This is a genomic window from Neoaquamicrobium microcysteis (assembly GCF_008180155.1).
Taxonomy (GTDB): Bacteria; Pseudomonadota; Alphaproteobacteria; order Rhizobiales; family Rhizobiaceae; genus Aerobium; species Aerobium microcysteis.
On record NZ_VSZS01000061.1, the window covers coordinates 166,102 to 221,767 of the forward strand.

At 65.6% G+C, this 55,666-nt stretch carries 52 protein-coding genes and 1 tRNA gene (2 of these 53 running past the window's edge); 35 read left to right on the plus strand and 18 right to left on the minus strand.

Going from position 1 to position 55,666, the window contains the following annotated elements; genetic code table 11:
• From FY036_RS10220 to FY036_RS10230, 3 genes are all read right to left on the minus strand, one after another.
• Positions 1 to 156: the 5' portion of a DUF899 family protein gene (locus tag FY036_RS10220; RefSeq protein WP_148914623.1), read on the minus strand. It extends 546 nt beyond the left edge of the window; only the first 156 of its 702 coding nucleotides appear in the window; it begins with the start codon at positions 154 to 156; its stop codon lies off the left edge, out of view.
• Positions 157 to 224: 68 nt separating this feature from the next.
• The gene (locus tag FY036_RS10225) at positions 225 to 767 is read right to left on the minus strand and encodes a dihydrofolate reductase family protein (protein WP_148914624.1); all 543 of its coding nucleotides are present in this window, start codon (positions 765 to 767) and stop codon (positions 225 to 227) included.
• A gap of 53 nt (positions 768 to 820) precedes the next feature.
• Positions 821 to 1,375: a dihydrofolate reductase family protein gene (locus FY036_RS10230; RefSeq protein ID WP_148914625.1), complete on the minus strand. Its 555-nt coding sequence runs from the start codon at positions 1,373 to 1,375 to the stop codon at positions 821 to 823.
• A gap of 187 nt (positions 1,376 to 1,562) precedes the next feature.
• Between FY036_RS10230 and FY036_RS10235 the strand changes: the two genes are divergently transcribed.
• Together FY036_RS10235 and FY036_RS10240 are read left to right on the plus strand one after the other, a co-directional pair.
• A complete protein-coding gene (locus FY036_RS10235) occupies positions 1,563 to 3,380 on the plus strand; it encodes an acyltransferase family protein (RefSeq protein ID WP_161601121.1) in 1,818 nt (605 codons plus the stop codon).
• A 124-nt stretch (positions 3,381 to 3,504) separates the two neighbouring features.
• Positions 3,505 to 4,713, plus strand: coding sequence for a metallochaperone AztD (locus FY036_RS10240; RefSeq protein ID WP_235897619.1), 1,209 nt, complete (start codon positions 3,505 to 3,507; stop codon positions 4,711 to 4,713).
• Between the two features lie 158 nt (positions 4,714 to 4,871).
• Here FY036_RS10240 and rnd read toward each other — a convergent pair whose 3' ends face one another.
• From rnd to serB, 4 genes are all read right to left on the minus strand, one after another.
• Positions 4,872 to 6,032, minus strand: coding sequence for a ribonuclease D (rnd, locus tag FY036_RS10245; protein WP_148914627.1), 1,161 nt, complete (start codon positions 6,030 to 6,032; stop codon positions 4,872 to 4,874).
• Between the two features lie 69 nt (positions 6,033 to 6,101).
• Positions 6,102 to 7,355 carry an MFS transporter gene (locus FY036_RS10250; RefSeq protein ID WP_148914628.1) on the minus strand — a complete coding sequence of 418 codons (1,254 nt, stop codon included), beginning with the start codon at positions 7,353 to 7,355 and terminating at the stop codon, positions 6,102 to 6,104.
• Between the two features lie 96 nt (positions 7,356 to 7,451).
• Complete coding sequence (locus FY036_RS10255) at positions 7,452 to 8,012, minus strand: GNAT family N-acetyltransferase (protein ID WP_148914629.1); 561 nt, start codon at positions 8,010 to 8,012, stop codon at positions 7,452 to 7,454.
• A gap of 22 nt (positions 8,013 to 8,034) precedes the next feature.
• Positions 8,035 to 8,922 (minus strand): phosphoserine phosphatase SerB, encoded by an 888-nt coding sequence (gene serB / locus FY036_RS10260; protein WP_148914630.1) that lies wholly within the window; start codon positions 8,920 to 8,922, stop codon positions 8,035 to 8,037.
• Here serB and miaA point away from each other — a divergent pair.
• Together miaA and FY036_RS10270 are read left to right on the plus strand one after the other, a co-directional pair.
• Positions 8,921 to 9,835 carry a tRNA (adenosine(37)-N6)-dimethylallyltransferase MiaA gene (gene miaA, locus FY036_RS10265; protein ID WP_148914631.1) on the plus strand — a complete coding sequence of 305 codons (915 nt, stop codon included), beginning with the start codon at positions 8,921 to 8,923 and terminating at the stop codon, positions 9,833 to 9,835. The two genes, serB and miaA, sit on opposite strands and share 2 nt — an antisense overlap.
• A 126-nt stretch (positions 9,836 to 9,961) precedes the next feature.
• Positions 9,962 to 10,753, plus strand: a complete 792-nt coding sequence (locus FY036_RS10270; RefSeq protein ID WP_148914632.1) for a GGDEF domain-containing protein — start codon at positions 9,962 to 9,964, stop codon at positions 10,751 to 10,753.
• 51 nt (positions 10,754 to 10,804) lie between these two features.
• Here FY036_RS10270 and FY036_RS10275 read toward each other — a convergent pair whose 3' ends face one another.
• Positions 10,805 to 12,631, minus strand: a complete 1,827-nt coding sequence (locus FY036_RS10275) for an ATP-binding protein (protein ID WP_148914633.1) — start codon at positions 12,629 to 12,631, stop codon at positions 10,805 to 10,807.
• A gap of 114 nt (positions 12,632 to 12,745) precedes the next feature.
• Positions 12,746 to 13,303 (minus strand): dihydrofolate reductase family protein, encoded by a 558-nt coding sequence (locus FY036_RS10280; protein WP_148914634.1) that lies wholly within the window; start codon positions 13,301 to 13,303, stop codon positions 12,746 to 12,748.
• Positions 13,304 to 13,600: 297 nt separating this feature from the next.
• On the opposite strand from FY036_RS10280, the gene FY036_RS10285 reads away from it, so the two are divergent.
• The 9 genes from FY036_RS10285 to FY036_RS10325 all read left to right on the plus strand — a co-directional run bounded on the left by FY036_RS10285 (position 13,601) and on the right by FY036_RS10325 (position 19,895).
• The gene (locus FY036_RS10285; RefSeq protein WP_148914635.1) at positions 13,601 to 15,388 is read left to right on the plus strand and encodes an acetolactate synthase 3 large subunit; all 1,788 of its coding nucleotides are present in this window, start codon (positions 13,601 to 13,603) and stop codon (positions 15,386 to 15,388) included.
• A gap of 62 nt (positions 15,389 to 15,450) precedes the next feature.
• Positions 15,451 to 15,735 (plus strand): AbrB/MazE/SpoVT family DNA-binding domain-containing protein, encoded by a 285-nt coding sequence (locus FY036_RS10290; RefSeq protein WP_148914636.1) that lies wholly within the window; start codon positions 15,451 to 15,453, stop codon positions 15,733 to 15,735.
• Positions 15,719 to 16,114, plus strand: a complete 396-nt coding sequence (locus tag FY036_RS10295) for a type II toxin-antitoxin system VapC family toxin (protein WP_161601122.1) — start codon at positions 15,719 to 15,721, stop codon at positions 16,112 to 16,114. The genes FY036_RS10290 and FY036_RS10295 overlap by 17 nt, the downstream gene beginning before the upstream one ends.
• A 22-nt stretch (positions 16,115 to 16,136) precedes the next feature.
• Positions 16,137 to 16,715: an acetolactate synthase small subunit gene (gene ilvN, locus FY036_RS10300; protein ID WP_148914638.1), complete on the plus strand. Its 579-nt coding sequence runs from the start codon at positions 16,137 to 16,139 to the stop codon at positions 16,713 to 16,715.
• Between the two features lie 10 nt (positions 16,716 to 16,725).
• Complete coding sequence (locus tag FY036_RS10305) at positions 16,726 to 17,322, plus strand: LysE family translocator (RefSeq protein WP_148914639.1); 597 nt, start codon at positions 16,726 to 16,728, stop codon at positions 17,320 to 17,322.
• Between the two features lie 57 nt (positions 17,323 to 17,379).
• The gene (locus FY036_RS10310) at positions 17,380 to 17,892 is read left to right on the plus strand and encodes a hypothetical protein (RefSeq protein ID WP_148914640.1); all 513 of its coding nucleotides are present in this window, start codon (positions 17,380 to 17,382) and stop codon (positions 17,890 to 17,892) included.
• A gap of 182 nt (positions 17,893 to 18,074) precedes the next feature.
• Complete coding sequence (locus tag FY036_RS10315) at positions 18,075 to 18,335, plus strand: type II toxin-antitoxin system VapB family antitoxin (RefSeq protein ID WP_148914706.1); 261 nt, start codon at positions 18,075 to 18,077, stop codon at positions 18,333 to 18,335.
• The gene (locus tag FY036_RS10320; protein WP_148914641.1) at positions 18,335 to 18,724 is read left to right on the plus strand and encodes a type II toxin-antitoxin system VapC family toxin; all 390 of its coding nucleotides are present in this window, start codon (positions 18,335 to 18,337) and stop codon (positions 18,722 to 18,724) included. Before FY036_RS10315 ends, FY036_RS10320 begins: the two co-directional genes overlap by 1 nt.
• A 43-nt stretch (positions 18,725 to 18,767) precedes the next feature.
• A complete protein-coding gene (locus tag FY036_RS10325) occupies positions 18,768 to 19,895 on the plus strand; it encodes an ATP-dependent DNA helicase (protein WP_148914642.1) in 1,128 nt (375 codons plus the stop codon).
• Here the strand turns inward: FY036_RS10325 and FY036_RS10330 are convergent, their stop codons facing one another.
• Positions 19,896 to 20,303, minus strand: coding sequence for a SpoIIAA family protein (locus FY036_RS10330; RefSeq protein WP_148914643.1), 408 nt, complete (start codon positions 20,301 to 20,303; stop codon positions 19,896 to 19,898).
• Between the two features lie 122 nt (positions 20,304 to 20,425).
• On the opposite strand from FY036_RS10330, the gene FY036_RS10335 reads away from it, so the two are divergent.
• Together FY036_RS10335 and FY036_RS10340 are read left to right on the plus strand one after the other, a co-directional pair.
• Entirely contained in the window at positions 20,426 to 21,166 is a 741-nt protein-coding gene (locus FY036_RS10335; protein ID WP_148914644.1) for a pyridoxine 5'-phosphate synthase, read from the plus strand.
• A 129-nt stretch (positions 21,167 to 21,295) separates the two neighbouring features.
• Complete coding sequence (locus tag FY036_RS10340) at positions 21,296 to 23,230, plus strand: potassium transporter Kup (protein WP_148914645.1); 1,935 nt, start codon at positions 21,296 to 21,298, stop codon at positions 23,228 to 23,230.
• A 39-nt stretch (positions 23,231 to 23,269) separates the two neighbouring features.
• On the opposite strand, the gene FY036_RS10345 is transcribed toward FY036_RS10340, so the two are convergent.
• A complete protein-coding gene (locus tag FY036_RS10345; RefSeq protein WP_148914646.1) occupies positions 23,270 to 24,157 on the minus strand; it encodes an SDR family oxidoreductase in 888 nt (295 codons plus the stop codon).
• 122 nt (positions 24,158 to 24,279) lie between these two features.
• On the opposite strand from FY036_RS10345, the gene FY036_RS10350 reads away from it, so the two are divergent.
• The 7 genes from FY036_RS10350 (at position 24,280) to FY036_RS10380 (ending at position 31,652) form a co-directional block, all read left to right on the plus strand.
• Complete coding sequence (locus FY036_RS10350) at positions 24,280 to 24,690, plus strand: winged helix-turn-helix transcriptional regulator (RefSeq protein ID WP_148914647.1); 411 nt, start codon at positions 24,280 to 24,282, stop codon at positions 24,688 to 24,690.
• Positions 24,691 to 24,856: 166 nt separating this feature from the next.
• On the plus strand, positions 24,857 to 26,971 hold the full coding sequence (locus FY036_RS10355) for a TonB-dependent siderophore receptor (protein ID WP_148914648.1): 2,115 nt from the start codon (positions 24,857 to 24,859) through the stop codon (positions 26,969 to 26,971).
• Positions 26,972 to 26,976: 5 nt separating this feature from the next.
• Entirely contained in the window at positions 26,977 to 28,239 is a 1,263-nt protein-coding gene (locus FY036_RS10360) for an MFS transporter (protein WP_148914649.1), read from the plus strand.
• A complete protein-coding gene (locus FY036_RS10365; protein WP_148914650.1) occupies positions 28,236 to 29,324 on the plus strand; it encodes a siderophore-interacting protein in 1,089 nt (362 codons plus the stop codon). Before FY036_RS10360 ends, FY036_RS10365 begins: the two co-directional genes overlap by 4 nt.
• 91 nt (positions 29,325 to 29,415) lie before the next feature.
• Positions 29,416 to 30,081: a TetR/AcrR family transcriptional regulator C-terminal domain-containing protein gene (locus FY036_RS10370; protein WP_148914651.1), complete on the plus strand. Its 666-nt coding sequence runs from the start codon at positions 29,416 to 29,418 to the stop codon at positions 30,079 to 30,081.
• A gap of 19 nt (positions 30,082 to 30,100) precedes the next feature.
• The gene (ilvC, locus tag FY036_RS10375; RefSeq protein WP_148914652.1) at positions 30,101 to 31,120 is read left to right on the plus strand and encodes a ketol-acid reductoisomerase; all 1,020 of its coding nucleotides are present in this window, start codon (positions 30,101 to 30,103) and stop codon (positions 31,118 to 31,120) included.
• A 172-nt stretch (positions 31,121 to 31,292) separates the two neighbouring features.
• Entirely contained in the window at positions 31,293 to 31,652 is a 360-nt protein-coding gene (locus FY036_RS10380; RefSeq protein WP_148914653.1) for a PilZ domain-containing protein, read from the plus strand.
• Positions 31,653 to 31,709: 57 nt separating this feature from the next.
• On the opposite strand, the gene FY036_RS24140 is transcribed toward FY036_RS10380, so the two are convergent.
• A complete protein-coding gene (locus FY036_RS24140) occupies positions 31,710 to 32,213 on the minus strand; it encodes a BA14K family protein (RefSeq protein WP_235897620.1) in 504 nt (167 codons plus the stop codon).
• Between the two features lie 178 nt (positions 32,214 to 32,391).
• Between FY036_RS24140 and FY036_RS10390 the strand changes: the two genes are divergently transcribed.
• Positions 32,392 to 33,504 (plus strand): endonuclease/exonuclease/phosphatase family protein, encoded by a 1,113-nt coding sequence (locus FY036_RS10390; protein WP_148914654.1) that lies wholly within the window; start codon positions 32,392 to 32,394, stop codon positions 33,502 to 33,504.
• On the plus strand, positions 33,501 to 34,220 hold the full coding sequence (locus FY036_RS10395; protein WP_148914655.1) for a hypothetical protein: 720 nt from the start codon (positions 33,501 to 33,503) through the stop codon (positions 34,218 to 34,220). The genes FY036_RS10390 and FY036_RS10395 overlap by 4 nt, the downstream gene beginning before the upstream one ends.
• A gap of 2 nt (positions 34,221 to 34,222) precedes the next feature.
• Here the strand turns inward: FY036_RS10395 and FY036_RS10400 are convergent, their stop codons facing one another.
• From FY036_RS10400 to FY036_RS10410, 3 genes are read right to left on the minus strand one after another with little or no spacing between them, the layout of a single operon-like run.
• Positions 34,223 to 35,431, minus strand: a complete 1,209-nt coding sequence (locus tag FY036_RS10400; RefSeq protein ID WP_148914656.1) for an ABC transporter permease — start codon at positions 35,429 to 35,431, stop codon at positions 34,223 to 34,225.
• Positions 35,431 to 36,138 carry an ABC transporter ATP-binding protein gene (locus FY036_RS10405; RefSeq protein WP_148914707.1) on the minus strand — a complete coding sequence of 236 codons (708 nt, stop codon included), beginning with the start codon at positions 36,136 to 36,138 and terminating at the stop codon, positions 35,431 to 35,433. The genes FY036_RS10400 and FY036_RS10405 overlap by 1 nt, the downstream gene beginning before the upstream one ends.
• 2 nt (positions 36,139 to 36,140) lie before the next feature.
• Complete coding sequence (locus tag FY036_RS10410) at positions 36,141 to 37,487, minus strand: efflux RND transporter periplasmic adaptor subunit (RefSeq protein WP_148914657.1); 1,347 nt, start codon at positions 37,485 to 37,487, stop codon at positions 36,141 to 36,143.
• Between the two features lie 130 nt (positions 37,488 to 37,617).
• Here FY036_RS10410 and FY036_RS10415 point away from each other — a divergent pair, with 130 nt between their 5' ends.
• The 3 genes from FY036_RS10415 (at position 37,618) to FY036_RS10425 (ending at position 40,500) form a co-directional block, all read left to right on the plus strand.
• Positions 37,618 to 38,529 (plus strand): PhzF family phenazine biosynthesis protein, encoded by a 912-nt coding sequence (locus FY036_RS10415; RefSeq protein ID WP_148914658.1) that lies wholly within the window; start codon positions 37,618 to 37,620, stop codon positions 38,527 to 38,529.
• A 133-nt stretch (positions 38,530 to 38,662) separates the two neighbouring features.
• Positions 38,663 to 38,738, plus strand: a tRNA-Lys gene (locus FY036_RS10420).
• A 154-nt stretch (positions 38,739 to 38,892) separates the two neighbouring features.
• On the plus strand, positions 38,893 to 40,500 hold the full coding sequence (locus tag FY036_RS10425; RefSeq protein ID WP_148914659.1) for a 5-guanidino-2-oxopentanoate decarboxylase: 1,608 nt from the start codon (positions 38,893 to 38,895) through the stop codon (positions 40,498 to 40,500).
• On the opposite strand, the gene FY036_RS10430 is transcribed toward FY036_RS10425, so the two are convergent.
• The gene (locus FY036_RS10430; RefSeq protein WP_148914660.1) at positions 40,497 to 41,081 is read right to left on the minus strand and encodes a 5-formyltetrahydrofolate cyclo-ligase; all 585 of its coding nucleotides are present in this window, start codon (positions 41,079 to 41,081) and stop codon (positions 40,497 to 40,499) included. The genes FY036_RS10425 and FY036_RS10430 overlap by 4 nt on opposite strands.
• Before the next feature lie 218 nt (positions 41,082 to 41,299).
• Between FY036_RS10430 and FY036_RS10435 the strand changes: the two genes are divergently transcribed.
• The 8 genes from FY036_RS10435 (at position 41,300) to FY036_RS24145 (ending at position 49,489) form a co-directional block, all read left to right on the plus strand.
• Complete coding sequence (locus tag FY036_RS10435) at positions 41,300 to 42,322, plus strand: ABC transporter substrate-binding protein (protein WP_148914661.1); 1,023 nt, start codon at positions 41,300 to 41,302, stop codon at positions 42,320 to 42,322.
• Between the two features lie 75 nt (positions 42,323 to 42,397).
• On the plus strand, positions 42,398 to 43,900 hold the full coding sequence (locus tag FY036_RS10440) for a sugar ABC transporter ATP-binding protein (protein WP_148914662.1): 1,503 nt from the start codon (positions 42,398 to 42,400) through the stop codon (positions 43,898 to 43,900).
• A complete protein-coding gene (locus FY036_RS10445) occupies positions 43,900 to 44,883 on the plus strand; it encodes an ABC transporter permease (RefSeq protein ID WP_148914663.1) in 984 nt (327 codons plus the stop codon). The genes FY036_RS10440 and FY036_RS10445 overlap by 1 nt, the downstream gene beginning before the upstream one ends.
• Positions 44,880 to 45,881 (plus strand): ABC transporter permease, encoded by a 1,002-nt coding sequence (locus FY036_RS10450; protein WP_148914664.1) that lies wholly within the window; start codon positions 44,880 to 44,882, stop codon positions 45,879 to 45,881. Before FY036_RS10445 ends, FY036_RS10450 begins: the two co-directional genes overlap by 4 nt.
• Positions 45,878 to 46,897: a LacI family DNA-binding transcriptional regulator gene (locus FY036_RS10455; RefSeq protein ID WP_148914665.1), complete on the plus strand. Its 1,020-nt coding sequence runs from the start codon at positions 45,878 to 45,880 to the stop codon at positions 46,895 to 46,897. The genes FY036_RS10450 and FY036_RS10455 overlap by 4 nt, the downstream gene beginning before the upstream one ends.
• 21 nt (positions 46,898 to 46,918) lie before the next feature.
• The gene (locus FY036_RS10460) at positions 46,919 to 48,163 is read left to right on the plus strand and encodes a Gfo/Idh/MocA family protein (RefSeq protein WP_148914666.1); all 1,245 of its coding nucleotides are present in this window, start codon (positions 46,919 to 46,921) and stop codon (positions 48,161 to 48,163) included.
• A 5-nt stretch (positions 48,164 to 48,168) separates the two neighbouring features.
• Entirely contained in the window at positions 48,169 to 49,068 is a 900-nt protein-coding gene (locus FY036_RS10465; protein ID WP_148914667.1) for a carbohydrate kinase family protein, read from the plus strand.
• Between the two features lie 49 nt (positions 49,069 to 49,117).
• Positions 49,118 to 49,489: a hypothetical protein gene (locus FY036_RS24145; protein WP_235897629.1), complete on the plus strand. Its 372-nt coding sequence runs from the start codon at positions 49,118 to 49,120 to the stop codon at positions 49,487 to 49,489.
• 262 nt (positions 49,490 to 49,751) lie between these two features.
• Here FY036_RS24145 and FY036_RS10475 read toward each other — a convergent pair whose 3' ends face one another.
• Positions 49,752 to 54,356, minus strand: coding sequence for a translocation/assembly module TamB domain-containing protein (locus FY036_RS10475; protein WP_235897621.1), 4,605 nt, complete (start codon positions 54,354 to 54,356; stop codon positions 49,752 to 49,754).
• Positions 54,356 to 55,666 carry the 3' portion of an autotransporter assembly complex protein TamA gene (locus tag FY036_RS10480; protein ID WP_235897622.1) on the minus strand. Its footprint extends 543 nt past the window's final position, so the window shows 1,311 of its 1,854 coding nt (coding positions 544-1,854); the start codon falls outside the window, past its right edge; the stop codon is at positions 54,356 to 54,358. Before FY036_RS10480 ends, FY036_RS10475 begins: the two co-directional genes overlap by 1 nt.

The window sequence follows — 55,666 nt, forward strand, 5'->3', positions numbered from 1 at the left end:
CTGCCGCTGCTCGCCCAGACGCGTCATGTGACGGCGGAACTCGATCTCTTCGGCAAGCAGCGCCTCGCGCGCCTTCGCGTATTGCTCGCTCTCGCCGGGGAATGGCGGCTGTCGGAGGGCGGCCAGTTCGGCTGCCCGCGGGAGGGGATTGGCCATGTCTGCAACTCCTTCTTCTTCGATTCCTCTGGAAGACGAACCGCGCTCGCCTGTTCCGACAATCCTGTTCAGGTTCGGAGATCGGCAGGAACATAGGTCAGGCGCACCGCGCCCTCGCCGATGCGCTCGCTTGCCGTGAGGCGCAGCGGTGGCGGGGGAGCCGCGAAGTACGGCTTGCCGCTGCCGAGCGCTACGGGGTGAACGTAGAGGCGATAGGCGTCTATCAGCCCCATCGCCGTGAGGCTTTGCGCAAGGTCTGGACCCCCGACCTCGATTTCGCCGTCCAGTTCTTCCTTCAGCCGGCGTATCGTCGCCTCGACATCGCTCGCCACCAGCCTCGCGTTGGGGCCGACGGATTGCAGCGACCGTGACACCACCCATTTCGGCTGGCGGCGCCACGCCTCCGCAAATGCCCATAGGTCCGGGGTCCACTCTGTATCGTCCTCGTCCCAATAGCGCATCACCTCATACAGGCGGCGGCCGTAGATGCTGCCCGTCTGCTCCTGTGCCTGCTCGACGAAGTGACGAAACAGCACCGGATCAGGCGCAAACCTGTCGTGGTCTACGTATCCGTCGAGCGACACGTTCATGCCGAACACGAGTGTGGCCATTGTCCGGGTCCTCCCTGGCGTTTCGGGTTGGTACGGGAAGTGCTGCGACGCTGCTATGCCATCCCGTAGCGCATCAGGACGCCGCCATTGGTCAGCGCCTTCGCATCGATCAGCTTCAGCGAGGTTTTATGTTCGGCCGGTTTGAACAGCGGCGTCCCCGCGCCTAGAAGCACGGGTGCGATGCAGATTCGGTATTCGTCCACGAGGCCCTCGGCGGTGAGGGTCGAAAGAAGGTCGGCGCTGCCGAAGACGTATATGTTGCGCCCGTCCTGCGCCTTCAGCCGGGGGATCGCTTCGCCGACGTCACCATCGATCAGCGTTGAATTGTTCCACTCGACGTTCTTGAGCGTGCGCGAGGCGACCAGCTTCGGCACCGCGTTCATCGCCTTGCCGATCTCGCCCTCGTCGGCATTTTCGGTCCAGTAGGACGCCATCCCCTCATAGGTCTTGCGGCCGAACAGCAGATAGTCGAGGTCGGCAAGCTGCTCCTTCGACAAAGCCTCGAGCTCCGGTCCCCAGACGGTCTCGTGGAAGTCGAGTTTCCAGGGGGTCGTGCCCTCGAAATACCCGTCCAGCGTGACGACGTTCCAGGCGATCAGCTTACGCATGCTTTGGCTCCTGGTGTTGATACCGGTTGCATCCGTGACAAACCACAACTGATTGCAAAAAGCAAGCAGTATGGATGCCGGTCCGCCTGAAGGGGTAGAGGCTCGGCACAATTGCCGAAGCGCATTGCAGACGCATCCGGCTAAGCTCTGTCGTCCCATTCATCGCATGAAGGGGAGCGCACGCAGGATGCAGTATCGTCGCGAGATTGATGGCCTCCGGGCGGTCGCCGTCGTGCCCGTGCTGTTCTTCCACGCCGGCTTTGCCACGTTCTCCGGCGGCTATGTCGGCGTCGATGTCTTCTTCGTCATCAGCGGCTATCTCATTACCACCATCATCGTCACGGAACTCGCCGCTGGCAGCTTCTCGCTGATCCGTTTCTACGAGCGTCGCGCGCGGCGCATCCTTCCCGCGCTGTTCGCCGTCATGCTGGCGTGCATCCCGCTCGCCTGGCTGCTCATGCTGCCGGACGATCTGGAAAATTTCGGCCAGAGCGTCGTCGCCACCACGCTCTCGGCCAACAACATCCTGCTGACGATGACCAGCGGCTACTGGGACCTCGCGGCCGAGTTCAAGCCGCTGCTGCACACTTGGTCCCTTGCGGTAGAGGAGCAGTTCTATGTGCTGTTCCCTGCGCTCATGCTGATCTTGTGGCCTTGGCTGGGGCGACGCTCCGGCTGGGCTCTCGGTATTCTGGCGGCCGTCAGCTTCGCGCTCTGCCTCTACGGCGTTTCGAGGCACCCGACCGCTACCTTCTACCTGCTGCACACCCGCGCGTGGGAGTTGCTTCTGGGCAGCCTCGTCGCGCTCTGGCTCTTTACGCGCGCACAGCCCGCCAACGACCTTCTCGCCGCGGCTGGCCTGCTGCTGATAGTGGCCGCGATCCTCACCTTCGATGCGGCGACGCCGTTCCCATCCGCCTGGGCTCTGCTGCCGACCGTGGGCACCGCACTTGTCATCCTTTATGCGGGCGAGCGCACGTTGGTCGCGCGCCTGCTCGGCAAGCGGCTTTTCGTCGGCATCGGCCTCATCAGCTACAGCCTCTATCTGTGGCACCAGCCGCTGCTGGTTTTCGCGCGTATCAACAGCTACGAGCAGCCGTCGCCGCAAACCATGCTCGGGGTGGTGGCGCTGGCATTCCTGCTCGCCTTCCTGACCTGGCACTTCATCGAGCGCCCGTTCCGCGACCGCCGTGCCGTGCCGCTGAAACTGCTGGTGCCCGGCGTGGTCTCGGCGTCGGTGGCGCTCGTGGCGGCCGGCTTCCTGTTCCACGACCGCAACGGCTACCCCGAGCGCATGTTCGCCGGCTCGTCCGAAACCGCCGCCAACATGCATATCGGCTACAACACGCGCGTCTTCCGCTACAAGACCGAGCGATTTGCCGCCGATGGCAGGCCGAGGCTGCTTGTGCTGGGCGACAGCCAGGCGCGCGACTTCGTCAACATGGCGGAGGAAACCGGCCGCTTCGCCGGGTACGATCTGGTCTATCGCGACGACCTGCCAATCTGCGCCTATCCCGATTTTGCCGAGGGGCTGCGCCATCTCGTCAGCGAGGCCGAATACCTCATCGTCGCCGATTCATCGGCGGGCAAGGCCTGCTTCAGCACGCTGCTCGACCGCGGGCTGTTCCGCGACCATCGCGTGGTGATCGTCGGCCCCAAGCATTTCGGCTACAACCTCAACAAGTTCGCGCAATTGCCTGTTCAGTTGCGGCCTTTTGCGATGACGCGCGTGTTCGACGAGATCGCTCAGGATAACCGCGACTACCGCGCGCTGCTGCCGCGCGGCTCCTACCTCGACATACTCTCGCACGTCTCGGATGACGGCGCGCACATGCCGGTGTTCGACGCCGCCGGTCACATCCTGTCAGGCGACAGGGTGCACATCACCCAGGCCGGCGCGGCCTATCTGGGTCGCGCCATCTTCGACGATCCTGCGTGGGCGGCATTTCCGGCGTTCCCAGCCTCCTCAATACCCGAAAGACGCGAGGCGGCGAGCCGATACTGATCCTGCCGCCGCGCGGGCGCTGTTCGCCCGGTGGAAACATCGGCGTGCGGTCGAGAATCCGCTTTGCATATGATATGTTATACTATAACAAACGCCTGCCGAACGAACGACGGAGGTTTAGGCGATGAAGGGAATGACAAAGACGGCGCAGCTCATGGTGGCTGCAAGCGTGGCGGCATTTGCCGCGACTGCGTCCGCCCATGCAGACGAGGATTCGCACTGGCGCATCTTCGTGGGCGACCACACCGAACCGCTGGTTCGCGCTATCGAGCTGGACGACGGCACGGAAGCGGGGCGGTTCGCGCTCGACGCCTATGCGAGCCTGTCGCGCAGCAAATCCGGCCGGACGATGTTTGCCGTGCAGGGCGAGGCGGGCAAGGTGGCGATCCTCAAGACCGGCATTGCGTTCGAGGACCACGGCGACCACGTCGATCTCGACATTGACGAGCCGGAACTGCTTTCGACCACGCTGACGGGTGAAAAACCTGCCCATTTCTTCGAGAATGACGGCCAGATTGCCATGTTCTTCGACGGCGAGGGCCGGGCGGACGTCTTCCCCGAAAGGCAGGTGCTGGACGGGGCGTTCGAGCCGCTAACCTTCGATGTCGGTGCGCCGCATCACGGGCTGGCGACGCCGTTTGGCCGGTTCATCATTCACTCCGTTCCCAACCCCGATGATCCGTCGCAGCGGCCTGTGGCCCTTCGCGTGGTCGATCGGGAGGGCGCGCAGGTGGGCGGCGATGTCGCATGCCCCGGCCTGCACGGCCAGGCGGTGTCGGGCCGCGTCGTCGCATTCGGCTGCCATGACGGCATCGTGGTGGCCATGCCGTCCGGCGGGGCGCCGGAACTGACCCACGTCTCCACCGCCGATCTCGGAGAAGGCAATGTCTCGACGCTCAAAGGCGGAACCGCGCTGCAGTTCTTCCTGGGCAATTACGGCCAGTCGGCGGTGACCCTGATAGAACCGGGTGCGGAAACCACTATCAGGAAGATCGACCTGCCGGTGCGTCGCGTCGATTTCGCGATCGATCCCGCCAAGACGCGCAACGCCTACATCCTCACTGAGGATGGCAGGCTGCATCTGCTCGACGTGCTGTCCGGCACCATTGAGAAAAGCATGCAGCTGACCGAGCCCTATTCGATGGACGGCCACTGGCGCGATCCGCGCCCGCGCCTCGCCGTGGCAGGCGACCACCTCGCTGTTACCGACCCGCGCGAGGGCGTCGTAAGGCTGGTCGACACCGACAGCTTCGAGGAAGAGCGTACGATCGCCGTCGACGGCGTGCCCTACACGATCGTCGCCGTTGGCGGCTCGGGCAAGCAGCACGACTGATAGGCAGCGTTTGAGGCCGCTATTGCCGGTGGCGGTTGCTCCTCCCCCTTGAGGGAAGGTTAGGGGCGGGGGTATGAAGCCGCCCGCCCGCTCCGCCTGGTCCGTGCAAGATACGGCAGGCCTGCCATTTGCTCGAGGGAGATTGGCTCCCCGCAGGCTCAGGCGTCGGGCGTTTCGAAAACCGCGATCTTGCGCTTGTGGAACTTTAGCGCGATCTCGCCGCGCACCAGCGAAATGGCCCGCTCGCCGAACACCTCGCGCCGCCATCCCTGCATTGCGGGCACGTCGGCTTCCTCGCCCGCCGCAGCGATCTTGTCGATGTCGTCGGAAGAGGCCAGCACCTTGGGCGCGACGCCCTGCTGCTCTGCCACCAGCTTCAGCAGCACCTTCAGCAGTTCCGCCGCGGCTCCCGTGCCTTCCGGCTGCTGCGCAAACTTCGGCAGTTTGGGCAGGTCGTCCTTCGGCAGGTCGAGCGCCTCGTTCACCACGGCCAGCAGGCCGGAGGCTGTGGCCGAGCGTTCCCAGCCTCTCGGGATGGTGCGCAGCCGCGCAAGGCCCGCCGCGTCGCGCGGTCCCTGCTGGGCGATTTCGAAGATGGCGTCGTCCTTCAGCACCCGTCCGCGCGGCACGTTGCGCTCGCGCGCCTCGCGCTCCCGCCATGCGGCGACGCGCTGCAGGATTGCGAGTTCCACCGGCTTCTTGACGCGCATCTTCAGCCGCCGCCAGGCGTCGTCCGGATGCGGGTCGTAGGTTTCACGCGCGGTAAGGACTTCCATCTCCTCGTTGAGCCAGTGGGCGCGGTCTTCGCGTTCCAGCTCGTCGCGTAGATACTTGTAGACATCGACCAGATACGTGACGTCCGCCAGCGCATATTCCAGCTGCTTGTCCGACAGCGGGCGGTGCCGCCAGTCTGTGAAGCGCGACGACTTGTCGATGCGCGCGCCGGTGATCTTTTGGACCAACTGGTCGTAGGAAACGCTGTCGCCGAAGCCGCACACCATGGCGGCGACCTGCGTGTCGAACACCGGGTGAGGGATCAATCCGCCGAGGTGGTGGATGATCTCGATGTCCTGCCGCGCTGCGTGGAAGACCTTTACCGTGCCTTCGTCGGCCATCAGCCGGAAGAAGGGCGCGAGATCGATCCCCGGCGCAAGCGGGTCGATCAGCGCGTTGACATCGGCCGACGCGATCTGGATCAGGCACAGTTCCGGCCAGAAGGTGGTTTCGCGGATGAACTCGGTATCGACGGTCACGAAGTCCGAGCCGGCGAGCGCGTCGATGGCGACTTCGAGTTCGTCCTGGCGTGTGATGAGGTGCATATAGCTTCTTTTTTCGTGCAATCCCGCCTCAATTCCAGCCAAATCCCGCCACGTCAAGCCTTTCGCCGGTTACTTGTCACCTTTCCGGTCGGGTGTGTCCTTGGAGCCGTTGCGTTGCGCCAGCCGCGCGAAGATGGTGGATGTGCGCAGAAGGGCTGTGAACCGCCCGCGCTGCGCGCTCGGGGCCGGTGCGCGGGCGCGCATCCGCCACAGGATCAGGGCGAGGAAAACCGCATAGACAACCGCGCTGAACAGGAACAGCGCGTGCGGGCCGAACCATTCCATCACGGCGGCCGCCGCAAACGGCCCGCCTATCGCACCGAAAGAGTAGAACAGCATCAGCGCCGCGTTGAGCATGACATATTCGTTCTTGGCCGCGCGGTCGTTGGCGTGCGCGGCCGACAGCGAGAACAGCGGCATCGCAAACGAGCCGAAGACGAACACCAGCGCGAAGTTCAAAAGCAAACCGCTTCCTGCAAACAGGAAGAGCGCAAGCGCGGCGGCAAGCGCCAGCGCCGTGGTGACCAGCAGCACCGTGCGCCGGTCGTGCCGGTCCGAGGCGTAGCCGAGCGGATACTGGATCAGCGCGCCGCCGATGATCGACACGCTCACGAAAGTCGCGACATCGGTCACCGACATGCCGATATCTTGCGCGTAAACCGGCGACATCGTGCGAAACGCGCTGTTGGTGACGCCGACTGCGATGCAGCCTATGGCCGCGATGGGCGAGATTTCCCAGGCCCGCCGCAGGTCCAGCTTCACGTCTTCTGGTGCTGCGGGGTTCGAGCGGTCGCCCAGCGAGACCGGCACCAGCGACAGCGTAATCATGATCGCCATCACGGCGAAGATCGCAAAGCCGTCGGCTCCCACCACCGGGATGAGGAACTGCGAACCCGTGACCGCGCCGAGATCGATGATGCGGTAGAGCGCCAGCACGCGGGCCCGGTCCTGGTTGGAAACGCCCGAGTTGAGCCAGCTTTCCATCACCGTGAACAGGCCGGCAAAGCAGAAGCCGGAGATGAAGCGCATCAGCACCCACACGCTGACGTCGATGGCAACCGCCATCACCAGCGTTGCCGCTGCGGCCATGGCGGCCAGCGCCGAGAAGGCACGGATATGGCCCACGGCGCGCATCATCCGCACGATCACGAGGCAGCCGATGAGGAAGCCGGCGAAGTATGCAGTGCCCATGAAACCGATCGAGGCGGGCGAGAATCCTTCCTGCGCGCCGCGCAGCGCGATCAGCGTACCCTGCAGCCCGTTGCCGCCCAGCAGGATGCCGGCAGCCGTAAGGATCGGGATCAGGGGTCGCAGGCTGTGCATCGTACCGGAAGAATGGAAGCGCGTCGGTCAGCTATAGGCTGGCCCGGCGCATTATGCCACGGACAGTTGACCGCTGATGCTGGTCCAATACGCGGCTCAGCGGCGCGCGAGCCAGTCCATTCTCGACAGCGTGTAGAGTACGTGGCGCTGGAGGTGAGGATAAGTGTCCGGCACGCGCGGATGGTCGAAATCGCCTTCCGGCTCGGCCTTCATGCCGATCCGGCGCATGACGGCGGTGGAAGCGTCGTTGTTCCACACCGCAAACGAGACGATTTCGTCGAGTGCCAGCGTCTCGAAGCCGAAGCGCAGCAGTTCTTCGGCCGCTTCCGTGACATAGCCCTTGCGCCAGTGTTTCGGCGCCAGCCGCCAGCCGATCTCGGTTGCGCCGCCTGAGCGCGCCGGCACCTCGTCGGTCGGGTGCAGGCCCGCAAAACCTAGGCATTCCCCGGTCTGCTTGAGTTCGAGCGCAGCGAAGCCATAGCCGCGCGCATCGTTTTCGGTGCGGATGCGGTCGAGAAACGCATCGGCCTCCGCCCGCGTGCGGCGAAACGGGAAGAACCGCATCACCCCATCGTCGCTGTTGATGCGGTGGAAGAGGTCGCGGTCGCGGTCCTCCCAATTGCGGATGACGAGCCGCTCCGTCTCCAATCCTATCATCCGAAGCAACGCTCCTTGGGTATCATGGGATGAAGTCTTTCAGCCGGTAACCTTGGATGTAGAGCAGGGCGGTAAGGTCGCCATGATCGATCCGAATCCGGGCCTGCTCTGCAACCGCAGGTTTAGCGTGAAGCGCCACGCCGCTGCCGGCCAGAGCCAGCATGTCGAGGTCGTTCGCGCCATCGCCCACCGCGATCGCATCCTCCACGCCGACGCCGAGGCGGGCGGCGATTTCTGTCAGCGCATGCGCCTTGGCCTCGCGCCCGAGGATCGGTTCGGCCACCTTTCCGGTCAGGCGGCCGTCTTCTTCCAGCAACTGGTTGGCGCGGTTCTCGCGAAAGCCGAGCTTGGCAGCGATGGGGCCGGTGAACGACAGGAACCCGCCCGATACCAGCGCGGTCCACGCGCCCGCCGCGTTCATGGTCGCAACCAGCGTCCTGCCGCCCGACGCAAGCGTGATGCGGCCTTCGATGATCCGGTCGATGACAGTGCTTTCCAGCCCAGCCAGCAGGGCGACGCGCTCGCGCAGCGCCGGCTCGAACGCGATCTCGCCGTTCATCGAGCGCGCGGTGATGAGTGCCACGCGATCCTTCAGCCCCACCTCGTCGGCCAGTTCGTCGATGCACTCCTGGTCGATCATGGTGGAATCCATGTCGGCTATCAGCAGCTTCTTGCGGCGGCCGGAGGCTTCCTGCACGACCGCATCGACGGGCTCGCCGTCGAGAGCAGCCTGCAGGATCGCCGAAGCGTCGGAGGCGTCGAGGCCCTCGGGCAGGGCGATATCGGCGGCAATGCCGTCGGCCAGCCGGTCGATGCGGCTTGCACCCAGCGCCTCCATGGCCCTATGTGCCAGCGCGTCGGAAAGAACCGGGCGGGCGGGATTGGCGATCAGCGTGGCGACGAGAGGCATGGACGTTTCCGGAGATGCAGGGTCGGGCGGGCCGTTGAAGAACGCGATCCTGATAGCGGGGCCGACGGCCAGCGGCAAGTCGGCGCTGGCGCTCCGTCACGCGCGCGAGACCGGCGGAACCGTCGTCAATGCGGATTCCATGCAGGTCTATTCCGTGCTGCGGGCGCTCACCGCGCGGCCCGACGATCAGGATCTGGCGACAGCGCCTCACCGGCTCTACGGCCATGTCGATCCGCGCGAGCCCTATTCCACAGGCCGCTGGATGCGCGAAGTCGCCGATCTCATCCGCGCCGGAGCGTTTGCGGATGCGCCTGCCATCTTCGTCGGCGGCACCGGGCTCTACTTCCGCGCCCTGCTGGAAGGGCTTTCCCGCATGCCGGATGTGCCGGCCGATATACGTGAAAAATGGCGCTCATCTCTTGTGTGCGAAGGGCCTGCGGCGCTGCACGCGAAGCTTGCAGCGAGCGATTCCGAGGCCGCAGCCGCCATCAGGCCGTCTGACGGCCAGCGCATCGTGCGCGCGCTGGAGGTTTTGGACGCATCCGGAAAGCCGATCTCGCATTGGCAGAAGGCGGCCGGCGAGCCGCTGGTGGATCGCGGCAGCGCACGGCTTCTGGTGATCGAGCCCGACCGAAAGCTGCTCGCCGACAGGATCGGCCTGCGCTTCGACCGGATGCTCGACGCCGGCGCGCTTGATGAGGCGCGAGCCCTTGCGAGACTTGGTGTCGGGGCGGAAATGCCGGCCATGAAAGCGATAGGCGTGCGCGAGCTTCTGGCAACCGACAGGGGCGAGTTGAGCCTGGATGCGGCGATGGACCTCGCAAAGACGGCGACCCGTCAGTACGCCAAGCGGCAGTCCACCTGGTTTCGCAATCAGCTGGGGTCCGGCTGGCAACGCATCGCAATGGAATAAGGGCGCGAAAAACGGGTATCTTTGTGCTCCGGAATGGGGCAGAAAGTTCGCGTTTTAGTTGTTTCGGTTAACCTCCCGTAAGCACCGCCGTGCCATAAGGAGGCTCGCGGTTCCGATGGGGAGAAGATGCGGTTTCACAAGGCCGAGTCGGCTTTTTTCGTCTTTATTATTGTGATTCTCGCAGCGAGCGTGCTCATCCTGCACGCCTATAACACTGTCTATTCCACGGCGCGCGACCTCGACCCGCAGCGCTGGACCGAAATGCTGGCTTGGTTCAGCAAGCTGCTGTTCGCCACCGGCGTGCTGCAGGCCACGGCGCTCTTCTTCGGCATCTTCTTCATCTACCCGCTCATCCGGACGCAGGTCCGCGAGGAGGGCAAGCTGCGCGCGATGACGGAATCGCTCAGCGCGCGCTCCGAGACGCTGGAGCATGCGGCCCTGACGGACGGTCTGACCGGCATGCAGAACCGCCGCTTCTTCGACGATGCGCTGCGCGAATACATCGAGGAGTTTCGAAAGATCGACAAGCCCGTCGGGCTGATGATCCTCGACCTCGACCACTTCAAGGCGGTCAACGACACCCACGGCCACGATGTCGGCGACAAGGTACTCCAGGCGGTCGCCGACTGCCTCAAGGACATGACGCGTTATCACGATGTGGTGGCGAGGCTGGGCGGCGAGGAATTTGCCGTGGTTGCGCCCAACATGGACGAAAACCTGCTGATGAAGCTGGCCGAGCGCATTCGCAAGGCGATCGCCGGACTGGTGATCGTGTCGGGCAACGTCCGGCTCAAGGTAACCACCAGCGTCGGCCTTGCCGTTTGGGACCAGCACGAGAGCGCCGAAGAGTTCTACCGGCGCGCCGACAAGCACCTCTATCAGGCCAAGCGGCTGGGACGTAACCGCGTCTGCGCGTGAGGGCAGGACAGGCTCGGCAGTTGGTTTCTGCCCGATGCCGACCGCCGATATCTATTCGTAGAGCCGCCTGAACGTCTCGTCGTCGATCCGGCGGCGCGGCTGGTCGCCGGCCTGCGGCAGCGGGCCTGAAGCGCCTTGCCCGTGGGGATCACCGGCCTGACGGAGCATGTCGACCGGCGTGCCGAACATCGAAGCTGCCTCGGTCTGTTGCGGGCGGCCGACGCTGCGCAGATTGCGCACCAGCGCCATCAGATCGACATCGTCGCTGTCGGATGCCGCGTCGCCCTGCGAATAGGTGTGCCCCGAGCCGGGCAGCAGCGATGGTGCCATGTATTCGAATTTCATGCGCATGGTGGTTGCGACGCCTTCGCCGAACGCGATGGCCTCGCGCTGTCCCATCGAGGACAGGAACGAAAGCGAGGAAGCGGACGAGTCGGCGATGGCCGAACGGATGATGTCCTGATCGATCTCGTTGGCGAGCCGCATCGCAAAGACCGTCGAGCATTGCGACAGCACCGTGGGGTCCAACTCGCCCGGCCTCTGTGTCACGATACCGAGATAGCAGCCATATTTGCGGCCCTCCTTGGCGATGCGCGACAGCGCGTGGCGCGTCGGCGCGAAGCCCAGCCGCGTGTCGGAAGGCATGTAGCGGTGGGCTTCTTCGCACAGCACTAGAAGCTTCAGCTTGCCGTGGCTGTTGAGCGCCAGGTCGAAGGCAAGCCGCGCCAGCACCGAGCAGACCGAATTGACCACCTCGGAAGGCAGGCCCGCCAGCTCGAAGCAGGTGATCGGCCGTCCCTCGTGCGGGACGCGGAAAATCCGGCCGATGGTCTCGTGGATGTTGTCGTCGATCAGGCGCGAGCCGAACATGAAGCGATAGCGCGGGTCGTTGATCGCCGCGTCGATGCGGATGCGCAGCGCGCGGTAGATCGGGCGGTCGTTTTTGGTGTCGAGCTGCCCGATGCGCTCGTCGATGATCTTGAGCACGTCGGCGACGCGATAGGGCACCGGCGTATCGGCGGTGATGCCGTTGGCGTCGCTGGAACGGCGCATGAGGCCATTGTGGCTCGGATTGCGGTAGAGGTGCTTGGCAAGCGGCACCAGCTCGCGCAGCAGGTCCACCTCCTCGGGGATGGGATCGCGGCCGCGATAGAGCACCTCGACCAGCTCTTCCAGCCGGAACAGCCAGAACGGCAGGTCGAGCGACGTGGTGTCGATGCGGATCGAGCGGTCGGGAAACGCCGAGGAGAACTCGTTGTGCGGGTCCAGGATCAGCACGCGCAGATCCGGCCGCGCCTCGATGGCCTTGCGCAGCAGCAGCGACACGGCGGTCGACTTGCCGACGCCCGTGGTGCCCACCACGGCGAAATGGCGGTTCAGCGTGTCGTCGATGGCAATGCGCGCCTCGATGGCGTCGTCCTGCGAGAGCTGGCCGATGGTCAGCGCGTGGCGCCCGGCAAGATCGTACACCGCCTCCAGATCGCGCGCGCGGATACGGTGCGAAATCGCGCCGATATGCGGGTAGGCGGTGATGCCGCGGTCGAAGGCGGGCTTGCCGCCTTCCGTATCGCGCACCTCGCCGATGAGCTCGACATGCACGCTGATGGGATTGGGCTCGTCCTCGTTCCATGTCTGGACGGGCGTCTCGACCCGGTAGACGAGGCCGACGGTGCGGATGTCGCCGAGATTGATGGAAACCATGCGCCCGACGGTCCAAAGCCCGCGCGTGGCTTCCGTGCCGTCGCTTGCATAGGCTGCCAGCGTTGCGCGCGCACCATCGCACTGCACCACGCGGCCAAGCACGCGCGAGTCCGGCTGCGCCCTGTCGCGCCGCTCCTGACTCGTCGTCTCGCCGATTTCCGCGCGTTCAACGAACATCAATATCCCGATCCCCGCTATCGTGATGCAACCTTAGCGGGGACCGGGTTAAAGTGGGGTGAGGCGGGATGGTTGAAACGCGGTAAACATGAACGGGAAGATTGTAACTACTTGCTAGCCGGCGGGCGCGTAGCGCAGCAACAGCACGTCCTCCGGCAGCCGCTCGCTGCCGAGTGGCTTGAGGTCCAGCGGCACGCCGTGTGCGAAGTATGGTTTGCCCCCGCCGGCGACCGAGGGATAGACGAAGAGCTGATATTCGTCGATCAGGCCCCAGCGGCCGAAGCTGGCCGCCAGTTCCGCGCCGGAAACCGAGATGTCGCCTTCGGTCTCCGCCTTGAGTGCTCTTGCCGCGGCTTCGACATCGTCGCTCACCAGCCGGGCGTTTGCCCCCACTTCTTTCAACGTCGTCGATATGACCACCTTTGGCGTCTGCTGCCAGAAATGGGCGAACTCGCGCTCGAAATCCGTGATCGACGGATCGCGGTCGTAGGTATCCCAGACGCGCATCACCTCGTACATGCGCCGGCCGTATATATCGAGGGCTATGTTGCGCTGCATCTCGTTGAAGTAGCGGTGCAGTTGCTCTTTCGGCCCCGACCACTGCGATGCGCCTGCCGCTCCTTCGATGTAGCCGTCCAGCGACGTGAGCATGCCGTAGATAATCCGGCCCATGGCTTCCTCCAAACCGATTAGTTTTTGCAAGCGGTTTTATAATGCAGGGTCCGAAATGGCGCAACACGCGCGGCGCACAAATGCAGTTGACACATGCTCGCAAGGCCTCTTATTGTCCGCGCCCATGAACATCTCGACGATCATTCTCGTAGGAAGGCGCGTGGGCAAGGCGGTGTAACCGCCGGGCGACAGCTTCCCATGCGCAAACACAGGCTCCTCCGGGGGCCTTTTTTATTGCCCGCAACACCGATAAACGACCACATGCGCGAAGCGCGAAGACAGGACGGGAAGAGACCGATGAGCAAGGCAGGAAATGATGCCGGCAGACGCGAGATGTCCGGCGCGGAGATGGTGGTGCAGGCGCTGAAGGATAACGGCGTCGAGCATGTCTTCGGTTATCCGGGCGGGGCGGTTCTTCCGATCTACGACGAAATCTTCCAGCAGGAGGACGTGCAGCACATTCTGGTGCGCCACGAGCAGGGCGCGGGCCATGCCGCCGAGGGCTATGCCCGTTCCACCGGCAAGGCGGGCGTCATGCTGGTGACCTCCGGCCCCGGCGCGACCAACGCGGTGACGCCGCTGCAGGACGCGCTGATGGATTCCATCCCGCTCGTCTGCATCACCGGCCAGGTTCCCACCTCGCTGATCGGCTCCGACGCGTTCCAGGAGTGCGACACGGTCGGCATCACGCGCCCCTGCACCAAGCACAACTGGCTGGTGAAGGACGTGAACGATCTCTCGCGCATTATTCATGAGGCCTTCCACATCGCCACGACCGGGCGGCCGGGACCGGTGGTCGTCGACATTCCCAAGGACGTGCAGTTCGCGAAGGGCATCTACACGCCGCCGCAGCAGGCCCCGCGCACGTCCTACAGCCCGAAGATTCAGGGCGACCTCGAACAGATCAAGCAGGCCGTCGCACTGATGGCGAATGCGAAACGTCCGATCATCTATTCGGGCGGCGGCGTCGTGAATTCGGGGCCTGAGGCCAGTCATCTTCTGCGCGAACTGGTCGATCTGACCGGCTTTCCCATCACCTCCACACTCATGGGGCTGGGCGCCTATCCGGCATCCGGCAAGAGCTGGCTCGGCATGCTGGGCATGCACGGCACTTACGAAGCCAACATGGCCATGCACGACTGCGACGTGATGGTGTGCCTGGGCGCGCGCTTCGACGACCGCATCACCGGCCGCCTCAACGCGTTCTCGCCCAATTCCAAGAAAATCCACATCGACATCGACCCGTCCTCGCTCAACAAGAACGTGCATGTCGATATTCCCATCCTGGGCGATGTCGGCCGTGCGCTGGAAGACATGGTGCGGCTGTGGCGTGCCACCGCCAAGGCCGACAAGAGCGCGCTGCACCCGTGGTGGGAGCAGATCGCGCGCTGGCGCGCCCGCGACTCGCTCGCCTACAAGGCCAATGACGACGTCATCATGCCGCAATACGCGATCCAGCGGCTGTATGAACTGACCAAGACCCGCGAAACCTACATCACCACCGAGGTGGGCCAGCACCAGATGTGGGCGGCCCAGCACTACGGCTTCGAGAAGCCCAACCGCTGGATGACCTCCGGCGGGTTGGGAACCATGGGCTACGGCCTGCCGGCTGCACTCGGCGTCCAGATCGCCCATCCAGACGCGCTGGTCGTCGACATTGCCGGCGACGCCTCGGTGCAGATGACTATGCAGGAGATGTCGACGGCCGTTCAATACAACGCGCCGATCAAGATCTTCATCCTCAACAACCAGTACATGGGCATGGTGCGCCAGTGGCAGCAGCTTCTGCACGGCAACCGCCTGTCGCACTCCTATACCGAGGCGATGCCCGACTTCGTGCTGATGGCGCAGGCCTTCGGCGCGCACGGCATCCGCTGCGAAAAGCCCGGCGAGCTCGACGCTGCGATCCAGGAGATGATCGACGTGAAGAAACCGGTGCTTTTCGACTGCCGCGTCGCCGCACTCGCCAACTGCTTCCCGATGATCCCCTCGGGCAAGGCGCACAACGAGATGCTGCTGCCTGACGAGGCCACCGACGAAGTCGTCGCCAACGCCATCGACGCCAAGGGCAGGGAGCTGGTGTAGTGCGGCTTGAAGTAAGACGTGGTGGATGATAAAGTCTTACTGCGTCTTACTTGGAGGCAGTCATGAACGTTCGGGCTAAGGTGTCGAGCAAGGGACAGGTCGTGATCCCGAAGCAAATCCGGGACGATCTCGGCATCGCGGAAGGGAGCGAGGTTGAGTTCGTTCCGAAGGCGGGCGGATTCTTCGTCCAGCTGGTGGAGGACTTCGATCCACGATATCCGCGGGTTCCCGCTGGCGAGTTCCTGAAACACGTTGTCCGGATCGCGAGACCGTTCCCGACTGATGAAGAGATCGAACAAGCCATGCTCGCAGAGGCCGCGCGGAGGTACAATGCCACTCGCGATTGACACGAATGTCCTTGCGCGAGCTCTGGTCGACGACGGCTCGGAACAAGCCCGGCGATCACGTACGTTGCTTAGCGAAAGGGAAGTCTTCCTGCCCGACTCCGTGCTTCTGGAAACCGAATGGTTGCTGCGCAGCATCATGAAACTCGACAGGATCCACATCAATCGTACGCTCGGGACCCTTCTTGCCAGCGCGAACATACGTTTTTCCGACCGCCGGGGGCTTGCCGACGTCGTTGCATCCCACGGCGCAGGGCTCGATTTCGCGGATGCCATGCATCTTCATGCGTCGAAAGAATGCGACGGCCTTGCAACTTTCGACGCCGACTTCAGACGCCGCGCCAAAAAGATCGCCGGAACCGTTCCGGTCGTCTCACCCTGATGAAAGTTAGAGAAATCTCGACATGAACGCCCAGCTTCAGCCTTCCGGCTCCGCCTATTTCATCGCCAAGGAAACCGAGAGTGCCGAGAAGCATACGCTCTCGGTGCTTGTCGACAACGAGCCGGGCGTCCTTGCCCGCGTCATCGGCCTGTTCTCCGGACGCGGCTACAATATCGACAGCCTGACCGTCTCGGAGACCGAGCACGAAAAGCACCTTTCTCGCATCACCATCGTGACGCGCGGCACCCCGCACGTGCTGGAGCAGATCAAGCACCAGCTCGAGCGCATCGTGCCGGTCCACCGGGTCAACGACCTGACGGTCATCGCCCGCGAGATGGGGCAGGAGCGCCCGCTGGAGCGCGAGCTGGCGCTTGTGAAGGTGCGCGGCACCGGCAACGAGCGCGTCGAGGCTCTGCGGCTGGCGGAAGCCTTCCGCGCAAACGTCATCGACGCCAATACCGAGCATTTCATCTTCGAGATCACCGGGCGCGTCTCCAAGATCGAGCAGTTCATCGCGATCCTGAAGCCGCTTGGGCTTGTGGAAGTATGCCGCACCGGCGTGGCGGCCATGAACCGCGGCCCGCAGGGCATGGAAGCCTGACGCCCGCATCATGCCCTTCGACGTTTTCATGGCGCTGGTCGTCTTCGCCTTCGTGACCTCGATCACGCCGGGCCCCAACAATTTCATGCTGATGGCGTCGGGCGTGAATTTCGGCTTCCGCCGCACGATCCCGCACATGCTGGGCATTGGGGCGGGCTTTCTCTCGCTTCTGCTTTGCGTCGGCTTCGGGCTCGGCGCGGTGCTGACCGCCTATCCGGCTTTGCATATCGGCCTCAAGATCGCGGGTGGTGCCTATCTGCTCTATCTCGCATGGCGCATCGCCATGTCGCGCTCCATGAGTGAGAAGAACGGCAAGGCCGCGCGACCGATGACCTTTCTGGAGGCGGCAGCCTTCCAGTGGGTCAACCCCAAGGCATGGGTCATGGCCGTCACCGCCATGGCGATCTACACCAACCCGGCCGCTCCGTTCCTGTCGGTGGTGCTCGTCGCCGTGGCGTTCGCTCTAGTCAATTTGCCAAGCGTCTCGACCTGGGCGGGCTTCGGCATGGCGCTGCGCGGGTTCCTTTCGGACCCCGCGCGGCTCAAATGGTTCAATATCGCCATGGGCGTCGCGCTTGCTATCAGCCTGTGGCCGATGCTGCGGTAGGCGCTGGCCCAAACGCGCCAATCGACGCGTCGGGGCCGCGGTGGTAGCTTTGCCGCCATGTTGGACAGGGTGTTCTCGCTGAAGGGAGTGCTCACGACGGCCGGCGTCCTGCTGGCCGTCCTGTTCGCCATCGGCTGGATGACCCGCGAGGACCCCGCCGACAAGCCCTATCTGCGCATCGTCGGCGGCGGCTTCATCTTCAACTATCGCGTCGCGGACGCGTTCTACGGCTTCACCGCGATCGTCCAGCGGCCGTTGCCTACGGGTTCGATCGTCGAAGCGTCCTTCGAAGATCCGGCCGGCGGCGCGCCGCATGTTGTGCGCCAGCGCATCGGCGGGCCGGAAATGACGCGCTTCGCCATGCGCTCTCCGCCGGTGCGCGGCGTCAAGGCGTCGAAGCCCTATCAGGTCGCCATCCGCATCCTCGACCGCGAGGAGCGTCACGTGCTGTGGACGCATCAGACCGATTTCCGCAGCCAGTTGGACGACAGCGTGGTGCCTGACCAGCCGCTGACAATCGGGCCTGGCTATGCGAAGAATCCGCAGGCGGCGCCATCTACCCATAATTGAATTTTTCTATGTTTGCGAGTTATGGTTGTTTCCCATATTTGGGAGGCTGCGGATATTTTGACCGACGTTCTGGGATTGAATATGTTCCGTTTATGTTCTAAGAATGTAGACGAATTCTTCGCGTATATGCAACCAGAGCGCGCTTCGGGTTGGTTGTACACATACCATAAGTGGTGTATATGATGGCGATACATGTAAAAGACCCCAAGACAGACGCACTCGTGAGGAGGCTTGCGGAAATGAGAGGGATCGGCATCACAGAGGCAATAAAGGAGGCAGTGGAGGAGTCTCTCGCCGCCGACCGTGCTCAGAACAGCGAGCCTGTCGAAGCGCTGCGCCGCAAACTCCAGCCGTTGCGCGACGAAATGAAGGCATACGGGAAGTCCGACGCTAAAATCGACAAGCAGTTCTATGACACGCTTTGGGAAGAGGAGGGGATGTGATGTACCTCGATACTTCCTCGATGATCGCCATACTCGTCTCCGAGCCGGAAGGCGACGAGATGATCGAACGGCTTGGATCTTACGAGCGGCGTGTCACTTCGATCGTCACCATGTTCGAGACCATCCTGTCTCTGGGAAAAATCACTGGTGACAGGGAAAATGCGCCGAGACAGGTCAGGCAGTTCATTCGTGCGGCTGGCATCGAGGTGGTTGCGGTGGACGCAACGGCATCCGATGCCTTCATTGAAGCCTACCAAACCTATCACCGAGGGGCAGAGCATCCCGCGAAGCTCAGTTTCGGAGATTGTATCAGCTACGCTATCGCCAAGACGCTCGGGCTGCGACTCCTCTACAAGGGCGACGATTTTGCCCGCACCGACCTCGCCTGAGACGCCCCTTGCCCATGCAGCGCGAATCCCGCACTAACGCGCGATGCAGTTCTCACCTCAACAGGATGAAGCTCTCAAGGCCGTCGCTCGCTGGCTGAAGGAAGGGCGCAAGCCGCTGTTCCGATTGTTCGGCTATGCCGGCACCGGCAAGACGACGCTGGCGCGCTATTTCGCCGAGCATGTCGACGGACAGGTGCAGTTCGCGGCCTTCACCGGCAAGGCGGCACAAGTGCTGCGCGCCAAGGGTGCCAGCAACGCCCGCACGATCCACTCGCTGATATACCGTCCGCGCGGCGAGGAAGCGGTGGAGGACGAGACCACCGGCAAGACCTCGATCAATCCCACGTTCTCGCTCAACCGCCAGAGCCCTATCGCAAAGGCCGCGCTGGTGGTGGTCGACGAGTGCTCGATGGTGGATGAACAACTCGGCCGCGACCTGATGAGCTTCGGCACGCCGATCCTCGTTCTGGGCGACCCGGCGCAGCTTCCGCCGATCTCGGGCGGCGGCTTCTTTACCGAGCACGATCCGGACCACCTGCTGACCGAAATCCACCGGCAGGCGCGAGACAACCCGATCATCCGCCTGGCGCTGGATGTGCGCGAGGGGCGCGAGTTCATGATGGGCGACTACGGCACCGCCCGCGTGATCGGCCGCGAGGACGTGGATCAGGACCTGGTGCTGGCGGCCGATCAGGTGCTGGTCGGCACCAACCGCACGCGGCGGCGCTACAACCAGCGCCTGCGGCAGCTCAAGGGCTTCGATGCCGCCTATCCGCAGGCAGGCGACAAGCTGGTTTGCCTCCGCAACGACCCGGCCAAGGGACTGCTCAACGGTTCGCTCTGGAAGGTGATGACCTCGTCGCGGGAGACGGTGAAGCCGGGCATCAACCTCCTCGTATCGCCCGAGGAGGACGATCCCGATCGCGGTGTCGCCAAGATCAAGCTGCTGAAGGCCGCTTTCGAGGATCCCGACGCCGACATACCCTGGCAGCAGAAGAAGCGCTTCGACGATTTCGACTACGGCTACGCGCTCACCGTGCACAAGGCGCAGGGCTCGCAGTGGGATGAGGTCGTGCTGTTCGACGAGAGCTTCGCCTTCAAGGACACGCGGCAGCGCTGGCTTTACACGGCCATCACCCGCGCGGCCGAGCGCCTGACAGTGGTGCGCTGACTACACGCGCTCCTCGATCTCGCGCGCGCCGATCCACTCCCACGCCTGCTGTTCGTCTTCAGCCGAGAAGTGGCGCGCTTCGGCGCCCGAGCCCGGCTCGAACAGGGCGGTGACACGCGAAGCCCAGCCGCCGTCGTCGATCACCGCGCACTTGCCCACATTCTGCGCGACATGCGTGCGCATGTAGGCCGCCGTCTCGGGCGACAGGTCGGCAATGTCCACGCTCGTCAGGTCCACCAGCCTGACCAGAAGGTCGATATGGGGATTCAGCGCGTATGCGCCTTCCAGCAGGCCGCACAGGTTTTCCGCGTCGGCGGAGGTGAACTCGCCGGTGATCTCGACTGCAAAGGCGTCTGCGCGATCGGTTTCGATGCGACGGACGGCGGGAACCCGTTCCAATGGGCGCATGTCTGCTCCTTTTCTGCCGCGGCTTTCACGCCGCCTGCTCTGGAACACACGAAACCCGGTGTCTGTTCCGCATCTTAACGATATAGGATGGCCGACGCCACCAACCGGAAGACCTCGAAACGATGCCCGCCAAGCTTTCCGTCAACCTCAACGCCATCGCGATGCTGCGCAACCGGCGCGACCTGCCGTGGCCGAGCGTGACGGGGCTCGGCCGCATCGCGCTGCAGGCCGGCGCGCACGGTTTGACGGTGCACCCGCGTCCGGACCAGCGCCACACGCGCCGCTCAGACCTGCCCGAGTTGCGCGCGCTCATCGACGACGAGTTTCCGCAAGCAGAGTTCAACGTCGAGGGCTATCCCGACGAGGATTTCCTGCAACTGGTTGAGGCCAACCAGCCCGATCAGGTGACACTGGTGCCGGACGACCCCTCGCAGCCCACCTCCGACCATGGCTGGAACTTCGTGGAGCAGGGCGCTTGGCTCACGCCTATCGTCGCGCGGCTGAAGAAGGGGGGCTTTCGCGTTTCGCTGTTTTCCGACCCCGATCCTGCGGGAATGGAGGCCGCGAAGTCGACCGGCACCGACCGGATCGAGCTCTATACCGGTCCCTACGGCGGCACATACGACCGGCCGGAAAAGGCAGTGGCCCGGCTCGAAGAACTGGGTGTCGCGGCCGATGCGGCCCTCGCGCTGGGGCTGGATGTCAATGCCGGCCACGACCTGACGGTCGCCAACCTGCCTGCGCTGGCACGGCGTATCCCGCGACTAGCCGAGGTTTCCATCGGCCACGGCCTCACGGCCGACGCGCTTGAATACGGCATGGCCGAGACGGTACGCCGGTTTCTCAAGGCCTCTGGCTGGTAGACATATCTCGGTCTAGAATGAGCCGTGCGTCTTGCGCATGGCGGCACGCTCGAGCTATTGCAAAGCAGCATTTGTTGTTGCGCTGCAGCAGGAGTAAATACCCCGCCCGTCCTTGAAGGAGGGCACAATATGCATACCGATGCAGAAGGTTCTGCCGACGCAGACCATTTGGCCGCCAATGGCGGCCGAGAAACACACTCTACGAAATCTTCGCAATCGACTGCCGCGCTGGCACTGGGCGCTGTCGGTGTCGTGTATGGCGACATCGGAACCAGCCCGATTTACGCGCTGCGCGAAGCCACTCGCGCGGTCGCGGGCGATCGCCCTCCCACCGAGGCCGAAATGCTCGGCATCCTGTCGATCATCGTCTGGTCGCTGACGCTGATCGTGTCGATCAAATACGTGCTGTTCGTCCTGCGCGCCGACAACAACAACGAAGGCGGCACGCTTTCGCTGATGGCGCTGGCGCGGCGCGATGCAGGCTCCTATGCGCCGGCGATCCTGCTTCTGGGCATGGTCGGCGCCGCATTGTTCTTCGGCGACGCGATCATCACCCCGGCGATTTCCGTCCTGTCGGCGGTCGAAGGCCTTGAGGTCGTCACGCCGGCCTTCTCCGAATACGTGATCGCCATCACGCTGGCCATCCTGCTGACCCTGTTTGCCGTCCAGCGCTTCGGCACTGCGCGCGTGGCCAGCGTATTCGGGCCCATCACGGCAACCTGGTTCGTTACGCTGGGCGCGTCGGGCGCGGTGGAACTGGCCGAGTATCCGGCGGTGCTGGCAGCGCTCGACCCCAGCTATGCGGTGCTGTTCATGATCGACCACAGCGGCGTTGCGCTGGTCGTCATGGGTGCGGCATTCCTTGCCGTCACGGGTGCGGAAGCGATCTACGCCGATCTGGGCCATTTCGGGCGCAGGCCCATCGTGCTGGCATGGTTCGCGCTGGTGTTTCCCGCACTGCTCATCAACTATTTCGGGCAGGGCGCCTATGTCATCTCGCATGGCGGCGTGGTGGAGCAGCCGCTGTTCCAGATGGTGCCTCAATGGGCGACGCTGCCGATGGTGATACTAGCGACCATGGCCACCGTCATCGCCAGCCAGGCCGTCATCACCGGCGCCTATTCGCTCACCCGGCAGGCGATCCAGCTGCAGCTGCTGCCGCGCCTTGAGGTGCAGCACACGTCAGAGACGCAGTCGGGCCAGATCTACATGCCGCAGGTCAATCTTCTGCTCCTCATCGGCGTGGTTATCCTGGTGGCCGAGTTCGGCTCGTCCGGCGCGCTTGCCTCGGCCTACGGCATTTCCGTTGCCGGCGAGATGGTCGTCACCGCGCTGCTGCTCTTCTTCGTCGTCTGGCGCACATGGCGGCGCTCGGTATGGCTGGCGGCGCTTCTGATCACGCCATTCCTTCTGCTCGATCTCACCTTCCTGTGGGCCAACGCGCAGAAGATCGGCGACGGCGGCTGGGTCTCCATCGCCGTGGCAGCGGTGCTGACGGTGATGATGGTGACGTGGCGCAAGGGCAGCCGGCTGCTGTTCCGCAAGACCCGCAAGTCCGAGGTTCCCCTGGCGTTGCTGACCGACAACCTCGCGGCCAAGCGGCCGACGCTGGTCAGCGGCACCGCCGTGTTCCTGACCAGCGATCCCGAGAGCGCGCCCACCGCGCTCATGCACAGCCTGAAGCACTACCACGTGCTGCACGAGAAGAACGCGATCCTCACGGTCGAGATGACCGAAGAACCCTACGTGGCCGAGCACCGGCGGGCGAAGATCACCGAGATCAACGACCTGTTCATGCGGGTGGTGCTGCGCTTCGGCTACATGGAGCAGCCGAACGTCCCCAAGGCGCTGGCGGTCTGCCGCAAGCAGGGCTGGAAGTTCGACATCATGTCGACCTCGTTCTTCGTGTCGCGCCGGTCGCTGCGTATCTCGCGGCGCTCGCTGATGCCGCGCTGGCAGGACAAGCTGTTCATGGCGCTGGCGCGCAACGCCAGCGACGCCAGCGCCTACTTCCAGATCCCGACCGGGCGCGTGGTCGAAATCGGCACGCAGGTCACGCTTTGAGGGCAGGGGCAGCGCGGCAACGCGCCGCCCCTTGTCCCATCAGCCGGCCAGAGCCGCCTTGTTTGCAACGAGAAAGTCGCGCAGCGGGCGGGGCTTCCTGCCAGTCAGGCGTGCAACGTCATCGGTGCGTTCGCCGAGGTCGCCTTCGCGCGTCGCCGTGTCGAACGAGACGAGCGTCGGGATCACCGGCTCCGGCACGCCGGCGGCCTTCATTCCTTCGGCCAGTTGCGCGTCGGTGAGGTTCACCACCGCGATCGGCTTGCCGAGCACGTCCGAGGCGAGCGCTGCTATTTCCGCGTTGGTGAACGCTTCGTCGCCGGTGAGCGTATAGGTGGCGCTGTCTTCGGGCGGGTTGGCCAGCGCGGCTGCGATGGCCGCCGCGATGTCGTCGCGGGCGACGAAGGCGGTGCGCCCGTCGCCGGCCGAGGTGTACCACTGGCCGGTCCCCGCCGCCTGCGGCAGGCTCATATGCAGGTTTTCCTGATACCAGTTGTTGCGGAAGATCAGATAGGGAAGGCCGGTCGCCTTCACCGCCTCCTCGGACTGGCGATGGTCCGGCGCAAAGCCGACATGCGAACTCTCCGCCTTCGGCAGCGACGTATAGGCGATGCGGCCCACGCCTGCCTTCGCAGCCGCAGCAATCGCGGCCTTGTGCTGGCGCAGGCGCGTGCCCGCACCGTCGAGCGCGTCGGTGGAGATGACGAGGACCGTGCCGACGCCCGCAAAGCCGCTTTCGAGGCTGGCGGCATCGTCGAAGTCGATCCTGCGGACCGTGACGCCCCTGGCGGCCAGATCGGACAGCTTCTGCGGGTCGCGGGTACCTGCGATGATGCGCTGCGGGGCGACGCCTCGGTCGCCGAGCAAATGGTCGATGACGAGCCGGCCGAGATGGCCCGACGCGCCGGTGACGAGAATCGTGTCGCTCATGATGATGAATCCTGCCGGTTTCTGTTGAAGCTCTCTTTTCGAGACCAGCACTACATTGTAGATTGGGGCGGACTCGTAAAGGAGGCAGTTTCGCCTCTGCTGGTTACGTGGAAGGAACCACCATGGACGCGACGGCGGCCTCGGCACGGCGCAGGATCGAGATTTACAGGGCGGATGTCGCCAATGGCGGGCTGGACAACTGCCCGATCCGCTCCGTGGTGCAGAACATATCCGGCAAGTGGAGCGCGCTGCTGCTGATGGCGCTTGCCGAGCAGCCCTACCGCTTCGGCGAACTGCGGCGTCTGGTGCCGGACATCTCGCAGCGCATGCTGACCCAGACGCTGCGCGACCTGCAGCGCGACGGCTATGTGCAGCGCGAGGTGTTCCCCACCAAGCCGCCAAGCGTCGAATACAGCCTCACCGACCTTGGGCGGTCGATGTACGATTCGATCCAGCACCTTTTCAACTGGGCCGAAAACAACCACGCCAGCGTGCGCGCGGCACGGGCGCATTTCGACGCCACGGAAAGTTGAGCGCTCGTGCTCAGAGCGATCAGCGGTGGGAATTACCCCCGGTCGTCTCACGTTAAGTTGACATGGTGAGTCATCTTTAATAGCTGTGCGGTCAGGCAGCCCCGGTTCTGTGCGCGGATACGGCAACCCAACACGATAATCAGCTCTATTGTCGCAGGGTGCCGCCGTGCTTGCTCGCTCGTTTTTCCGTTCCTTCAACGTCACCCTGCTGACCGCCAGCGCGCTGACATGGCCCTCGCTCGTCGCGGCGCAGGAAGAGCCGACCGTGCTGGAGCGCATTCTGGTGCAGTCGGAGAGCAACGACATCCTCGTTCAGGAGGGCTATGTCGCCAAGCAGGACCGCATCGGCACCAAGGTCGACACGCCGATCGCCGATATCCCGCAGGCGATCTCGGTGGTGGCGCAGGACCAGATCGAGGACCAGAAGCCGCGCACCCTCAACGAGACGCTTTCCTACACCGCAAGCGCCAACCCCAACGGTTTCGGCTTCGACAGCCGCTACGACGCGTTCACGCTGCGCGGGTTCCCGGCCTACTACAACGGCATCTATCGCGATGGCCTGCGCCAGTTCAACGGCCCGTCAGCATGGTTCAAGACCGAGCCCTACGGTATCGAGGGCCTGACCGTCCTCAAAGGCCCCGCATCCTCGCTCTACGGCATCAGCGGCCCCGGCGGCATGGTCAATCTCGTGACCAAGCGGCCGAAGGACGAGCAGTTCCGCGAGGTGGAGGTGCTTCTTGGCGGCAACGACCGCTATCAGGCTGCGTTCGATTTCTCCGGTCCAGTCGATGAAGACGAGACCTTTCTCTATCGCCTGACCGGCCTGGCCCGCACGTCGAACACCGACCTTCTCGGCTATCCGGACGACAAGCTCTATCTCGCCCCGGCCTTCACTTGGAAGCCCGACGAGGACACGAAGCTGACCGTGCTGGGCGAGATTTCGCAGGCCGTCACCGGCGGCACGGGATTCTTCTACAACCCCGCCTATGGCGAGGTCTCCGATCTTTACGAGGGCGACCCGGCGTGGAACGATTTCGTCGGGCTTCAGGGCCGCATCGGCTACGAGTTCGAGCACCGCTTCAACGATGTGCTCACCGTGCGCCAGAACATGCGTTTCAATGCGGTAGACGCAGACCTGCAATATAGCGGGCACTACGTGGCCGATCCGACCGACCCGGATACGCTCTCGCGCTACTGGGGCCACTACAAGGAGAACATGAAGAACTTCGCCGTAGACAACATGGCGCAGTTCGAGTTCGACACGGGCCCGGTCAGCCACACCGCCGTCGCCGGTATCGACTATAGCTGGACCGACTACGATGCGATGAACGGCATCTCCTACGTGTCGGTCGACGATATCGCCAACATGCCGCTGTCCTTCTCCGGCAGCCAGCGCATGCATCAGGTGGGCGCCTATGTGCACGACCAGATGCAGTGGAACAACTTCACGCTGTTTGCCAGCGGCCGTCATGACTGGGTGGATACGCGCAGCGTCGACTACCTCTTCACCGACACCGACCAGAACGACAACGCCTTCTCCGGCCGCGTCGGACTTTCCTACCGTACCGACTGGGGCATCATCCCCTACGCCAACTATTCCACCTCGTTCTCGCCCAATATCGGCTTCGTCTACGACAGCGCCACCAACGCGCGCATGGTCGCCCGCCCGACCAAGGGCGAGCAGGTCGAGGTCGGCGTCAAATACGAGATCCCCGACTACAATGCCGTCATCAACGCGGCCGTGTTCAACATCGACCAGACGGACGGTGTGGTCTACGATGGTACGTTCGACGACGCCGGCAACCAGCGCCAGCGCCAGCTCGATCTGAACTCGCGCGGCTTCGAGCTCGAGGCCGCCGCCACGCTCGACAACGGGCTCGGCCTCGTCGGCTCCTACACCTACATGCGCATGAAGATCGAGCGCGGCGCTGCCGGTACGGAGGGCAACGAACTCTCGTCCTCGCCCAACCACATCTTCTCGCTCTGGGGCCACTACCGCTTCGCGGATGCCGCGCTCGCCGGCCTCGGGCTCGGCGCAGGCGTGCGCTATGTCGGCGAGAGCTTCGGCGACGACCTCAACTCGTTCAAGAACGAGGATCGCGTGTTCTTCGACGCCGCCGTCTCCTACGACTTCGGCGCACGCAATCCCGAGTTGGAAGGCCTGCTTCTGCAGGTCAACGCCAAGAACCTTTTCGACGAGCGGAAGAAGATTTGCACGGCCGGCAACTGCTACTGGGATGAGGGCCGCTCGGTCTACGGCAGCCTGCGCTACCGGTTCTGATCTCGATGGCCAAAGGCGAGCCCGCATCGCAGCCCGTCGCCGCCATCGTGCTGGCGGTGGGCGGCCTCTACGTGGCGCAAAGCGTGATCGGCGGCATCACGTGGAGCGGGCTTCCCGCAGTCCTTCGCGGCCAGGGGTTGGCGCTCGACGATGTCGGCCTGCTTTCGCTCATCGCGCTGCCCTGGGCGTTGAAATTCCTCTGGGCGCCGATGGTCGAGCGCTTTCGCCTTCCGCCTGTCGGCCGCAACCGGTCGGGCGTCATCGTCGCGCTCGGTGGCGGGATTTCCATTGCCGGTCTCGCGATCGTCGGGGCCATCGGGCCGAGCCCGCTCGCGCCGGTTCTGGCATGCCTCACCCTCGTTGCGTTTGCCGCGGCCACCGTGGACATCGCCTGCGACGGTTATGCCGTCGAAAGCCTGCCGCGTGCGCAGCATGGATGGGCCAACGCCGCGCAGGTGGGCGGTGCCTATCTGGGCTCGGCCATCGGGGGAGGGGTCTTCCTCGTGCTGGTGGCCCGCTTCGGCTGGATGCACGCCATGTGGGCCATGGCCCTGCTGCTGGTACTGCTTGGTGCACCGTTCCTTCTGCGCTGGCGGGCTTCGAGCCTGAGCGAGCATCGCGCGCACGTACCATCGCTTTCCGCCGCCCTGCGCAGGCCGGAGATACGCCGCGGCCTGCTTGCCGCTGCCCTCTACGTGCTGGCGCAGAAGACGGCGTTGATGATGCTCGGGCCGTTCCTCATCGACGCCGGGCTGAACCTCGCCACGCTCGGCATCCTCAACGGCGTCGGCAGCATGTTCCTCGGGCTCGGTGCCGCATTGCTCGGCGGCGGGCTGGTGCGCGTGCTGGGCGCGCGCGCCGTGCTCGTCATCGCGCTTGTGCTTCAGGCCATGGCACTCGCCGTGTTCGCGGCCAGCGACCTTTTCGCCGTCATGCCACTGCCCGTGCTGGTCGCGGTGGCCGTCGCCAGTTCGTCTGGCATCATGGCGCTGGGCTTCGTCGCTCTGTATGCGCAGTTCATGCACTGGTCGGACCCGCGGCAGGGCGGCATCGACTTCACCCTGTTCCAGTCGATGGATGCGCTGGTCAGCATGGCCGGCGGCGTGGCTGCCGGCCATGCTGCCGAACACCTCGGATACGGCGTCTTCTTCACCGCGGCGAGCCTGATAGCGCTGGTGACCATCCCGGCCATCGCAATGGTCACGGGAAGGCCTGCCCGGCCCGCGCCGGCATCCCCGAATCTCGCCCCTGTCGGAGAAAACCAGTGACCGCATCGCTTCCGCTGCGCGCAGAAACCACCATTCCCATGGCCTCCCCGCTCGACGTGATGGCGAAGCTGCGCGAGCACTTCGTCGAGCATGGCGAGGTCTCCGGTTCCGATGCGCGCTGGAGTGCGGCGTTCGGCATCGGTACGGTCGATGCGACGGCCGAGGATGCCGCGATGCGGTTCCGCGTGTCGGCTGCCGACCAGACCTCGCTCGCCTACCTGCAATGGGGCGTTACCGAGCATGTCGGCGAGTTCGCCTCCGGTCCCGCGCCCGAAGTGGTCTGGCAGGGCGGCCTCGGCGCAGGTGCCACGCTGCCCTATTTCCGCGAGATGCGTGTGGTGCGCGCGCTGCAGGTCACGCCGCGCATGCGCCGGCTGACGCTGGCGGGTGAAGACCTCCATCGCTTCAGCCATGACGGCCTGCATATCCGCCTGCTTCTGGCTCCGAAGGAGGGGGTGCAGCCGGTCTGGCCGGTGATGGCCGCCGATGGACGGCAGGCGTGGCCGGAAGGCCTGAGGCCGGTCAACCGCGTCTACACGATCCGCCGCATCGACGTGGAAGCCGGCGAGATCGACGTCGATTTCGTCCTGCATGAAGGCGATGACATGCCCGGCGCGACCTTCGCCGCGCAGGCGGTGGCAGGCGACGTGGTGGGCATGACCGGTCCCGGCGGCAGCGAACTGAAGGATGCCGACTGGTGCGTGCTCGCCGGCGATGAGACGGCACTGCCGGCGATCGGCCGCATGCTCGAGGACATGCCCGTCGGCCGCAGGGTGGTCGCGCTCATCGAGATCGCCGACGACGCGGAGCGCCAAAACCTGACGACGAAGGCTTCGCTCGACCTTCGATGGCTGGCGCGGGAGGGTCGTCCGGCCGGCACGACCAGCCTGTTGGTCGATGCGGTCCGCGAACTCGACTTTCCGGGCGACGACACGTCCATCTTCGTGTGGGCCGGGTGTGAGCATGCCGCGGCGCGCGAAATCCGCGCCCATCTGCGCAAGGAACGCGACCTGCCGCGTGGCCGCAGCGTCGTTGCCGCATATTGGCGGCGCGGAAAGAGCGGCGAGGTCGAGGACGCCGACTGAGCTTTCTGGTGGCATGTTGAAGATGCCGCTTGCCAAGGCGACAGATTTGCGCGATATGCCCGAACCGTAACGTACGGTACGGTAGACGAACTTGACCCAAGCCCCGCAGACCATCGAGCCGAGCGACGAGCCCACCCCTCGCCAGAGCGAGGTGCTGGATGCCGTGCTTGCGCTGCTGGTGGAAGGGCGCGACGCGCTGACCATGACGGCCGTTGCGCGCCGGGCGAGCTGCTCCAAGGAAACGCTCTACAAATGGTTCGGCGACCGCGACGGCCTGCTGACCGCGACGGTGAGGTGGCAGGCTTCGCAGGTGCGCGCAGGCAATTTCGACCGTCAGCGGCTCGATGCGGCGGCCCTGCGCGAAAGCCTGGAGCGTTTCGCGGCCAACTGGCTGCACGTCATCTCCTCGCGCACCTCCATCGCGCTCAACCGTGTCGCGGTGGGCCATGCGGCGTCGGGCAAGAGCAACCTGGGCGGCATCGTGCTGGCCAATGGCCGCTTCGCCATCGGCGAGCGTCTGAAGCCGCTGCTTGAGGCGGCAAGGGCTGCCGGCCTCATCCATTTCGATGAGGCGGAAGAGGCGTTCCGCACCTTCTTCGGCCTCGTCGGCCGCGACGTTCAGATCCGATTGCTGCTTGGCGACCGGCTCGAGATGACCGAGGCGGAGATCGCGCGCGATGCGGCGCGCGCGACACGCCAGTTTTTCGCCCTCTACGGGGCAAAGGAAGCGCCGGCCCTGACGGCCGGCCAGGTTTAACGCAAGGGAAGGAAAGACAATGCGTGTCTATTACGATCGCGACGCCGATCTCAATCTCATCAAGGGCAAGAAGGTCGCCATCATCGGCTACGGCTCGCAGGGCAGGGCGCACGCGCTCAACCTTAAGGAGTCCGGCGTCAAGGAAATCGGCGTCGGCCTCAAGGCCGGCTCGCAGACCGCCAAGAAGGTCGAGGCCGACGGCCTCAAGGTGATGACGGTGGCCGAAGCCGCCGGCTGGGCCGACCTGATGATGATGGCCACGCCCGACGAACTGCAGGCCGACATCTACCGCGACGAGATCGCGCCGAACATCCGCGACGGCGCGGCCATCGCGTTCGCTCACGGCCTCAACGTCCATTTCGGCCTGATCGAGCCGAAGTCGACCGTCGACGTCCTCATGGTCGCGCCGAAGGGTCCCGGCCACACGGTGCGCGGCGAGTACCAGAAGGGCGGCGGCGTGCCGTGCCTGGTCGCCGTTCATCAGGACGCGTCGGGCAATGCGCTCGACCTCGGCCTCTCCTATGCCTGCGGCGTCGGCGGCGGCCGCTCGGGCATCATCGAGACCAACTTCAAGGAAGAGTGCGAGACCGATCTGTTCGGCGAGCAGGTCGTCCTTTGCGGCGGCCTGGTCGAGCTCATCCGCGCCGGCTTCGAGACGCTGGTTGAAGCCGGGTATGCGCCGGAAATGGCCTATTTCGAGTGCCTGCACGAAGTGAAGCTGATCGTGGACCTGATCTACGAGGGCGGCATCGCCAACATGAACTACTCGATCTCCAACACCGCCGAATGGGGTGAGTACGTGTCGGGCCCGCGCATCATCACCGAAGAGACCAAGAAGGAGATGAAGCGCGTCCTCAACGACATCCAGACCGGCAAGTTCACGTCGGAATGGATGCAGGAGTACCGTTCGGGCATGGCGCGCTTCAAGGGCATCCGCCGCCGCAACGACTCGCATCAGATCGAGGAAGTCGGCGAGAAGCTGCGCGGCATGATGCCGTGGATCGCCAAGAACAAGCTGGTCGACAAGGCCCGCAACTAAAGCATGTATCCCGAAGGTGGGAACCGGTTTTGGGACAAAGACAGGCGTCAAGACAAGTTGCTAAAGCGCATGGAGCGAATCTGAAAGATCGCGACGCGCTTTAGGCGGCTATTTTCTAATTGCGAACGGCCGGCGGAGCGATCCGCCGGCCGTTTCATTTCGGAACGCTTCCATGGCGCGATTCGTGCATCGCGTGGTCATCGAAGCAGGGAGTTTCGAAATGGAACCGATCACGCGAAATTCGATCGGCATCGACGGCGAGGTCTTCGAGGACCGTCGCAAGGAGATGCGCCACCGGGTCTTCAAGGGCGGCAAGCTGACATTCAACCGGGGCTACGGCGCGCTGGAATGCGTCGTCCGCAACCTCTCGGCCAGCGGGGCGCGGCTGCGTTTCGGCGAGACGTCGGGCGTGCCTGCGCGCTTCGATCTTCAGATCGCCGGTGAGCCGGGCGTCAGGTCTGCACAGGTGCGCTGGCGCTCGCTGACTGACGCCGGCATAGAGTTCGACGCCGCCGGCGACGCGACCGCCTGAAGACGCAAAAAAGCCCGGCGCCATAAGCGCCGGGCTTTTTCGTATTCGGGCTCGTACTCAGCTATAGGGCGAGTAGCACTGCTGGCGCGGGCCGTTATAAGGCTGGAACGTGTTGTCCCATGCCCTGTAGGACCGATAGCGCGACTGACACCAGCGGTAGTGCGCCTGCGACAGCTGATAGGTCGGCCGCGGCCGGTACTCCGGGCGCGGACGATAGACCGGGCCGGGCTCTATGTAGATGCCGAAGCCGGGACCACCGTAGTATGGCGGCGGGCGACGCCAGCGGCGGTCATCCCGCCACCGCCGATCGTCGCGCCAGCGGCGCTCGTCACGCCAGCGCCTGTCGTCGTCACGCCAGCGGCGGCCGTCGCGGTAGCGACGATTGTCGCCATAAAGCTGTTGATCCCACCAGTCCTGTCCCTGCACGGGGACGACGCTGGTGTTGGTGGCCGCGCGGGGCAGATCGACATGCGCTGCGCCGGCGGAGGTGGCGCTTGCGGGAGTCGCCAGCCCGAAGGCCAGCGCTGCGAAGGCCACCATGGCTGAAAGTCTGCGTTTCATAAAAAATCCTCCTTGGGATTCCTCGGTCGTTACAGCCCCAGCGCGCCCCTATCTTACGCTGGCCAATATTCGCTTCCGCTGCATGAACGCGGGATGAACGCCATATAACGCCGTCGGCGGCTTTTCGTTGCGCAGCCGCGGCTTGCATTCTGTCGGGGTGCAAGGTCAATTGCGGGCCATGTCGCTGCGCCTGGCCACCTTCAATGTCGAGAACCTGATGAACAGGTTCGATTTCTCCGGTTTTCGCAACGAGCTTTGGCAAGACCGGGTGCTGGCGCTCTACCAGATCAAGGACGAGGCCGAATACCGGCAGCTCGAGCGCGCACGTGCCATCGCCCACACGGATGACGCCCGCCAGCTTTCGGCATTGGCCATCGCCGCCACCCGCGCCGACATCCTGTGTCTCCAGGAAGTGGACAATGTGGAGGCGCTGCGAGCCTTCGAATACGGCTATCTCTTCAAGATGGTCGGCCACGGATACCGGGAGAAATACACCACGCAGGGCAACGACACGCGCGGCATCGACGTCGCGATCATGGCGCGCGAGGAGACGCGCCACGGCCAGAAGATCGAGTTCGTCGGCATGCAGTCCCACGCCCATCTCACCTACGCCGATCTCGGCCTGCATACGCCCGAGCTGGAAGCGCTGGGCGAACAGGCCCACGAGCGGATCTTCCGCCGGGACTGCATGCAGCTCGACCTGCGCATCGATGGCCGCCCGCTGACGATCTATTCGGTGCATTTCAAGTCGATGGGCAGTCCGCGCAACGGGCTGGACGGGCGGCAGGCAACCATGCCGATCCGTATGGCGGAAGCCGCTGCCGTCCGCCGCATCATCGAGGATCGTTTCGGCCGCGACCACGCGGCCGACAAGCGCTGGGCGATCTGCGGCGATCTGAACGACTATCGCGAGCGCGTCGTCATCTCCGGAGACATGCACGAAGGCTACGACTTCCAGCCCCTGCGCGAGGCCCGCTCCTGCGTCGACGTGCTGACGGCCGGCGATTTCTGCGAGAACGTGGTGGAACGCCGCCCGGAGATGGACCGCTGGACGCTCTATCACACCCGCGGCCCGGCGGAACGCCATTTGTGCCAGCTCGACTACATCCTGCTGTCGCGCGGGCTCGCGCGCCGCAACGCCGGCGCGATGCCCGAGATCGTGCGCGGCGGACAGCCGTTCCGCACGCCGTTTCCTCCGGGGCAGGAGGTCGAGCGCTTCCCCCGCATCGGCTGGGACCGGCCCAAGGCCTCCGACCACTGCCCGGTGGTCGTCGAACTGGACATCGCATGAGCTTCGATCTGCCTTCCGACACCATCCTGCCGGTCAGCGCCGTGACGGTGCGGCTCGATGCGGCCCCGCATCCCTTCACGCAGGCGCATGCTGCCGCCATCGAGGCCAACTGGCAGCGCGAGACGGAGGCAAACCCCGCGCTGTTCAATGGCGAGGTTGCGCTGCTGTCCAGCCTGTCTCTGACTGACGGTCAGCTTGCCGGGCGCTGCCACATCGTGCGCTATTCGGCGTTTCTCTACTGGCGGCGGCTGCGCCCTGTGGGCGGTGCGGGGCACGTCTACACCCACGCGATGCTGGTCAGCGCCGACAACGCGCTCATCGCCATCCGCATGGGCGCCCAGACCGTCAACGCCGGGCTGATCTACTTCGCGGCGGGTTCGTTCGAGCCGGCTGATTTTCAGGGTGGGCAGGCCGATCTCGAGTTCAACATGCATCGCGAGGTGGGTGAGGAAACGGGTATCGACCTGAAGCGGTTTCCCCATGAGGCGCAATATCATGTCCTGTCGAAGACGACGGGGACCGTGCTCTTCCGCCGCTATTTTCTCGATCGGCAGGCCGACGAGATCGCGGCCGATATCCGCAGTCACGTGCGGGCCGACGCGGACCCCGAGATCGAGGGCCCGGTGGTCATCCGCAGCGCCGACGACCTGCCCGACCGGCTGGCCGCCCAGATGCCGGACCTGATCGCCTGGCATTTTTCCACGCCGCGCGCGTAACGCTATTCGTGCCGCAGCGCGTCGATGGGGTCGAGGCGCGCACCCCGCAACGCCGGGAAGAAGCCGAACACCATTCCGATCAGTCCCGAAAAGCCGACGGCGAGCAGGATCACGCTCATGCTCGGCACGAAGGGGATGGAGAGCGTCGCCGTGGCGAGCCCTGCCAGCGACAGGCCCAGCACGATGCCGATCAGCCCGCCCAGCAGCGAGAGCACCGTCGCCTCCACCAGAAACTGCACCAGTATGTGCTTCTCATGCGCGCCGATGGCGAGCCTGATGCCGATCTCGCGGGTGCGCTCGGTCACCGACACCAGCATGATGTTCATGATGCCTATGCCGCCGACCAGCAGGCTCACGCCGGCCAGCGCGCCCAGCATGCCCGTCATCACCGTCGTGGTGCTGGTCATGGCGTCGGCCACCTGCGTCATGTCGCGGACGTCGAAATTGTCTTCCTGATCGGGCGCGATGCGGCGTGTCTGGCGCAGGATCGCCTTCACCTCCTCGGTCACTTCGGCGGTCGAAACGCCGTCATTCACCGCAATCAGGATTTGCCCGATGTCCCGGTCGCCCGCGATGCGGCGCTGGAAGGTGCTGATGGGCATCACCACGACGTTGTCCTGATCCTGCCCGAAGCCCGACGTACCTTTCGGCTCCAGCACCCCGATGATGCGGCAGCTCATGCGGCCGACGCGGATCGCGGCGTCGGCCGGGTCGCCGTCTCCAAAGAAGGTGGTGCGCACGGTCTGGCCGACGAGGCACACATTGCCGCCGCCGCGCACCTCCGATTCCGTGAAGGTGCGGCCGCTGACAACGTCCCAGTCTCTGGCGATGAAGAAATCCGTATCCGCGCCGGTCACCTGCGCCGCAAGATTGTTGGCGCCGTAGACGACGCGCGATGTCTGCTGGCTGGTCGCGGAGATGGCGCGCACATCGCCGAGCCCGTCGAGCAATCCTTCCATGTCGCGTTCGTTGAGCGCGCGCGGGGTGAAGTTGGTGTCGCCGCCGCGCATCGGCCGCAGCGAATAGACCGTCAGCAGGTTGCTGCCCAGCTTGGCGATGTCCTGCTTCACCTTCTCGGTCGTGCCGGAGCCGATGGTAATCATGGCGATCACGGCCGCGACGCCGATGACGATACCCAGAAGCGTCAGGAAGGAGCGCAGCGCATTGCGGCGCACCGAGCGCAGGGCGAGACGGATGGTCTCGAACAGCATCAGGCGGCCTCCAGCCTTGCCGTGTCCGACGCGATCTTCCCGTCGAGGAAGGAGATGGTGCGCTCTGCATATTCGGCCACGTCGGCCTCGTGCGTCACCATCACGATGGTCAGCCCGTTCGCGACGTTAAGGTTGGTCAGCAGGTCCATGATCTCGTGCGTGCGGGCCGTGTCAAGGTTGCCGGTCGGCTCGTCGGCGACCAGCAGGGTAGGGCGGGTGACGATGGCGCGGGCGATGGCGACGCGCTGCTGCTGGCCGCCCGACAGTTCCGCCGGCGTATGGCTCTCGCGGCCTTCGAGCCCCACCTGCGCCAAGGCCTCCATGGCGAGCGCCCGACGCTCGCGCGCCGCGACGCCGCGATAGACAAGCGGCAGCTCGACGTTTTCGGCAGCCGTGGTGCGCGGCAGCAGATTGTAGCCCTGAAAGACGAAACCGATATAGCGGTTGCGCAGCATGGCCCGGCGCGACCGGTCGAGCGCACCGGCATCGACGCCGAGGAAGTCGTAGACCCCGCGTGTAGGGGTATCGAGACAGCCGATGATGTTCATCGACGTCGACTTGCCGGAGCCCGACGGCCCCATGATCGCGACGAACTCGCCCTGCCGGATCGACAGATCCACGCCGGCAAGCGCGTGAACCTGCGCCTCACCTGCGCCGTAGGTCTTCCATACATCGCGGAAGGCGAGCAGCGGTATGTCGGCCCTCATGTTCATGGCCGGCCGCCGCCGCTTCTGCCTTCGGCAGCGGCTCGCTGCCCCCCGCCCTGCGAAACGCTGAGCACGACGCGGTCGCCCTGTTCGAGGCCCGAGAGGATTTCGACGGATTCGCCATCCGTCGCGCCGGTCACGACGCGCACCTGTTGCGGCTCGCCATCGCGCAGCACGTAGAGCGGGCGGCCTTCGCCGCTGTCGCGCGCCCGCCGTCCGCCGAAACCGCCGCCCATGCGCATGCGCGGCATGAACAGCGACTGGATCGACCAGCCGCCCTGCTCGGCGGCTGCCGGCGGGCTGAACCGGAAGGCGGCGGCAGGCACAAGCAGCACGCCGTCGGCTTCGCGGGTCACGATATCCACCGTCGCCGTCATGCCGGGGCGCAGCAGCAACTCGCCATTGTCGACGTTGAGGCGCGCCTGATAGGTGACGACACCTTCCGTCACCACCGACGCGTAGGAAATGTCGCGGATCGTGGCGTCGAAGCGCCGTCCGGGGAAGGCATCGACCGTGAAACGCGCCGGCTGGCCCGACGAAACGGTGCCGATATCGGCCTCGTCCACGGCGGCCTTGAGTTCCATCGTCTCGAGGTTTTCGGCGATGACGAACAGGATCGGCGCCTGCATGGAGGACGCGACCGTCTGGCCGGGATTGACCGCGCGGCTGAGAACGATGCCGTCGATCGGCGCGTAGATCGTGCTTTTGGCGAGGTCGGCCTGCTGGAGCTTCAATTCCGCCTCCGAGACCGCCAGATTGGCGCGCGCGATGGCCACCGCGCTGTCGGCCCGGTCGCGGGCGGCAGATGCCGTCTCCAGCGCCTGCTCCGTCGTCATGCCGCGTCCCGAAAGCTGCTGCGTGCGCGCCAGCACCTGCTCGGTTTCGCGCAGCGTCACCTCGGCATCCGCGACCCGCGCAGCGGCGGCGGCGACGTTGGCCTCCGCGCGCTCGATCTGGGCGACGATGCGGGTGGTATCCAGTTCGGCCAGCACATCGCCGGCCGCCACGCGCTGGTTCTCGTCCACGGCTACCGAGCGCACCACGCCTGATAGTTCGCTCGAAACCTCGACCTGTGTCAGCGGTTGCAGCGTGCCGGTGGCCGAAACCTCCACCGTCATTGCGCCGGGCTCGACCGTGGCGGTGCGATAGCTCGTCTGCGGCGCAGCGGTTCCGGCGAATTGCCAGTAGGCCGCAGCACCACCCGCCAGCACAGCGAACGCAACGACCAGCGGCCAGCGCCGCCGCCGGCGGCGGGGCCGTCCGCCTGCGCCGTCCAGCGACAGTGCTTTTTCGATCGGTTCCGGAGAAGCGAACTTCGCCTTGTCGGGGCGCTCCACGATCTGGTCCATGCGCGCGTCCGCCTTTGGTCTTTTCAAGAATCCCTTCACCTGTCACATCATGGATATGCGGCCGGATTTCAAATTAAAGTTTGGCCATGTTTCCTGACACGCCATGGTTGCGAAAGCTCCGGAGCAAAAGATGACCCAGCGAGAATACGTGGTCTACGACGTTTTCACCGACGAGAGACTGACCGGAAACCCGCTAGCCGTGGTGCTTGATTCCGACGGCCTCGATCAGGCCGCGATGCAGAACATCGCGCGCGAGTTCAATTTTTCGGAGACGGTGTTCGTCGCCCCGCCCGGCAATCCGGCGCACACCGCCGCCATCCGCATCTTCACGCCGCAATACGAGATGCCCTTCGCCGGCCACCCGACGGTCGGCACGGCCATCGCGCTGGCCGAGCGTCAGAACCCAGGCGCCGACACCGCCCTGCTGGTGCTGGAGGAGAAGGTCGGCGACGTGCGCTGCGCCGTGACGCATGGCGAGAAGGCCGCATTCGCCGAATTCGACCTGCCCAAGCTGCCTGAGCAGCTGGAGCTGAAGGCCGACGACGCAGCGCTGGCAGCAGCACTCGGTCTGGGGCCGCACGAGATCGGCTTCGAGAACCACCGTCCCGGGCTCTGGTCCGCCGGCGTGCCTTATCTGACGGTGCCCGTCGCCAATCTGCAGGCTATGGAGACGTTGCGATTCGACGGGCCGGCCTGGCTGGAGGTTGCGCCTTTGCGCGACAGCGGCGTGCCGGCCTGCGCCTATGTCTACTGCCGCGAGACGCTGCACCACGACAGCGCCTTTCACGTACGCATGCTGGTTCCCGGCCCGCCCGTCTGGGAAGATCCGGCGACCGGTTCGGCCGCCGCCGCCTTTGCAGGCGCGATCCTGCATTTCGACGAAACGCGCGATGGCCGCCATGGCTACTGGATAGAGCAGGGCATCGAGATGGGCCGGCCCTCCCGCATCAGGCTCGAGATCGAGGTCGAGGGACTTGCCATGAAGAGCGCGCGCATCGGCGGCCACGCGGTCAAGGTCGCGCAGGGCGCATTGACGTTTTGAACACGCGTCAGGAGCGGGTAAAACTTCCCGCGCGGGATAATTTGATATCACGGGCATTTGCGGCTGGACACGCGCAGGATGAGCCGCTATAGGGGCCTCCTCTTGCAGCAGCCGCACGCGGTTGCGGCCCGGCGGGTGATTAGCTCAGTTGGTAGAGCAGCTGACTCTTAATCAGCGGGTCGTAGGTTCGATCCCTACATCACCCACCATTTTCAATTGTTTGCAGGCGTTTCCTCAACTGCTTCGGCAGGTTTGGCTATGCGCGTCGCCATCTGCGCGTTCCCGGCCTCTCGCCCCCGACTTTTCGTTTGCCCCGCCTTCCGCCGCGCCCCTATGCTGCACGCTGAACTGCGGAGGGAGGCGATGACGTTCACGACCGGCCAATACCTGACCCGGCTGCTTGAAGCCTATGGCGTGGATACCGTTTTCGGCATTCCCGGTGTGCATACGGTCGAGCTCTATCGCGGGCTCGCAGACAGCCGCCTTCGCCACATCACGCCACGTCACGAGCAGGGCGCGGGCTTCATGGCCGACGGATATGCGCGCGCCAGCGGCCGGCCGGGCGTGGTCTTCGCCATCTCCGGGCCGGGCATGACCAACATCATGACCGCGATGGCGCAGGCCTATGCCGATTCCATTCCCATGCTGGTTATCTCCACCGTCAACGCACATGGCCGCATGGGCTCGGGCGATGGCTGGCTGCACGAACTGCCCGACCAGCAGGCGATGGCGGGCGGCGTGACTGCCTTCAGCCGCACGGTGCACACCCCGCACGAACTCGCGCCCGCGCTGGCTCAGGCTTTCGCGGTGTTCGACGGGGCCCGGCCGCGCCCGGTCCACATCGAACTGCCAATCGACGTGATGCTGGCCAACGCTGGTCACCTGCCGTCGCCGGCCGCGCCCGCACGCGTCTCACGCCCCGTACCTTCCACCCATGAGGTCGACGCTGCAGCCGCCATGCTGCGTGCATCGTCCGCCCCTGTGATTCTCGCCGGCGGCGGAGCTGTCCGCGCATCCGGGCAGGTGAGGGCGCTGGCCGAGGCGCTGGATGCGCCGGTGGTGATGACCGTCAATGCGCGCGGCATGCTTCCGCCCGACCATCCGCTGGCGGTGAGCCTTAGCCCCAGCATGGCGGCGACGCGCGCGCTGATCGCGCAGGCCGATGTCGTGCTTGCGCTCGGCACCGAGTTCGGCGCGACCGACTACGACATGTATGAGAATGGCGGCTTTGCATGTCCGGCCCCGCTCATCCGGGTGGACATAGACCCGCGGCAGGCCTTTCGCGGGCCTGCGGCAGCAATCACGATGGTGGGCGACGCGGGCGAGGCCGCAGCATTGCTGGCCGCGAAGATCGAGCCGCGCACCGCCACTGGACAGGACCGCGCCACGCGAGCACGCAACGGCATCGACGCGCTCGATGATGCGATGCGCGGCGACCTGCGCATCCTCGAGATCGTGCGCGACGCGCTCCCCGACGCGCCGATCGTTGGCGATTCCACCCAACTCGTCTATGCGGGCAATCTCGGCTTTGCGGCGGCAAGGCCGGGAAGCTGGTTCAACTCGGCCACAGGCTTCGGCACGCTGGGCTACGCACTGCCGGCCGCAACGGGCGTCTGGCTCGGCGGCGACGGTGGCCCGGTCGTTGCGCTTGCCGGCGACGGCGGCTTGCAGTTCACCATGGGCGAATTGGCGAGCGCCGCGCAGGTGCGGGCGAAGATCGTCCTGCTGCTCCACGACAATTCCGGCTACGGCGAGATCAAGTCCTACATGGTCTCCGCCGGCGTGCCGCCGATCGGCGTGGATTTGCTGACGCCCGATTTCATCGCCGTCGCCCGAGCCTGCGGCTGGACGGCGAAGAAGCTGGCCTCGCTGGCGGATCTCAACGCCTCGCTTGCCACGGCGGCAGCGGGGGAAGGCCCCACGCTGCTGCTGTTCGACGACACGCTCCGCGCCGAGGCACGCCAGCTTTAGGCCGCGTCGGTCACGATCACGTCCATCTTTATGTCGTGCGGCTGCGGGCGGATCGTGGCGATTGCAGCCTCCGCATAGCCGATGCCGATGACGAGCGGTTTGCCTTGCATGGCCGCGAGCGTGCGGTCGAAGAAGCCGCCGCCATAGCCGAGGCGATAGCGCGCGCTGTCGAAACCCACGACCGGCGCGATCACGACGTCGGGCAGAACCGCTGGTCCCTGTGCCGGCACCAGGATGTTCCACACGCCGCGTTCCAGCTTGTCGCCGGGCGACCAGCAGCGAAATTCCAGCGGCTGGCCCTTGGCGACCACAACCGGCAGCGCGATCCGCCCGCCGCGCCGGCGAACGCGATCCATCCAGTCGCGCAGGTCGGGCTCACCGCGAAAAGGCCAGTACCCACTGACGATGCGGCCCTCCGGCGAGCCGATTGCCGCGTCCAGCCCCGCTGCGATGCGCTGGCTGCGCCCGGCGCGTTCCTCCGCGCTCAACGTCATCCGCAGGTCGATCAGGCGTGCCCGCTCGGCCTTGCGCCAGCGTGCGACATCGGCCCATCCGCCATCGTCGTTTCCCTGCTCGGACATGCCTGCCTCGTACGCTGCGAGTGCGAAGGTGACGCGTCCAGCGTGGGTCGCGCCTGTGCGAAAGACAAGGGAAACGCCGCGCTGGACCAACAAAACCACGGCATTGACGGGCAGTCCTCCGCTTTCGCAATGCACAAGATTTTTCGCAAAGACGCCTATTGAAATCGATTTCATTGCCGATACAATCGATTTCATCGAGTTCTCAGGGAGGAGTTTACATGACCAGACTTTCTGCATTCGCGGCATCGGTTGCCGCCATCGCGCTGACGGCTTCGGTCGCCCAGGCCGATACCTTCACCATCGGACTGTCCAATGGCTGGGTGGGTTCGGAATGGCGCACCCAGATGATCGAGGAAGCGCAGGCCGCCGCGGCCGCCTGGGAGGAAAAGGGCCATACCGTCAACGTCGTGGTGCAGAGCGCCAACGTCGACGTGCCGGGCCAGATCGCCCATGTTCGCAACTTCATCAGCCAGGGCGTCGATGCCATCATCATCAACCCCAACAGCCCGACGGCGTTCGATCCGGTCTTCGCGCAGGCGAAGGAAGCCGGCATCCTCGTGATCTCGACCGACGCCGAAGTCTCGTCGCCCGACGCGATCTATGTCGGCATCGACCAGACGGCATGGGGCGCGCGCGGCGCCGAATGGCTGGCCGAGACGCTCAATGGCGAAGGCAAGGTGGTCGCCATCAACGGCGTCGCCGGTCACCCGGCCAATGAGATGCGCGTGGCGGGCTACCGTTCGGTGTTCGAGCAGCATCCGGGTATCGAGGTCGTCAACGAGGTCAACGCAAACTGGGATCAGGCCCAGGGCCAGCAGGCGATGCAGAACCTGCTCGCGACCTATCCGGACATCGCCGGCGTGTGGGTGCAGGACGGCATGGCCGCTGGCGCGTGGAAGTCGATCCAGGATGCCGGCAAGACGGGTGACATCGCCGCGACCGGCGAGATCCGCAAGGACTTCATCGACCTGTGGACTTCCGAAGGCCTGAACTCCGGCGCGACCGTGAACCCTCCTGGCGTGATGGCCTCGGCGCTGAACGTCGCGGTGTTCATGCTCGAGGGCCGCGAGCTCAAGGAGCCGGCGACGGCGGGGCAGTACGGCAACGCAATGTACCTGCCCATCCCGTTCATCGACTCGTCGAACCTCGCAGAGGCGGCCGCGCAGCTTGAAGGCAAGCCGGGCCACTATTCCTACACCAGCGCGCTTTCGATCGAAGACGCCGAGGCCCTGTTCAAGTAGGCTCTCCTCCCAGGGGTGGCGCGCGCCGGGCATCCGGTGCGCGCCGCCTGACCGTGTCAGTTCCGGGGTAATACGATGACCGAGCTGCTCATCCGCGGCGCGCGCAAGGCCTATGGCGCGACGCTGGCGCTCCGCCGGGGTGATTTCGACCTCAAGGGCGGCGAAGTGCACGTGCTCATCGGGTCCAACGGTTCGGGCAAGAGCACGCTGTGCAAGATCGTGGCTGGCTCCGTGAAGCCCGATGCGGGCGAGGTCGTGCTTAACGGCGCGCCGGTGACGATCGCCGGCCCGCAGGCTTCGCGGGCGCTCGGCATCGGCATCTTCTATCAGGAGCTCAGCCTTGCGGCGCGACGCACCGTCGCCGAGAACATCCTGCTGCCCGAACTGCCGGCCACAGGCGGCCTGTTCGTCAACCGACGGGAGCTGGACGAGCGCGCCGCGCGCTACATCGCGGAGTTTGCCGATGTGGCGGGTGACGGCTTTTCGGCCGACACGCCCGTTCTCAACCTTCGCGCCGACCAGCGCCAGCTTGTCGAGATCATGAAGGCGCTGGCAAGCGAAGCGCCGATACTCATCTTCGACGAGCCGACCTCGGCGCTCGACCGCGCGCAGGTCGACCGCTTCTTTGAAATCCTCAAGCGGCTGAAGGGCGAGGGCAGGGCCATCGTCTTCATCTCGCACCGCATGGACGAGATTTTCGCCATCGGTGACCGCGTTACCGTCATCCGCGACGGCGAGACGGTCGCCACGTCCAACATCGCCGAGACCGATCCCTCCACCGTCATCCGCCAGATGGTGGGCGACCAGGGAGAGCTCGTCGCTGCCGCTGCCGCGCCGGCCGCCGCACCCGGCGAGGCGCGCATCGCGCTTCAGGTCGACAGGCTCGGCGGGCAGGGCTTCACCGAAATATCGTTCCGGGTCGCCCGCGGCGAAATCCTGGGCTTCGGCGGCCTTCACGGGCAGGGCCAGTCCTCGGTGCTGCGCGCGCTTTTCGGCGCGGCTTCCCACGATGCCGGCAGCGTCACGCTTGACGGCAAGCCCTACAAGGCCGCGTCTCCGCGCGATGCGATCGCGCATGGCGTCGCCTACGTGTCGGGAGACCGTAGCCGCGACGGCGTCGTGCAGGGCAGACCCATCCTCGAAAACGTCACGCCGATCCACTTCCTGCGAAACCGGATCGGGCTGGTGCGTCCCTCCGCCCTCAAGGATAAGGCGGATGGGCCGCTTAAGGCGCTCAAGACCAAGTTCCAGACCATCGACCATCCGATCAATTCGTTGTCGGGCGGCAACCAGCAGAAGATCGTGATCGCCCGCTGGCTGATCGACCGGCCGGACGTGCTGCTTCTGGATGACCCGACAAAGGGCATCGACCTTCAGGCCAAGTCCGACCTGTTTGCGCTTATCCGCCAGCTCGCCGCCGAAGGCATGGGCATCGTGCTCTATTCCTCGGAGGACGCCGAGCTGCTCGCCAATGCAGACCGCATCCTCGTTTTCAACTCCGGCAGCGTGACGCGCGAGCTCAGGGGCGACGAGCGCACCCGCTACAATCTCTATCACGCCGCATACGAGGCCGCCTGATGACGAGCCTTTCGCCCACCGCCGACCGTAACCCGTTTGCAGCAGCGCTTGAGCGGCTGCCTTTCCTGCCCGCGCTGCTCATCCTTGTCGTGCTCGTCGTGCTCAACGGCTGGTTCGAGCCCAACAGCCTTTCCTACCGCGCCATCACCGGTCTGGTCAGCACCTATCTGGCGCTGATGATGCTGGCCATCGCCCAGACTTATGTGGTCATGGCCGGCGATATCGACCTTTCGGTCGGGGCCACGCTGTCGCTGGTCAACGTCGTCGTCATAGTGCTGATGGAGCGTTGGGGCGGCGGTGGGGGAATGGTGCTCCTCGCCTGCTTCGTCGGCATTCTCACGGGGCTCGCCTGCGGGCTGATAAACGGTCTGGTCGTCGCGGCCCTTCGCCTTCAGGCCATCGTAGCCACATTCGCGACCTCCATCTTCTTCACCGGCGTCGCGCTCTACGTGCTGCCCGTGGCGGGCACGCCTGCGCCTGCCGCCTTCTGGCGAACCTATGGCGGGCGCATCCTCGAAATCCCCTTCGTGTTCTGGGTCGTCGCTGCGCTTGCCCTGCTGCTGGTGCTTCTGGTGCGCACGCGGCTTACCCTCCAGCTTCTGGCGGTGGGCGACGACGCGCAGGGCGCTTTCCAGTCCGGCCTCCCAGTCGCAGCCATACGCATCAAGGGCTACGTGCTGTGCGGCCTGTTCGCGGCACTGGCGGCCCTTTGCATCACCGGCGACACCGCCAGCGGCGATCCGCTGGTGGGCGGCAAGATGACGCTCTACAGCGTCGCGGCCGTCGTGCTGGGCGGCAGCGCGCTGTCTGGCGGCAAGGGCACCGTCGTCGGCTCGCTGGTCGGCGCGCTCATCATCGGGCTCATCAACTCGCTGGTCTTCTTCGTCGGCACGCCGTCCGAATGGCAGAACCTCGTTCAGGGCCTCGCGATCCTCATCGCGCTGATGGCGGGCGTGTTCGTCGGCCGGAGGGTGGGACAATGAGCATCGACACCTCCGCAGCCGGCGTCTCGGGAAACCGCAGCGGGTCGGCCGTGATCGAGTTCGTCAGGAAGCCGCTCGTCGTCGCGCTCGTCCTCATCGTCGCGCTTCTGGCGCTTGGCGAGGCGCTGTCGCCCGGCTTCGCCTCGTTGCAGCAGATCCTGCGCCTTTCCATCGTGGCCGCGCTGCTGGGCATCGTCGCTGCGGGGCAGAACCTCGTCATTCTCGGCGGGCGTGAAGGCATCGACCTGTCGGTCGGCGGCGTCGTCTCACTGTCGGCCATCATCGCCGGCAACCTCATGATGGGGCAGAACGGCGGCATCCTGCCCGCCGTGCTGGTCTGTCTGGCGACGGGCGCTCTTTTCGGCCTCGCCAACGGCCTCGGCGTCACGCTTCTGCGCATTCCGCCACTGGTGATGACGCTGGGCATGCTGGGTGTGCTGCAAGGCCTTCTGGTGGTCATCCGCCAGGGTATCCCATCGGGCCGCGCCGCGCCCGCCCTGTCCCAGTTCGTCTCGCAGCCTTTCCTGCTCGGCCTGCCCGGCATCATCTGGCTCTGGCTCGCCATCGGCCTGCTGATGGCGTTCCTGCTCAAGCGCACGGTGTTCGGCTACCGCGTCTACGCCATCGGTTCCAACGAACAGGCGGCCTACATGGCCGGCGTGCCGGTACGCACCATCCGCGTCGCGCTGTTCATGCTGTCGGGCATGTTCGCCGCACTCGCCGGCATCTGCCTGCTTGGCTATTCCGGCTCGTCCTTTGCCAATGTTGGCGAAACCTACATGCTGCCGTCCATCATCGCCGTGGTGCTTGGCGGCACGCCGCTGGCCGGCGGGCGGGGCGGTTACACCGGCACCATGGCGGGCGCGATGCTGCTGGTCGTTCTGCAAAGCATCCTGACCACGATCAACATCGACGAATCCGGCCGGCAGATGATTTTCGGCGCCACGCTTTTGGTGCTCATGCTGTTCTACGGCCGCGCAAAGGCGATGCGGGGATGACGACCCGCGCAAAGATCAAGGATATCGCGGCGTCGGTCGGCGTGTCGCCGGCAACCGTGTCTCGGGCGCTGACCGGCACCGGCCTTGTCGCCGAACCCACGCTCAGCCGCATCCGCGAGGCTGCGCGCGATATGAACTACCGCCCCAACGTGTCGGCCCGCAACCTGCGCACGCAGCGTTCCATGTCGGTGCTGATGGTTGTGCGCGATGTCGGCAATCCATTCTATCTCGAAATCCTCAAGGGCGTGGAATCGACGGCCCGCGCCGCCGGCTACGCGGTCCTCATGGGCAACACCGAGAACAACCCCGAGCGCGAGATCGAGTATTTCGACATGCTGCGCGACGGCCACGCCGACGGCATGATCCTGATTACCGGCAAGCTGCCCAAACGCGACGGCTTCGCCGAGCGCATCAGGAACCTTCCCGTCGTCGTCGCGCTGGAGGCGATCAACGGCAGCGGCTTGCCGCATGTCATGATCGACAATGAGGGCGCGTCTCGCGAAGCTGTCCAGCACCTCATCGGGCTCGGCCATCGCCGCATCGCCCACATCGCCGGCCCGGTGCCGGAGATCATGAGCCTGCGCCGCCGCGACGGCTACCGCCGCGCCATGGAGGATGCCGGCCTGCCTGTCCCGGAAGGCTACGAACCGGTCGGCGATTACCTGCTCCACACCGGCGAGCGCCTGTGCCGCCAGCTTTTCGAGCTGCCCGAGCCGCCCACCGCTATTTTCGTGGCTAACGACGAGATGGCCTTCGGCGCCATCAACGAGCTGCGGCGCATGGGGCTCGACGTGCCCCGCGACGTGTCGGTGGTCGGCTTCGACGACCTCTTCCTCAGCCAGGCCTTCCACCCGCCGCTCACCACGGTCAGCCAGCCGCGCGCGGCCATTGGCCAGAAGGCGATGGAGCTTTTGCTGCACGTGTTCTCGGGCGAGCCCGGCGTGCCGGAAACGGTCGAGATGCCGACCGAGCTGAAACTGCGCGGCTCCACCGCCCCGCTTCCTACGAATTCCTGAAAGAACGACGGAGAGACAGGCATGGGTTTCGAGCCTAAGGATACGTTGCGCATCGGGCTGGTCGGCACCGGCTTCATCGCCCAGTTTCACCTGCGTTCCATGCTTGGCGTGCGCAACGTGGTCGTCACCGGCGTCTACAGCCGCACGGCCGAGAAACGGCAGACGATCGTCGCGCTGGTGGACGAGCTGGGTCTCGGCCGCTGCACCGCCCATGACAGCCTCGAAAGCCTCGTGCGCGCCGACGATGTCGATGCCATCTGGATTCTCTCGCCCAACCACACCCGGCTCGACGTGATGCGAACCATCCATGCCGAGGTGAAGGCCGGGCGCTCGAAGGTCTTCGCCGTCGCCTGCGAGAAGCCGCTGGCGCGTACCATCAGCGAGGCGCGCGAGATGGTGCGTCTCGTCGAGGATGCCGGGCTGAACCACGGCTATCTGGAGAACCAGGTGTTCTGCACCCCGGTCATCCGCGGCAAGGAGATCATCTGGCGTCGCGGCGCGTCGTCCACCGGCCGCCCCTATCTTGCGCGCGCGGCCGAGGAGCATTCCGGCCCGCACGAGGCATGGTTCTGGCAGGGCGACAAGCAGGGCGGCGGCGTGCTGTCCGACATGATGTGCCACAGCGTCGAGGTGGCCCGCCACCTGCTTACCGAGCCCGGCGCACCCCGCGACTCCCTCAAGGTCAAATCCGTCAACGGCACGGTCGCCAACCTGAAATGGACCCGTCCGCATTATGCCGACCAGCTCCGTGCGCGCTACGGCGCCGAGGTGGACTACCGCAACCGGCCGTCTGAAGATTTCGCCCGCGCCACGATTGCCCTTGAGGATCAGGATGGCAACGAGCTGATGATCGAGGCGTCCACCTCGTGGGCCTATGTCGGCGCGGGCCTGCGCATCCAGCTCGAACTGCTCGGGCCGGAATATGCGATGGAATTCAACTCGCTGGCGACGGGCCTGAAAGTGTTCATGTCGCGCGCCGTCACCGGCTCCGAGGGCGAGGATCTGGTCGAAAAGCAGAATGCCGAGCAAGGGCTCATGCCAGTGCTTGAGGACGAGGCCGGCGTCTACGGCTACACCGACGAGAACCGCCACATGGTCGAGTGTTTCCGCAAGGGCGAAACCCCGCTCGAAACCTTCCATGACGGGCTGGCCGTGGTGGAAATGCTGATCGGCCTCTACCGCTCGGCCGAGATCGGCGAGACGATCCGCTTCCCCGCGCCGGAGCTGGAAGACTACGTGCCGCTGGTCGCGCGCCACGGCGCCTGACAGCCATGGAGCCCGAACGCATCCTGGTGCTCGGCAATGTCAACGTCGATCTCGTCATGGGCGATGTCGACGGCTGGCCGGCTGTCGGCACGGAGGTGATCCTGCCGCGCAGCGAGATGCGGGCAGGGGGTTCGGCCGGCAATACGGCGCTGGCGCTCTCCGGGCTCGGCATCCCACACCGGCTGGTGGCGGGCATCGGCAGCGACATGATGGGCGACTGGCTCGCCTCCCGGTTCGATGCAGCCCGCTCGACATGGATCGTGATGGATTGCGCCACGACGCTCACGGTCGGCATCGTCCACACCGGCGGAAACCGCGCCTTCTTCACCACCACCGGCCATCTCCACCAGTCGCGGCTGGACGATCTCGAAAGTCATCTGCCGCATGCGCCGGCCGGTGGCCATGCCACCATCTCCGGCAGCTTTCTGATGCCGCAGATCGAGGCCGGTACGTCGAGGCTGATCGCCGCTCTGAAAGCACGCGGCTGGACCGTCGCGATCGACCCCGGCTGGCCGCCTGCCGGCTGGGCGCCGGCCAATCGCGAGCTCTTCCGGGCGTGGCTGGGCGAGGCCGACATCGCGCTTATCAACGAGGACGAAGCCAAAGGCATCGCCGGCACGGACGATCTCGACGCCGCGATTGCCGACCTCCGGCCGCTCACCGGGCCGCGAATGCTGGTCGTCAAATGCGGTGGCGACGGCGTGCGCGTCTTTCAGGGCGATGACAGCCTTGCGGTGCACGCGCCGCAGGTCGAGGTTATCGACACGGTCGGGGCCGGCGACACCTTCAACGCCGCGTTTCTGGCAGCCCTTTCGCGGGGCGAGGACACGCGTCGGGCGTCCGAGGCCGGCGTCAGGGCCGCATCGAGCGCGATTTCCACATTTCCCCGCCGCTACGCGCCCTGATCCGGAGCGAATTTCTCCCTTGCGCGTTCATTGGCAAAGGAGATTCAACATGACCGAAACACTCTGGATGCTCGTGGTTGTCGGTGGCCCCGTTGTCATCGCTGCCGCCGTCGCCTATGCGCTTCTGACACGCCGCAGCAAATCCGTTGGCGAGACCGCCGCCCAGCGCAGCGCCACGCGGCGCCTTTATGAAGAGCCGGAAGCAGCCGCCCCCGGCGCACTCGGCGATGTGCTCACTCCTGAGGAGAAAGCCAGGGAAGCCGATCCGCGCGCCGAGTCGCCCGCAGCACGCTCGCTGCGCGCCGAACAGGCAAAGGCCCAGGCGGCCGACAATCTGGAGGAGGGGCTTGAAGACACCTTCCCGGCGAGCGATCCCGTCTCGGCCACCTCGAGCACGACCAGCGGCGCGCCGAAGCACTGATCGGCGCTTGCCGGATCGCGCCAGGCGGTGGCTGAACATCTTGTCCGCCAACATCCCCCTTGAGATGGAGCCGCTTGTCTCTTCGGACCGCTCGTTAAGGAAGATAAAGAATTGCGGCCGTCCGCGACGCAGGATCTTCCCCCGTTTACGGGGGGTCCGAAGGACGGGCGAGACAAGCGGCTCGCCCTCAAGGACCACGCGAAGCGTGGTGAAGGGGGCGTTCGGCTGCACGGAATGTCCCGCTTAAACGTTTAAGCGTCTGTCAGTAGTCGCGCTCGAAGAAGATGCCCAGCGAGCTGTCGCCGTCGCTGCCCAGCGCGCCGCGCGCCTTGAGTTCGTCGGTGATGTCCAGATTGATCGTCCCGCGCGTTGCGCCTTGGGCACCCGCTTCCACGCCCAGATAGACATTGTCGCTGATGTAGCGGCCAGCGCGCACGGCTGCGTTGCCTTCGCTGTCGGTGACGATGTCGAGGTCGTCGAGGCCGGTGGCGTTGCGCAGGCTGCCGAGCAGCGACGTGTTCGATCCGCCGGCCAGCTCTGCTGCCGCTGCGGCCAGCTGCGCGATCTGCAGCGGCGAAAGCTCGCTCATGCCGCGGTTGAAGATCAGCCGCGCCAGCACCTCGTCCTCCGGAAGTTCCGGCTGCGACGAAAACGAGATGTCCAGCGCCGAGACGCGACCCGTCACCGTGATGAAGACCGTGATGTCCCCGCTGCCCGAACGCGCGACGAAGTTGAGGAACGGGTCCAGGTCGCCGATCAGCGTCACCGTTCCTTCGTCGAAGGTGATGCGCTGGCCGAGGATCGACAGTCGCCCCCGGACGAGCTCGAACCCGCCCACCGGCTGGATGTTGGTGACCGGCCCGGTCAGCTGCACGCGTCCGCCCAGCTCCGCATCGAGCCCGCGCCCGCGCACGAAGATGCGGTTGGGGGCGCTCACGCCGACGTTCAGGCGCACGACGCTCGGCCGCGCCGTCGGCGTCGGCGTGCCGTCATTGGCACGTGCGCGCTCCAGCGTCTGCTGCACGCCGGGCGGCGGGTTGAGGTGGATGACGTCGATCGCTGCCGCGCCGCCGGCGAAGTTGTCTGGAACGGAGATTTCCGCCCGCTCGACATTGATCTCGCCCGAAATCAGCGGATCGCGTGTCAGCGGTCCCGTCATCGCGAGATTGCCGCTGACGGTGGCGACCACGAGGTCGCCGTCGGCGTAGCGTGCCTGGTTCAGCACGATGCGTATGTCGGCGGGGAAACCGGCGCTCGCATTTGTGGAAATCGTGCCGCTGGCGCTGATGCTGCCGCCTGCCGCAAGCGCGGCGCTGGCCGAGCGTATCGTGACCGTCTCCCCTTCGATCGCGGCCATCACATTGATGTCCTGCAGGCGGACGTTGCTTTCCGGGTCCACCACTTGCGCGCCGCTGGTCGAGGCCATGCCGCGGATCACCGGCTGCTGGATGCTGCCCGACACGCTGCCGTTCACCTGCACCACGCCGGAAAGCTGGGTGCCGCGATCGATCAGGAAGCGGTTGGCGAGCGACAGCGGCGCGGAGCCGTTGAGGTTGACCGCAAGCCCGCTGCCCGAAAGCGGCACGGTGCCGTTGGCCGTCAGCGACAGCCCCTGCGGTCCGCTCACCTGTACAGATGAAAGCGTGACCGTGTCGTTGGCGAAGCGGCCGGCGGCGGTGGCATCGAGCGTGGCGATGCCGGCTCCGCGCAGCGGCGCGGCGGCAAGCCCGGCTCCACGCAGGTCGAACGTCGCCTGCGGCGAGGACGTGGTGCCCGCCACGCGCGCCGAGCCGGTGATGGTGCCGGCAAGGTCCTGCCCCTGCACCACGCGGTTGAGCGCGGCGAGCGGGAAGGAGGCGAGGTCGACGTTGAGCGCAAGCTGCCCGTCGTCCAGCGGCACGCCGCCGCGCACCGCCGCGCGCAGGCCCTCGGGGCTGCTGACGTTGGCATCCAGATTGAGCCGCTGGCCGCTCGTGTCGCCGCTGGCGCGGATAGTGAGCGAGCTTTGTCCGGCCTGCCGCAGCGCTGCGGCCGTTATGGCGTCGCCGGTCAGCGAGAAGCGCGCGTTGGGCGCGTCACGCGTGCCGCTCACGGTCGCCTGTCCGTCCAGCGTGCCGCCAAGGTCGAGGTCGGGCCTCACCAGGTTGGCGATGGACAGCGGCAGCCTTGCGATGGTCACGTTCAGGTCCAGCGTGTCGGCGACGCGGCCGTTCGCGGCGATGCGCCCGCCGGCAACGTCTATCGCCAGCGCGTCGATCGCGATGCTGTCGCCCACCACCAGCAGGGATGCCGGTTCGACCAGCCTTGCCTGGACGATGCCCTGCCCAAGCGAGGCTTCGTCGAGGCTAATGCGGTAGCCGCCGTTCTCGGGAGCGAGAGCGCCGCGCGCGCGGGCCTGCGCGCCGTTGTGCAGCGTCGCGTCGGCCTCGAACCGGGTGGTGTCGCCGGTGCTTTGCGCGTTCGCCGCAAGGGTCGCCACCTCCACGCCGCCCGCCGTCAGGTCGCGCGCGTTCACCGTGCCGTCGATCACGGGCACGCCGAACAGGTCTTCCACACTTGCCTCGATGTCGGCCTGCCCGAGCCGCGTATCGCCCAGGCGCAGGTCGCGCACCGATGCGTCGGCGGTGGCGTTCTGGCGGCCTTCTTCGGTCGATGCGAGCGACACGGTTGCATCGATGGCGCCGGTAGCTTCGACGAGGAACAGCGCGGCGGCCGTCGAGACGTCCGCGGCGTCCACGACGAGATCGCCGTCGATCAGCCCCGTCGGGCCCTGCGTCAGCGACCCGGTGACGCGCGCGCCGCCTGCCGAAAATTCCAGGTCGCTCAGCCGGCGCTCGCCCTCGGCAACGGCCACGCCGGCCGAAAGCTGCACGCGCACCCCGTCGAGGAAGGCATCGCCGCCCACCGTGCCCGCCAGCGCGCCGGCATCCAGCGTTCCGTCGAAGGCTATGCTGGCATCGTTGAGCCGCTTGTCTGCCAGCGTGCCGGAGGGCACGCGCGCCATGGTGGTGATGGAGATCGGCCCGTCGGAGCCGGAAAGCCTGCCGCCCGCTTCCAGCCGTCCCGAGGCCTGGGGCGAGACGAGCGCGAGGTCGGCCAGCGTCAGCGCGTAGTCGAAATCCGCTGCACCCGAGGCGATCGTGCCGTCCGCGGTCAGTTCGATCCGGTCGTTTCCGACGCGCAAATTCTCGGCCAGAAGGCCGGTTTCGCCGCGCGCCACGCGCCCGGTGATCGTCGTGCGGCCTGCCAGCAGATTGTCGGCCGCCTCGACGTCGATGCGCAGTTCCTCGGCCGCGCTGTCGATGGTCAGGTCGAACGCGCCGCTGATGGGGCGTACTTCGCCGGTTGCGCGCAGGTTCAGCGCGCCCTCGAGCTCGCGCCCGGCGAGGTTGGAGAACGGTGCGATGCTCTCGGCTTCCATCGCAAGATCGCCGTTGAAGGCAAGCTCGGCGATCTCGCCCTGAAGCGAGATGGCAAGCCCGTTGCCCGACAGGATGGCGTTGGTCAGTTGCACCGCCTCGCCGGAATTCCATGAGCCGTCCACGTCCAGCGTAATCGCATCGCCCAGCGCCTCGCCGATGTCGGCACGCGTGGCGATGATGCCCGACAGCCCGCCATCGACTGCGAAGGTGACGCTGCGTGCCGCCGGGTTGTCGAGGTTGCGCGCCAGCCCGCCCAGATCGAACCGCGCGGTTTCGGCGGTGAAATCGGCAGTCGTCAGCTTCTCCACCGCGATCGTGCCCGACCATTCCTCGCTGGCGGTGTTGCCGAAGGAAAGCGTGACGTTGGCGCGATCCACGGTCGTCTCGCCGCCCGGCAGCGGCAGCAGCACGCGCTCGTCCGTGCCGTCGTCGATGGTCGCATCGAGGGTCAGCTGGCGCAGGAAGCCGTCGGCGCTGGTTTCGGCCGCCGCCTCCAGCGAAAGCGCCGCACTTTGCAGGCTCAGTGCGTCGAGGCGCGTTCCGCCTTCCTCCTTCACGACGCCGCGCGCATCGAGCGTCGTTTCCGCGCCGAAGAAGTCGCGGAACTGCACGGGAATGAGCTGGGCGATCGGCCCGTTGAGCTGTGCGGCGAAGCCGAGCCCTTCGGCCTGCTGCCGCAGCTGCGTCGCGCCGGTCAGGATACGCTCGCCGGCCGCGTCCAGCGTCAGCTCGACATCGAGTTCCGAGAGCGGCCCGCTGCCCGCGACCGTCAGGTCCACCGGCGGGCGGCCCTCTATGTTCAGCAGGTTGGCGACGATGCCGTTCTCCGGCTCGGAAAGGCTGAGGTCGAGATCGAGTACCTGAGAGGCGTTGGCATAGACGGCGTTCAGCGCGAACTGGCCGCCCGGCCCGTCCAGCCGGGTGATGTCGAGTGCGGTGTCGAGCGAGCCGTCCTCCAGCCTGATGCGGCCGGTGATCGACAGCTCCGATTCGAGCCCGAACACGTCAGGCCCGAAGCTGATCGAGGCCGCGTCCAGCGCATCCAGATTGATCGCAATCGGCAGCTCGGGCACCTGGAACGATGACGATTCCGGCGTCGGAAGGCTCTCGTCGGGGATGGGCCGGCGCAGCACCTCGATGCGTTCCGCCGCCAGCGTGTCGATCTGCAATCGCTGCCGCAGCACCAGCGTCGTGCGGCTCCACACGATGGATGCGTTGGTGATGCGCAGCCACACGCCCTCGTTGTCGGCCACCGTAATCAGGCCGATGCGCGCGTTCGACGACAGCACGCCCTGTATGCCCTGGATGCGGATTTGCCTGTTCGGGCCCGACAGCCGGTCTTCCACGAACGACAGGAAAAGCCCGCGCTCCTCTTCCGGCGTCTCCTGCTGCGCGAACGCCGGCAGGGTCAGGAAGAAGATGAGAAGGGCGGCCAGAATGCGCATCAGAAAGCCTGTCCTATGCCGACATAGACGCCGACGCTCGGGTCGCCTTCGCGGCGGTCGAGCGGCACGGCCACGTCGAGCCTGATCGGCCCCAGCCCGGTCAGGTAGCGCAGCCCGACGCCTGCGCCGATCCGTACGTCCTCGTCGAAGCTGGGGATGGTGTCCTCGCCGACATAGCCCGCATCCACAAAGCCGACGAGGCCGATGGAGTTGGTCACGCGCACGCGCGCCTCGGCCGACGCCTCGGCCAGCGAGCGGCCGCCGATGATGTTGCCCGATGCCGTGGGCACGCCGATGTTGCGATAGCCGTAGCCGCGCACCGATCCGCCGCCGCCGGCAAAGAACAGCATGTCCGGCGGCAACTGCGCGATGGATGGCCCGGTCAGCGTGCCGAGCTTCACTCGTCCGGCCAGCACGAAGCGGTTGTCGGCGCCGAAGCCATAATAGGCGCGCGCCTCGGCCGTCGCTTTGAAGGCCGGGTTGCCGTACTCGAACTCATAGAAGGGGTAAGCTGTCGCTTCGAGGAAATAACCCTCTGTCGCATCCGTCGGGTTGTCGCGGCTGTCGTATGTCAGCGTGCCGGTCACGCCAAGCGTTGCAAAGTCGCGCCGCCCGAATTCGTCGTCGTCGAAGCGCGCCACGCCTCCCGTCAGGAAGGCCTTGCCTGAGAGCTCCTCGTTGAAGATGTGCGTGAAGCCCGCAGTGCCGGTAATCGCCGTTCTTGTGTAAGCGTCCAGCACCTCGCGGTCTCCGAACAGCGACGCGGTGAAATCCGTGTCGGGCGTCCACACACCCGGCTTGGTGAAGGTCGCGCCCACGCGGTAGGTGAACTCGTCCGGCTTGAACGTCTGGCCGATGCCCGCGACCTTGGCGTCGAAGCGCAGCCGCTCTGCACGGCCGAACAGGTTGCGATGCACCCAGAACGTCTCGACGCCCAGCCCGTCGATGGTGGAGTATGTGCCGCCGACGCCGAAGCGGCGCGGCAGCCGCTCCTGCACGATGTAGGTGATCGGCAGCAGGCCGTTGGCGTCGATCATCTCCGCTTCCTGGAAGCGGGCGGCGCGGAACACGTCCAGCCGCGCGATGCGCGTGCCGGCCCGCGTCAGGTCGTCGGGGTCGTATTCCTCGCCTTGGCGCAGCCCGGTCATCCAGGCCAGCCATTCGGGATCGATCCGCTCCGTGCCCTGCACGGTCACGGGTCCGTAATACGCCTTGCGGCCGGGATCGACCGTGATGCGCGCGTCGACCACGTCGAAATCGTGCGCTGCTTCCACGCGCCGTTCGGCGATCTCGGCCTTCGCGTGGCCCTG

Bases quoted from the DNA above. Each gene is read 5' to 3' on its own strand.
- FY036_RS10225 (WP_148914624.1), bottom strand. From the start codon at position 767: ATGGCCACACTCGTGTTCGGCATGAACGTGTCGCTCGACGGATACGTA.
- FY036_RS10230 (WP_148914625.1), bottom strand. From the start codon at position 1,375: ATGCGTAAGCTGATCGCCTGGAACGTCGTCACGCTGGACGGGTATTTC.
- FY036_RS10235 (WP_161601121.1), top strand. From the start codon at position 1,563: ATGCAGTATCGTCGCGAGATTGATGGCCTCCGGGCGGTCGCCGTCGTG.
- FY036_RS10240 (WP_235897619.1), top strand. From the start codon at position 3,505: ATGAAGGGAATGACAAAGACGGCGCAGCTCATGGTGGCTGCAAGCGTG.
- rnd (WP_148914627.1), bottom strand. From the start codon at position 6,032: ATGCACCTCATCACACGCCAGGACGAACTCGAAGTCGCCATCGACGCG.
- FY036_RS10250 (WP_148914628.1), bottom strand. From the start codon at position 7,355: ATGCACAGCCTGCGACCCCTGATCCCGATCCTTACGGCTGCCGGCATC.
- FY036_RS10255 (WP_148914629.1), bottom strand. From the start codon at position 8,012: ATGATAGGATTGGAGACGGAGCGGCTCGTCATCCGCAATTGGGAGGAC.
- miaA (WP_148914631.1), top strand. From the start codon at position 8,921: ATGGACGTTTCCGGAGATGCAGGGTCGGGCGGGCCGTTGAAGAACGCG.
- serB (WP_148914630.1), bottom strand. From the start codon at position 8,922: ATGCCTCTCGTCGCCACGCTGATCGCCAATCCCGCCCGCCCGGTTCTT.
- FY036_RS10270 (WP_148914632.1), top strand. From the start codon at position 9,962: ATGCGGTTTCACAAGGCCGAGTCGGCTTTTTTCGTCTTTATTATTGTG.
- FY036_RS10275 (WP_148914633.1), bottom strand. From the start codon at position 12,631: ATGTTCGTTGAACGCGCGGAAATCGGCGAGACGACGAGTCAGGAGCGG.
- FY036_RS10280 (WP_148914634.1), bottom strand. From the start codon at position 13,303: ATGGGCCGGATTATCTACGGCATGCTCACGTCGCTGGACGGCTACATC.
- FY036_RS10285 (WP_148914635.1), top strand. From the start codon at position 13,601: ATGAGCAAGGCAGGAAATGATGCCGGCAGACGCGAGATGTCCGGCGCG.
- FY036_RS10290 (WP_148914636.1), top strand. From the start codon at position 15,451: ATGAACGTTCGGGCTAAGGTGTCGAGCAAGGGACAGGTCGTGATCCCG.
- FY036_RS10295 (WP_161601122.1), top strand. From the start codon at position 15,719: ATGCCACTCGCGATTGACACGAATGTCCTTGCGCGAGCTCTGGTCGAC.
- ilvN (WP_148914638.1), top strand. From the start codon at position 16,137: ATGAACGCCCAGCTTCAGCCTTCCGGCTCCGCCTATTTCATCGCCAAG.
- FY036_RS10305 (WP_148914639.1), top strand. From the start codon at position 16,726: ATGCCCTTCGACGTTTTCATGGCGCTGGTCGTCTTCGCCTTCGTGACC.
- FY036_RS10310 (WP_148914640.1), top strand. From the start codon at position 17,380: ATGTTGGACAGGGTGTTCTCGCTGAAGGGAGTGCTCACGACGGCCGGC.
- FY036_RS10315 (WP_148914706.1), top strand. From the start codon at position 18,075: ATGGCGATACATGTAAAAGACCCCAAGACAGACGCACTCGTGAGGAGG.
- FY036_RS10320 (WP_148914641.1), top strand. From the start codon at position 18,335: ATGTACCTCGATACTTCCTCGATGATCGCCATACTCGTCTCCGAGCCG.
- FY036_RS10325 (WP_148914642.1), top strand. From the start codon at position 18,768: ATGCAGTTCTCACCTCAACAGGATGAAGCTCTCAAGGCCGTCGCTCGC.
- FY036_RS10330 (WP_148914643.1), bottom strand. From the start codon at position 20,303: ATGCGCCCATTGGAACGGGTTCCCGCCGTCCGTCGCATCGAAACCGAT.
- FY036_RS10335 (WP_148914644.1), top strand. From the start codon at position 20,426: ATGCCCGCCAAGCTTTCCGTCAACCTCAACGCCATCGCGATGCTGCGC.
- FY036_RS10340 (WP_148914645.1), top strand. From the start codon at position 21,296: ATGCATACCGATGCAGAAGGTTCTGCCGACGCAGACCATTTGGCCGCC.
- FY036_RS10345 (WP_148914646.1), bottom strand. From the start codon at position 24,157: ATGAGCGACACGATTCTCGTCACCGGCGCGTCGGGCCATCTCGGCCGG.
- FY036_RS10350 (WP_148914647.1), top strand. From the start codon at position 24,280: ATGGACGCGACGGCGGCCTCGGCACGGCGCAGGATCGAGATTTACAGG.
- FY036_RS10360 (WP_148914649.1), top strand. From the start codon at position 26,977: ATGGCCAAAGGCGAGCCCGCATCGCAGCCCGTCGCCGCCATCGTGCTG.
- ilvC (WP_148914652.1), top strand. From the start codon at position 30,101: ATGCGTGTCTATTACGATCGCGACGCCGATCTCAATCTCATCAAGGGC.
- FY036_RS10380 (WP_148914653.1), top strand. From the start codon at position 31,293: ATGGCGCGATTCGTGCATCGCGTGGTCATCGAAGCAGGGAGTTTCGAA.
- FY036_RS24140 (WP_235897620.1), bottom strand. From the start codon at position 32,213: ATGAAACGCAGACTTTCAGCCATGGTGGCCTTCGCAGCGCTGGCCTTC.
- FY036_RS10390 (WP_148914654.1), top strand. From the start codon at position 32,392: ATGTCGCTGCGCCTGGCCACCTTCAATGTCGAGAACCTGATGAACAGG.
- FY036_RS10395 (WP_148914655.1), top strand. From the start codon at position 33,501: ATGAGCTTCGATCTGCCTTCCGACACCATCCTGCCGGTCAGCGCCGTG.
- FY036_RS10400 (WP_148914656.1), bottom strand. From the start codon at position 35,431: ATGCTGTTCGAGACCATCCGTCTCGCCCTGCGCTCGGTGCGCCGCAAT.
- FY036_RS10405 (WP_148914707.1), bottom strand. From the start codon at position 36,138: ATGAGGGCCGACATACCGCTGCTCGCCTTCCGCGATGTATGGAAGACC.
- FY036_RS10410 (WP_148914657.1), bottom strand. From the start codon at position 37,487: ATGGACCAGATCGTGGAGCGCCCCGACAAGGCGAAGTTCGCTTCTCCG.
- FY036_RS10415 (WP_148914658.1), top strand. From the start codon at position 37,618: ATGACCCAGCGAGAATACGTGGTCTACGACGTTTTCACCGACGAGAGA.
- FY036_RS10425 (WP_148914659.1), top strand. From the start codon at position 38,893: ATGACGTTCACGACCGGCCAATACCTGACCCGGCTGCTTGAAGCCTAT.
- FY036_RS10430 (WP_148914660.1), bottom strand. From the start codon at position 41,081: ATGTCCGAGCAGGGAAACGACGATGGCGGATGGGCCGATGTCGCACGC.
- FY036_RS10435 (WP_148914661.1), top strand. From the start codon at position 41,300: ATGACCAGACTTTCTGCATTCGCGGCATCGGTTGCCGCCATCGCGCTG.
- FY036_RS10440 (WP_148914662.1), top strand. From the start codon at position 42,398: ATGACCGAGCTGCTCATCCGCGGCGCGCGCAAGGCCTATGGCGCGACG.
- FY036_RS10445 (WP_148914663.1), top strand. From the start codon at position 43,900: ATGACGAGCCTTTCGCCCACCGCCGACCGTAACCCGTTTGCAGCAGCG.
- FY036_RS10450 (WP_148914664.1), top strand. From the start codon at position 44,880: ATGAGCATCGACACCTCCGCAGCCGGCGTCTCGGGAAACCGCAGCGGG.
- FY036_RS10455 (WP_148914665.1), top strand. From the start codon at position 45,878: ATGACGACCCGCGCAAAGATCAAGGATATCGCGGCGTCGGTCGGCGTG.
- FY036_RS10460 (WP_148914666.1), top strand. From the start codon at position 46,919: ATGGGTTTCGAGCCTAAGGATACGTTGCGCATCGGGCTGGTCGGCACC.
- FY036_RS10465 (WP_148914667.1), top strand. From the start codon at position 48,169: ATGGAGCCCGAACGCATCCTGGTGCTCGGCAATGTCAACGTCGATCTC.
- FY036_RS24145 (WP_235897629.1), top strand. From the start codon at position 49,118: ATGACCGAAACACTCTGGATGCTCGTGGTTGTCGGTGGCCCCGTTGTC.
- FY036_RS10475 (WP_235897621.1), bottom strand. From the start codon at position 54,356: ATGCGCATTCTGGCCGCCCTTCTCATCTTCTTCCTGACCCTGCCGGCG.